At 56.0% G+C, this 50286-nt stretch carries 43 protein-coding genes and 1 pseudogene (1 of these 44 cut by a window edge); 20 read left to right on the forward strand and 24 right to left on the reverse strand.

Translation table 11 applies throughout. From position 1 onward, the window contains the following. Together pykF and ynhH are read right to left on the reverse strand one after the other, a co-directional pair. On the reverse strand, nucleotides 1-1398 hold the 5' portion of the coding sequence (gene pykF, locus HII27_RS15075; RefSeq protein WP_185668662.1) for a pyruvate kinase PykF. The gene continues 15 nt to the left of window position 1, outside the view; only the first 1398 of its 1413 coding nucleotides appear in the window; the start codon lies at nucleotides 1396-1398; its stop codon lies off the left edge, out of view. A 7-nt stretch (nucleotides 1399-1405) separates the two neighbouring features. After that, the gene (gene ynhH / locus HII27_RS27610) at nucleotides 1406-1630 is read right to left on the reverse strand and encodes a protein YnhH (protein WP_442910774.1); all 225 of its coding nucleotides are present in this window, start codon (nucleotides 1628-1630) and stop codon (nucleotides 1406-1408) included. Nucleotides 1631-1863: 233 nt separating this feature from the next. Between ynhH and fumD the strand changes: the two genes are divergently transcribed. Continuing rightward, complete coding sequence (gene fumD / locus HII27_RS15080) at nucleotides 1864-2076, forward strand: fumarate hydratase FumD (protein WP_185668663.1); 213 nt, start codon at nucleotides 1864-1866, stop codon at nucleotides 2074-2076. 23 nt (nucleotides 2077-2099) lie between these two features. Here the strand turns inward: fumD and HII27_RS15085 are convergent, their stop codons facing one another. Further along, nucleotides 2100-2738 (reverse strand): TetR family transcriptional regulator, encoded by a 639-nt coding sequence (locus HII27_RS15085; protein WP_185668664.1) that lies wholly within the window; start codon nucleotides 2736-2738, stop codon nucleotides 2100-2102. 132 nt (nucleotides 2739-2870) lie between these two features. On the opposite strand from HII27_RS15085, the gene HII27_RS15090 reads away from it, so the two are divergent. The 4 genes from HII27_RS15090 (at nucleotide 2871) to HII27_RS15105 (ending at nucleotide 7797) form a co-directional block, all read left to right on the forward strand. Next, the gene (locus HII27_RS15090) at nucleotides 2871-4721 is read left to right on the forward strand and encodes a bifunctional sugar phosphate isomerase/epimerase/4-hydroxyphenylpyruvate dioxygenase family protein (RefSeq protein ID WP_185668665.1); all 1851 of its coding nucleotides are present in this window, start codon (nucleotides 2871-2873) and stop codon (nucleotides 4719-4721) included. 92 nt (nucleotides 4722-4813) lie between these two features. Then, nucleotides 4814-6163 carry an MFS transporter gene (locus tag HII27_RS15095; protein WP_185668666.1) on the forward strand — a complete coding sequence of 450 codons (1350 nt, stop codon included), beginning with the start codon at nucleotides 4814-4816 and terminating at the stop codon, nucleotides 6161-6163. Beyond that, on the forward strand, nucleotides 6153-6989 hold the full coding sequence (locus HII27_RS15100) for a shikimate dehydrogenase family protein (RefSeq protein WP_185668667.1): 837 nt from the start codon (nucleotides 6153-6155) through the stop codon (nucleotides 6987-6989). The genes HII27_RS15095 and HII27_RS15100 overlap by 11 nt, the downstream gene beginning before the upstream one ends. A gap of 67 nt (nucleotides 6990-7056) precedes the next feature. Continuing rightward, nucleotides 7057-7797 (forward strand): substrate-binding domain-containing protein, encoded by a 741-nt coding sequence (locus HII27_RS15105; protein WP_185668668.1) that lies wholly within the window; start codon nucleotides 7057-7059, stop codon nucleotides 7795-7797. Here HII27_RS15105 and HII27_RS15110 read toward each other — a convergent pair. Genes HII27_RS15110 through HII27_RS15120 form a run of 3 tightly spaced genes read right to left on the reverse strand, consistent with a single transcriptional unit; the run spans nucleotide 7781 to nucleotide 10594 of the window. Continuing rightward, the gene (locus HII27_RS15110) at nucleotides 7781-8530 is read right to left on the reverse strand and encodes an ABC transporter ATP-binding protein (RefSeq protein ID WP_185668669.1); all 750 of its coding nucleotides are present in this window, start codon (nucleotides 8528-8530) and stop codon (nucleotides 7781-7783) included. The two genes, HII27_RS15105 and HII27_RS15110, sit on opposite strands and share 17 nt — an antisense overlap. Further along, complete coding sequence (locus HII27_RS15115; RefSeq protein WP_185668670.1) at nucleotides 8527-9534, reverse strand: FecCD family ABC transporter permease; 1008 nt, start codon at nucleotides 9532-9534, stop codon at nucleotides 8527-8529. The genes HII27_RS15110 and HII27_RS15115 overlap by 4 nt, the downstream gene beginning before the upstream one ends. Beyond that, entirely contained in the window at nucleotides 9521-10594 is a 1074-nt protein-coding gene (locus tag HII27_RS15120; RefSeq protein ID WP_185668671.1) for an ABC transporter substrate-binding protein, read from the reverse strand. The genes HII27_RS15115 and HII27_RS15120 overlap by 14 nt, the downstream gene beginning before the upstream one ends. A 674-nt stretch (nucleotides 10595-11268) precedes the next feature. On the opposite strand from HII27_RS15120, the gene HII27_RS15125 reads away from it, so the two are divergent. Then, nucleotides 11269-12171, forward strand: a complete 903-nt coding sequence (locus HII27_RS15125) for an alpha/beta hydrolase (protein ID WP_185668672.1) — start codon at nucleotides 11269-11271, stop codon at nucleotides 12169-12171. A 3-nt stretch (nucleotides 12172-12174) separates the two neighbouring features. Here the strand turns inward: HII27_RS15125 and HII27_RS15130 are convergent, their stop codons facing one another. Beyond that, nucleotides 12175-12462, reverse strand: a complete 288-nt coding sequence (locus tag HII27_RS15130) for a putative quinol monooxygenase (RefSeq protein ID WP_185668673.1) — start codon at nucleotides 12460-12462, stop codon at nucleotides 12175-12177. Between the two features lies 1 nt (nucleotide 12463). Next, nucleotides 12464-13471 (reverse strand): zinc-binding alcohol dehydrogenase family protein, encoded by a 1008-nt coding sequence (locus HII27_RS15135; RefSeq protein WP_185668674.1) that lies wholly within the window; start codon nucleotides 13469-13471, stop codon nucleotides 12464-12466. A gap of 247 nt (nucleotides 13472-13718) precedes the next feature. Between HII27_RS15135 and HII27_RS15140 the strand changes: the two genes are divergently transcribed. Together HII27_RS15140 and HII27_RS15145 are read left to right on the forward strand one after the other, a co-directional pair. Continuing rightward, nucleotides 13719-14585 carry an aldo/keto reductase family oxidoreductase gene (locus HII27_RS15140; protein WP_185668675.1) on the forward strand — a complete coding sequence of 289 codons (867 nt, stop codon included), beginning with the start codon at nucleotides 13719-13721 and terminating at the stop codon, nucleotides 14583-14585. Between the two features lie 11 nt (nucleotides 14586-14596). Beyond that, on the forward strand, nucleotides 14597-15004 hold the full coding sequence (locus HII27_RS15145; RefSeq protein ID WP_185668676.1) for a GFA family protein: 408 nt from the start codon (nucleotides 14597-14599) through the stop codon (nucleotides 15002-15004). A gap of 123 nt (nucleotides 15005-15127) precedes the next feature. On the opposite strand, the gene azoR is transcribed toward HII27_RS15145, so the two are convergent. Further along, complete coding sequence (gene azoR / locus HII27_RS15150) at nucleotides 15128-15730, reverse strand: FMN-dependent NADH-azoreductase (RefSeq protein WP_035893172.1); 603 nt, start codon at nucleotides 15728-15730, stop codon at nucleotides 15128-15130. A 199-nt stretch (nucleotides 15731-15929) separates the two neighbouring features. Between azoR and hrpA the strand changes: the two genes are divergently transcribed. Next, complete coding sequence (gene hrpA / locus HII27_RS15155) at nucleotides 15930-19832, forward strand: ATP-dependent RNA helicase HrpA (RefSeq protein ID WP_185668677.1); 3903 nt, start codon at nucleotides 15930-15932, stop codon at nucleotides 19830-19832. 83 nt (nucleotides 19833-19915) lie between these two features. Here the strand turns inward: hrpA and HII27_RS15160 are convergent, their stop codons facing one another. From HII27_RS15160 to HII27_RS15185, 6 genes are all read right to left on the reverse strand, one after another. Beyond that, nucleotides 19916-20575 carry an O-methyltransferase gene (locus HII27_RS15160; RefSeq protein WP_185668678.1) on the reverse strand — a complete coding sequence of 220 codons (660 nt, stop codon included), beginning with the start codon at nucleotides 20573-20575 and terminating at the stop codon, nucleotides 19916-19918. Nucleotides 20576-20596: 21 nt separating this feature from the next. Beyond that, nucleotides 20597-21973, reverse strand: coding sequence for an efflux transporter outer membrane subunit (locus HII27_RS15165; protein WP_185668679.1), 1377 nt, complete (start codon nucleotides 21971-21973; stop codon nucleotides 20597-20599). Beyond that, the gene (locus HII27_RS15170) at nucleotides 21970-23055 is read right to left on the reverse strand and encodes an HlyD family secretion protein (RefSeq protein ID WP_185668680.1); all 1086 of its coding nucleotides are present in this window, start codon (nucleotides 23053-23055) and stop codon (nucleotides 21970-21972) included. The genes HII27_RS15165 and HII27_RS15170 overlap by 4 nt, the downstream gene beginning before the upstream one ends. A gap of 24 nt (nucleotides 23056-23079) precedes the next feature. After that, complete coding sequence (locus tag HII27_RS15175; protein WP_185668681.1) at nucleotides 23080-24732, reverse strand: MFS transporter; 1653 nt, start codon at nucleotides 24730-24732, stop codon at nucleotides 23080-23082. Then, nucleotides 24732-25163, reverse strand: coding sequence for a MarR family winged helix-turn-helix transcriptional regulator (locus tag HII27_RS15180; RefSeq protein ID WP_185668702.1), 432 nt, complete (start codon nucleotides 25161-25163; stop codon nucleotides 24732-24734). The genes HII27_RS15175 and HII27_RS15180 overlap by 1 nt, the downstream gene beginning before the upstream one ends. Before the next feature lie 199 nt (nucleotides 25164-25362). Continuing rightward, complete coding sequence (locus HII27_RS15185) at nucleotides 25363-26685, reverse strand: MFS transporter (protein ID WP_185668682.1); 1323 nt, start codon at nucleotides 26683-26685, stop codon at nucleotides 25363-25365. Nucleotides 26686-27013: 328 nt separating this feature from the next. Between HII27_RS15185 and HII27_RS15190 the strand changes: the two genes are divergently transcribed. Further along, entirely contained in the window at nucleotides 27014-27808 is a 795-nt protein-coding gene (locus HII27_RS15190) for a YdcF family protein (protein ID WP_185668703.1), read from the forward strand. A gap of 28 nt (nucleotides 27809-27836) precedes the next feature. Here HII27_RS15190 and HII27_RS15195 read toward each other — a convergent pair whose 3' ends face one another. Continuing rightward, nucleotides 27837-28364 (reverse strand): hypothetical protein, encoded by a 528-nt coding sequence (locus tag HII27_RS15195; RefSeq protein WP_370631777.1) that lies wholly within the window; start codon nucleotides 28362-28364, stop codon nucleotides 27837-27839. Nucleotides 28365-28588: 224 nt separating this feature from the next. On the opposite strand from HII27_RS15195, the gene aldA reads away from it, so the two are divergent. Beyond that, on the forward strand, nucleotides 28589-30034 hold the full coding sequence (aldA, locus tag HII27_RS15200) for an aldehyde dehydrogenase (RefSeq protein WP_185668683.1): 1446 nt from the start codon (nucleotides 28589-28591) through the stop codon (nucleotides 30032-30034). Nucleotides 30035-30047: 13 nt separating this feature from the next. Here aldA and HII27_RS15205 read toward each other — a convergent pair. The 4 genes and pseudogenes from HII27_RS15205 to gap all read right to left on the reverse strand — a co-directional run. Continuing rightward, a pseudogene (locus tag HII27_RS15205) lies at nucleotides 30048-30965 on the reverse strand (alpha/beta hydrolase); the annotation flags it as partial. 31 nt (nucleotides 30966-30996) lie between these two features. Beyond that, nucleotides 30997-32055 (reverse strand): bifunctional transcriptional activator/DNA repair enzyme AdaA, encoded by a 1059-nt coding sequence (locus tag HII27_RS15210; protein WP_185668684.1) that lies wholly within the window; start codon nucleotides 32053-32055, stop codon nucleotides 30997-30999. After that, nucleotides 32039-32815 carry an isocitrate lyase/PEP mutase family protein gene (locus HII27_RS15215; protein ID WP_185668685.1) on the reverse strand — a complete coding sequence of 259 codons (777 nt, stop codon included), beginning with the start codon at nucleotides 32813-32815 and terminating at the stop codon, nucleotides 32039-32041. The genes HII27_RS15210 and HII27_RS15215 overlap by 17 nt, the downstream gene beginning before the upstream one ends. A 125-nt stretch (nucleotides 32816-32940) precedes the next feature. Further along, nucleotides 32941-33942 (reverse strand): type I glyceraldehyde-3-phosphate dehydrogenase, encoded by a 1002-nt coding sequence (gene gap / locus HII27_RS15220; RefSeq protein ID WP_185668686.1) that lies wholly within the window; start codon nucleotides 33940-33942, stop codon nucleotides 32941-32943. 227 nt (nucleotides 33943-34169) lie between these two features. Here gap and cybB point away from each other — a divergent pair, with 227 nt between their 5' ends. The 5 genes from cybB (at nucleotide 34170) to HII27_RS15245 (ending at nucleotide 38899) form a co-directional block, all read left to right on the forward strand. Then, nucleotides 34170-34697: a cytochrome b561 gene (cybB, locus tag HII27_RS15225; RefSeq protein WP_185668687.1), complete on the forward strand. Its 528-nt coding sequence runs from the start codon at nucleotides 34170-34172 to the stop codon at nucleotides 34695-34697. A 70-nt stretch (nucleotides 34698-34767) separates the two neighbouring features. After that, nucleotides 34768-35406 carry a leucine efflux protein LeuE gene (gene leuE / locus HII27_RS15230; protein ID WP_185668688.1) on the forward strand — a complete coding sequence of 213 codons (639 nt, stop codon included), beginning with the start codon at nucleotides 34768-34770 and terminating at the stop codon, nucleotides 35404-35406. 239 nt (nucleotides 35407-35645) lie between these two features. Continuing rightward, on the forward strand, nucleotides 35646-35921 hold the full coding sequence (locus HII27_RS15235) for a metal/formaldehyde-sensitive transcriptional repressor (RefSeq protein WP_185668689.1): 276 nt from the start codon (nucleotides 35646-35648) through the stop codon (nucleotides 35919-35921). A 23-nt stretch (nucleotides 35922-35944) separates the two neighbouring features. Further along, a complete protein-coding gene (locus HII27_RS15240; RefSeq protein ID WP_185668690.1) occupies nucleotides 35945-37063 on the forward strand; it encodes an S-(hydroxymethyl)glutathione dehydrogenase/class III alcohol dehydrogenase in 1119 nt (372 codons plus the stop codon). Nucleotides 37064-37201: 138 nt separating this feature from the next. Continuing rightward, nucleotides 37202-38899, forward strand: a complete 1698-nt coding sequence (locus HII27_RS15245; RefSeq protein WP_185668691.1) for a methyl-accepting chemotaxis protein — start codon at nucleotides 37202-37204, stop codon at nucleotides 38897-38899. Between the two features lie 95 nt (nucleotides 38900-38994). On the opposite strand, the gene HII27_RS15250 is transcribed toward HII27_RS15245, so the two are convergent. Then, complete coding sequence (locus tag HII27_RS15250) at nucleotides 38995-41370, reverse strand: glucose/quinate/shikimate family membrane-bound PQQ-dependent dehydrogenase (protein ID WP_185668692.1); 2376 nt, start codon at nucleotides 41368-41370, stop codon at nucleotides 38995-38997. Nucleotides 41371-41796: 426 nt separating this feature from the next. Between HII27_RS15250 and HII27_RS15255 the strand changes: the two genes are divergently transcribed. Then, nucleotides 41797-42750 carry a lipopolysaccharide core biosynthesis protein RfaZ gene (locus HII27_RS15255; RefSeq protein ID WP_185668693.1) on the forward strand — a complete coding sequence of 318 codons (954 nt, stop codon included), beginning with the start codon at nucleotides 41797-41799 and terminating at the stop codon, nucleotides 42748-42750. Between the two features lie 30 nt (nucleotides 42751-42780). Here HII27_RS15255 and HII27_RS15260 read toward each other — a convergent pair whose 3' ends face one another. From HII27_RS15260 to pcaH, 3 genes are all read right to left on the reverse strand, one after another. After that, nucleotides 42781-43704: a LysR substrate-binding domain-containing protein gene (locus HII27_RS15260; protein WP_185668694.1), complete on the reverse strand. Its 924-nt coding sequence runs from the start codon at nucleotides 43702-43704 to the stop codon at nucleotides 42781-42783. A gap of 212 nt (nucleotides 43705-43916) precedes the next feature. After that, a complete protein-coding gene (gene pcaG, locus HII27_RS15265) occupies nucleotides 43917-44537 on the reverse strand; it encodes a protocatechuate 3,4-dioxygenase subunit alpha (protein ID WP_185668695.1) in 621 nt (206 codons plus the stop codon). Further along, a complete protein-coding gene (gene pcaH / locus HII27_RS15270) occupies nucleotides 44534-45274 on the reverse strand; it encodes a protocatechuate 3,4-dioxygenase subunit beta (protein WP_185668696.1) in 741 nt (246 codons plus the stop codon). Before pcaH ends, pcaG begins: the two co-directional genes overlap by 4 nt. 227 nt (nucleotides 45275-45501) lie before the next feature. On the opposite strand from pcaH, the gene hglS reads away from it, so the two are divergent. From hglS to HII27_RS15285, 3 genes are all read left to right on the forward strand, one after another. Continuing rightward, a complete protein-coding gene (gene hglS, locus HII27_RS15275) occupies nucleotides 45502-46845 on the forward strand; it encodes a 2-oxoadipate dioxygenase/decarboxylase HglS (protein WP_185668697.1) in 1344 nt (447 codons plus the stop codon). A 46-nt stretch (nucleotides 46846-46891) separates the two neighbouring features. Next, on the forward strand, nucleotides 46892-48397 hold the full coding sequence (locus HII27_RS15280; protein ID WP_185668698.1) for a carboxylesterase/lipase family protein: 1506 nt from the start codon (nucleotides 46892-46894) through the stop codon (nucleotides 48395-48397). 113 nt (nucleotides 48398-48510) lie between these two features. Beyond that, a complete protein-coding gene (locus HII27_RS15285) occupies nucleotides 48511-50166 on the forward strand; it encodes a glucan biosynthesis protein D (RefSeq protein ID WP_185668699.1) in 1656 nt (551 codons plus the stop codon). Nucleotides 50167-50286 lie beyond the last annotated feature (120 nt).

Consider the following 50286-nt stretch of genomic DNA (forward strand, 5'->3'; position numbering starts at 1 on the left):
GGATGCAGTGTTGGTGGTTCCGCTTGGAACCAGCGCACCAGAAACCATGACAACAACGTCACCTTTCTGAGCCAGACCGCTTTCCAGAGCCACTTCTTTACCCATACGGTAGAAATCATCGGTAGAGCTGATTTCTTTGACAACCTGAGCGATAACGCCTTTGCTCAGTACCAGCTGACGAGCAGTGGTTTCGTTGGTGGTCAGTGCCAGAATGGTGGCATCCGGGAAGTATTTACGGATAGCACGTGCAGATTTACCACCCTGGGTAGCAACCACGATCAGCGGTGCGTCCAGTTTTTCAGCAGTTTCAACGGCGCCACGGCATACGGCTTCAGTGATGCGCAGTTTGCGGCTGTCGTTGTTGAAGTCCAGACGGCTGGTCATCACGCGGTCAGTACGTTCGCAGATGGTAGCCATGATGGTTACCGCTTCCAGCGGGTACTTACCTTTAGCGGATTCGCCGGACAGCATCACTGCATCAGTACCGTCGAGGATGGCGTTCGCTACGTCGCCTGCTTCTGCGCGGGTAGGACGTGGGTTTTTGATCATGGAATCCAGCATCTGGGTCGCGGTGATAACGACTTTACGTGCACGGATACATTTTTCGATGATCATCTTCTGCGCGAAGATAACTTCTTCAACTGGGATCTCAACGCCCATATCGCCACGAGCAACCATGATACCGTCAGACGCTTCGAGGATTTCGTCGAAGTTGTTCAGGCCTTCCTGGTTTTCGATTTTGGAGATGATCTGGATGTTTTCGCCGCCGTGCGCCTTCAGGTGCTCACGGATTTCAACAACGTCAGAACGTTTACGGATAAAGGACGCTGCAACGAAGTCAACGCCTTGCTCGCAGCCGAAGATCAGATCCTGTTTGTCTTTCTCAGCCAGTGCTGGCAGAGCGATAGAAACGCCTGGCAGGTTAACGCCTTTGTTTTCGCCCAGGTCACCGTTGTTCAGCACTTTACAGATAACCTTGTTACCTTCGATAGCGGTTACTTCCATACCGATCAGACCATCGTCTACCAGTACGGTGTTGCCCACGGTCAGGTCAGTGGTGAAGCCTTCGTAAGTCACAGCAACGATTTCGCTGTTACCCACAACGGATTTGTCGGTGGTGAAAGTGAAGGTCTGGCCCGCTTTCAGGGAAACGTCGTTACCGCCTTCCAGCTTGATGGTACGGATTTCTGGACCTTTGGTATCCAGCAGGATAGCTGCTTTCTTACCGGTTTTGCTCAGCACGTTGCGCAGGTTTTTGATGCGCTGACCGTGTTCAGCATAGTCGCCGTGGGAGAAGTTCAGACGCATGACGTTCATGCCAGCGTCAAGCATTTTGCCTAACATCTCTTCGGATTCAGTTTTCGGCCCGATGGTACAAACAATTTTGGTCTTTTTCATGACAGTCTTAGTCTTTAAGTTGAGATTGAGAAGGATTGGGATTTTGAATTCTCGCTCCATGCGCGCACGGCCACGGAGTCAAACCGGTATTACGAAAGTTGCTATGCCACGCCATAAGGATAGGTGACATAAAAAAAGCGTGCAGAGGAAAGTGTGCTAGAGGTTCAGCATAGTTAAATAGGCGATGTTTTAATCGTTTATTAATGCAGTCCAATGAGCTGAAACCATTCAAGAAAGAAACGCCGCAGATTATACGATGTTATGTTGCAAAAAGAAAATAAAAACACTGTTTCAAAATCAAAAGGCGCTAATTAACAAAACAAAAACGAATTATTTCTAAAAATGTAACAGCGAAGATGCGCAACAAACTGCGGAAAGCCGCGCGGTAGCCGTTGCTGATTTGCTTTATCTACTAATAGAATCAATAATAATTTGATTCTTAATGGAAATTAGCGAGCGTAAACGATGGGAAATCAGGCGAAAGACGACGTTTTATATCAGGAAATGTGCCGCGTGGTGGGCAAGGTAGTGCTGGAGATGCGTGATTTAGGCCAGGAGCCAAAGCATATTGTGATTGCTGGTGTGGTGCGCACGGCGCTGGCGAATAACAAAATCCAGCGCTCTGAGCTGACGCGTGAAGCGATGCAAAAAGTGGTGACTGCGCTTTCAGGGCAGTGATAACGTCTTGAAATAAATAATGATCAAGCGATGACGAAGCGTAGAATAGCTTTCACCGCCAGCTCGCTGTGGTGGGAAATCAGCGCATCGTCATCGATGTCCGGAAGCGGACCGTCCAGATAGAGGCTGTTAAAGCTATAAAAGTTGGAAACCTGATAGAAGCTGAAGCTGCTGATAAGACGATGCACGTCGCGGGCTTCAAGCGCAGGCTGAAAAATCCCCTGCGCCTGCCCGCGATGAAGAATGTGTTCCAGCAGCGAAAGGGCGCTTTTATTGAGTCGTTTCAGGTCGCCTGACGCCAGCAACCATTTCCCACGCTGCATGTTCTCCATACAGATAATCCGCATAAAATCCGCATGTTCGGCGTGGTAGCGCACGCTCCACTTCACCAGTTGCACCAGTGCTTCTACCGGCGGCTGATTCTCCAGACCGAGTTGCTGCTCCGTTTCACGGATCCGCGAATAGACATACTGAAGAACCGACTGGTACAGCTGCTCTTTCGTTTTGAAATAGTAAACCACCATACGTTTGGTGGTCTGCGCTTCCCCGGCAATCTGTTCCATTCTGGCTCCCGCCAGCCCATGTTCGGCAAACACGGCAATGGCCGCGTTGAAAATACGGTTCTTCAGCGACTGGGCTTCGTCTTGAGTAATGGCGGACATAACAACTCCTGTTAACTTTTCCAAGGGAACAAAAAATACACACAATGATCACAATTTAGCAACCAAATATGGCGCTGGTGAACCAAATGATTCATATTCATCCCACCGTTACCGCATGAGCCTGGTGAAACTATGTTGCGTTCTATTGCTACCGTGTCTATTTCTGGAACCCTGCCTGAAAAGCTGAGCGCAATTGCGGCGGCAGGCTATCAGGGCGTTGAGATCTTCGAAAATGATTTGCTCTATTATACCGGCACGCCTGCGGATGTCCGTAGCATGGCCGACGATCTGGGGCTTAAAATCACCTTATTTCAGCCGTTTCGCGATTTTGAAGGCGGCACCCGTGCGCAGTTTGCCGCCAACCTTGAGCGGGCAAAGCGTAAATTTGCGCTGATGCACGAACTGGGCTGCGACACGCTGTTGCTTTGCAGTAACGTTCAGGCGGACTGTTCTGCCGATATTGACCTCCAGATTGCCGATCTCCGCGCATTGGCGACGCTTGCCGAGCAGGAAAATATCCGCATTGGCTATGAAGCGCTGGCCTGGGGAACGCACGTCAATCGCTGGTACCAGGCGTGGGAAAGGGTGAAGGCGGTAGATAGCCCGGCGCTGGGTATTGTGCTCGACAGCTTCCACATTCTGTCGCTCGGTGACGATCTCAGCCGTTTGCACGACGTCCCAGTCGATAAAATTACCTTCCTGCAACTGGCCGATGCACCGTTGATGAAAATGGACGTGCTCGAATGGAGCCGCCATTTCCGCTGCTTCCCCGGCCAGGGGGAACTGCCGCTGGTGGAGTTTACGCGTGAACTCACGCGGGTAGGCTATCGTGGGCCGTGGTCGCTGGAGATCTTTAACGACGGCTTCCGCGCTTCACCGAATGGCGCAACGGCCAAAGATGGCTATCGCTCTCTGCTGTGGCTGGAAGAGCAGACGCACCGTGCGCTGGGCCGCACTGATGCCGACCTGTTCCAGACCGCTAATTTACCCACCTATCAAGGCACCGAGTTTATTGAGTTTGCCGCCAGCCCTGCAGAGGCCAAAAAGCTGAGTGCCATGCTCAGTGGCATGGGCTTCACGCTTGCCGGCACGCACCGTTCAAAACAGGTAGCGCTGTGGAGCAACGGCGGGGCGCGGGTGATTATTAACTATCAGCCGCACAGCTGGGCCGATCACTTTTACCAGCGTCACGGCGTATCGCTGTGCGCAATGGCGCTGCGGGTTAGCGCAAGCGCACCGATTGTGGCGCGGGCAAAAGCCTATGGTTATGCCACCTGGCAGGGTGAGGTGGGGCCAAATGAGAGTGCGATCCCAGCGGTTTGCGCACCCGACGGCAGCCTCATCTATCTGGTGGAGGGCAATCAAGATATCTATAGCCAGGATTTTAACCTCACCGCGACGGCAAACGGCGGGGCGCTGCTGGGTATTGATCATCTGGCACTAGGGATGGAGGCCGACAGCCGTGATAACTGGGTAATGTTCTGTCGGGCGGTACTCGGCTTTACGCTGGAGCATGAACAGACGATGCCCGACCCGTACGGCCTGGTGCGCAGCCTGGCGGTACAAAGCCCGCAGGGCAACATTCGCCTGGCGCTGAATATCTCGCAAAGCCGGGCTACTCAGATTGCGCGTTCCGTTGCCTGCTATCAGGGGGCCGGGCTTCAGCATGCGGCGTTTGCCTGCCAGGATCTGCCGGGATTACTGGATAAGCAACCGCTGGCGGACTCGCTCTCCTTGCCGGTACCGGCAAACTACTATGACGATCTGCTGGCCCGTTTTGGCGGCCCGGAGCAGGTTGCCCTTATGCAGCGTCAACAAATTCTCTACGACCGTGATGCTGCTGGCGGTGAGTTCTTACATCGCTACACATGGCCCTTCAGCGAAGGACGCTTCTTCTTTGAATTAACCGAAAGACGCCACGGCTATACGCAGTATGGCGCGGTCAATGCCGCCGTTCGACTTTCGGCTATGCAGTACCGTTAGCGCACTGGAATGAACCACCCGGTACGCCAACGTCACAGGACAGACCATAACTATAAACACGCATCTGCACTCGACAACGACAGGTAACGACTATGAATTCACTCGGCCATAATCGCGTGGCTACCGCTGAGGCGGTTAACGCGGTCCCACGTACCCGGCGACGCATCGGCATTCTGGCGCTGCTGGCCGTCGGAACAATGATTAACTATCTCGACCGTACCGTGCTCGGCATTGCCGCACCGCAACTGACCCAGGAACTGGGTATCGGCGCGGCGGTGATGGGGATCGTCTTCTCCGCCTTCGCCTGGACCTACGCGCTGGCGCAGATCCCCGGCGGCATGTTCCTCGACCGCTTTGGCAACAAAGTGACCTATTTTCTAGCGCTGGGATTCTGGTCGCTGTTCACGCTGTTCCACGGGTTTGCCGTGGGGCTGAAATCGTTGCTGCTGTGTCGTTTTGGCCTTGGCATCAGCGAAGCGCCGTGCTTCCCGGTGAACAGCCGAGTGGTTAGTGCCTGGTTTCCTCAGCACGAGCGCGCCAAGGCAACGGCGGTCTACACCGTCGGGGAATATCTTGGCCTGGCCTGCTTTGCGCCGCTGCTGTTCTGGATTATGGACGGCTTCGGCTGGCGTACGCTGTTTATCACCGTCGGTGTGGTCGGCATCCTGTTCGCGCTGGTCTGGTGGCGCCATTATCGTGAGCCGCATGAAGATGTGCGCCTTAGCGAGCAGGAACGTGACTACATCAGCGCAGGCGGCGGCATGACGACTGGGGCCGAGCAGCGCAAAGCTTTTAGCTGGCCGTTGGTGCGCCAGTTGTTGCGCAAACGCCAGATTGTTGGTGCCAGTATCGGTCAGTTCGCGGGTAACACCGTGCTGGTCTTCTTCCTCACCTGGTTCCCTACCTACCTGGCGACTGAACGCCATATGCCGTGGATCAAAGTAGGCTTCTTCGCCATTATGCCGTTCCTGGCGGCAGCGGGTGGTGTGATGTTCGGCGGCTGGGTGTCTGACAAACTGCTGAAAGCGACCGGTAACGCTAACCTGGGGCGTAAATTACCCATCATTGCCGGGCTATTGATGGCAAGCTGCATCATCAGCGCCAACTGGCTTACCAGTGACACGGCGGTCATTATGGTGATGTCCTTTGCCTTCTTTGGGCAGGGAATGGTCGGCCTCGGCTGGACCTTAATTTCCGATATGGCGCCAAAAGGGCTAGGTGGCTTGACCGGCGGGCTGTTCAACTTCTGCGCCAACCTGGCGGGGATCCTCACGCCGCTGGTGATTGGCTTTATCGTTGCGGCGTTCGGCAACTTCTTCTACGCGCTGTTCTATATCGGCGGTGCGGCGCTGCTCGGCGTGGTGGCTTATCTGTTTATCCTTGGCGACGTGAAACGCATTGAGCTGGATCTGCCGGAGCAGGAGGGCACTCATGCAAATTAGTGGGCATACGCGGTTAATTGCTCATTTGGGGTACCCGACCGAAAGTTTCAAAGCACCGATGATCTACAACCCCTGGTTTGAAAACCAGGGGGTCGATGTCAAAGTGGTACCGATGGGCGTGAAGCCGGAAGATTATGCGGCGCTGATTCCGACACTCTTCACTCTGACCAATATTGCCGGCGCGCTGGTGACTATGCCGCATAAAGTCGCCACCTGCGAACTGGTGACCAGGATGAGCCCAACCGCGCAAATCGCCGGGGCCTGTAATGCGATCCGCCGGGAGGCAGACGGCACGCTCACCGGCGATATGTTTGACGGCGATGGTTTTGTCCGTGGCATCCAGCGCAAAGGCTTTCGCACTGTTGGTGCTCGTGCGCTGGTCACCGGCTGCGGCGGCGTGGGGTCGGCGATTGCCGCCTCGCTTGCTGCCGCAGGCGTCAGCGCGTTAACGCTGTTCGACGCCCGGGAAAACACGGCGAATGCGCTTGCGGCTCGGCTGCAGGCGCACTATCCGCAACTGCGACTGACGGTGATGTCTTGCGACCCGGCAGGGCACGACCTGGTGGTGAACGCGACGCCGCTCGGTATGTCGCCCGGCGATCCGTTACCGGTTGAGATATCGCGGGTAGCTCCCGGTACGTTTATCGGTGAAGTGGTGATGAAGCAGGAATACACGCCATTTTTACAAGCGGCGATGGAACGTGGTTGCCCGGTGCAGCGCGGTACCGACATGCTGTTTGAGATGATCCCGGCCTATCTGGATTTCTTCCATTTACCGGTGGCTACACCGGAACAGCTGCAGGCGCTGGCGGACATTCGTTACTAAAGCGCTGGTCAGTGTCGTAATAGCCTGGGTAACATAACGCTTATGTCCAGGCTTTTACGTGCTTACTATGAACACCACACTCACTTTGCTGGCGGCGGGCAGCCTCCGCCGCGCTTTTATTCCGCTTCAGTCTCTCTTTACCGCTCAAACCGGGATACCCGTTGAACTTGTTTTCGGACCTGCCGGGCTACTGCGTGAGCGCATCGAGGGCGGGGCGACGTGCTCGCTCTTTGCTTCCGCTAACCGACAGCACCCGCAAACGCTCTGCGATAGCGGGCGGGCGCACGGCCTGCAGCTATTTGCGCGCAATTCGCTAATTCTGACGGTCAGAAATACCCCGAAAACGGCAGATAAAAGCTGGCTCGAACTGTTGAGCGACCCGTCGCTGCGTCTTGGTACATCAACGCCGCTGTGCGATCCGTCGGGAGATTACACCTGGCAGCTGTTTGAACGGCTTGAAGCGGGCTTTCCTGGACTCGGCGAATCGCTGAAACGGCGGGCAATGCCGCTAGTCGGTGGGCGCGATTCATTGACGGTGCCCGCGGGTGAAATGGCGAGCAGTTGGCTGATTCGCGAAGGGTTAGCCGATCTGTTTATCGGCTACGCGCACTACGCAACGGCGCTGCAAGGCGAGCAGGATGTGCGCAGCGTGGTTATCCCGGCGGAGTGGAATATTCGCTGCGATTACTACATGGCTATGTTGGACGATAGCGCCGTCGCGCGGCAGTTCTACCGGTTTATCCTCGCGGACGAAGGGCAGCGCTGCCTGCGCGATGCGGGCTTTATGTTGGCTAGCGACGCAGAGTAAACAGTGGCGTGACCACGGCGGCAGGATAATCCTCAAGCTGTAGCTTGCGAACTTTGACGCCGTACGCCTGCTGTAGGTTCTGTTCCTGCACAATTTCGTCGGTTGGCCCCGCCAGCCACTGACGGTCAGGCAACAGCAGCAGCGTATGGCTGGCGACCTGCAGCGCATGCGTGGGGTCGTGGGTGGTGAACATCACCGTACGCGACTGTGCGTGGGCCAGATCGCTAATCAGCTGTAACACCGTTTGCTGATTCCCCAGATCCAGCGCCGAGCTGGGTTCATCCAACAGAATGTTCTGGCTGGCGCTGACCAGCGCACGGGCAATCATCACCAACTGCTGTTGGCCGCCAGACAGGTTGCTGAACAGCGCGTCGGCAAGCGCAGTGATATTCAGCAGCGCCAGCGCGGCCATCACCTGCTGTTCATCTTCGTCCTGTGGCTGCGAGAAGAGGGCGATATGCCGCGCGCGGCCCATCAACACCACTTCCCGTACACGCCAGGCAAAGGCCGGGTGGAACGACTGTGGAACGATGCCCACGCCGCCGGTCACGGTAATATCACCTGCGATGGCCGGCAACACACCGGTGATGGTGTCCAGCAGCGTACTTTTTCCGCGCCCGTTTGCCCCGAGAATGGCCCAGACTTCACCCGGTTGACAGTGCAGGCTGAGTGGCGCAAACAGCGGCATTTTATGGCCATACTCGAGCCGGGAAAGGGAAAGCGTTGGGGTCATTTGAGCATTCCTTTTCGGCTTGCGCGTACCAGCATAACGGTGAACAGCGGGGCACCTACCAGCGCAGTGATGATCCCAATCGGGATTTCGGCGGCGGTCAGCGTGCGGGCGAGGTCATCCACCAGAATCATAAAGCTCGCCCCCATCCAGAATGCGCAGGGCAGCAGGCGGCGATGATCGGCGCCGGAGAGCATCCGCGCCAGGTGCGGGATCACCAGCCCCACCCAGGCGATGCTGCCGCTTACCGCCACTTGTGCCGCTACCAGCAGCGCGCAGCACAGCAGCACACCCCGGCGCAGCGCGGTAACGCGCACGCCAAGGGCACGGGCGTCTTTATCATCCAGCGACAGTAAATTGATACGCCAGCGCAGCTTGTAGAGCACCAGCGCCGCTACGGCGACGGGGATCGACAGCAGCAGCACTTTAGTCCAGTTGGCGGTGGCAAAACTGCCCAGCAACCAGAACACAATATTAGGCAGCACCTCTTCGGTATCGGCCATGTACTGCATCAGGCTCACCAGCGCGGCAAAGAAACCGCTGAGAATAATCCCGGCGAGAATCAGCACCAGCGTGCTCTCTCTTCCCTGAAGCGCGGCGAGCAGGTAGACCAGCGTCAGCGCCAGCAGGCCAAAGAAGAAGGTAGAGCCCATCATCATTGGCATGCTGAAGCCCAGCAGAATCGCCAGCGTGCCGCCGAAGGCGGAGCCGGATGTCACGCCGATAATATGCGGGTCGACCAGCGGGTTCTGGAACACGCCCTGTAACGTCGCGCCGCACAAACCCAGCGCGCCGCCTGCCAACAGGGCCATCAGAATACGAGGAAGGCGTACGGACCAGACAATTTGATGGGCAATATCGGCATCGCTGTGCGGATGCATGAGTTGGTTCAGTACATCGCCAATCGACAGACCATACTGCCCAAAACAAAGTGAGACCACAGCAACCACCAGGGTGAGCAACATCAGCCCACCCTGTACCGTTTTGGGATGACTACTGATGTGCATTAGCCTGCCAGTCGGTACGGTAGAAACGATGGTAGTAATCCTGCGCCTGCGCCTGCGCATCGACATCGACGTTTTTGTAGCGTTCCGGATAAAGCTTTTTCGCCATCCACAGTTCGCCGATTGCCAGCGCTTCAGGCATTGGGTAGCCCCACGCTTTAGCGTATTCCGGCATTAACCAGACGCGATGATTTTTGACCGCATCAATGCCTTGCCACTGCGGATCGGCGGTGATTTGTTTCACCACCTCAGGGTAACGATCCTGGACGAAAATCACCTGCGGGTTCCACTGCAATACCTGCTCAAGCGAGACTTGACGCGCGCCTTTGACCGTTGCTGCCGCCACGTTCATCGCGCCCGCATGTTGCATCATCAGGCCGGTATATTTACCGGAACCGTAGGTGTTGAGATCCGGGTTCGCCATATAGACACGCACTTTCTCCGCTTGCGGAATATTGGCGACCGGGGCGTTGAATTTCGCACGAGCGCTGAAGATGTAGTCGATAAGCTGGTTAGCTTCTGTTTTGCGGTTGACCACTTCGCCAATCAGACGAATACCCTGCTTGAGCCCTTCGTTGTAGGCGTGCTCTTCATCCGCCATCGTCGGGTTCATCTTATTCTTCTCACCAACAGCATCTTCGCGCAGAGAAATGGCCACAACCGGGATACCCGCGTTAGTGATCTGCTGAATCATCGCTTCTGGCGCATAGTTGGCGATAAACACCACCTGCGGGTGCAGCGCCAGCAGGCTTTCGATATTGACCTGGGTCAGGTCACCCGGCATCGGCAGTTTCTCAATGCCGGGCATAAAGCGGGCAAACTCAGGACCGAGCTGTTTTTTCCAGCTGCTCAGCACGCCGACGATATCGTCAGAGGCGTTGAGTTGGACTAACAGGTTAAGCGTCTGGTGCTGGAGAACCACCACGCGGTTAACGGTATCGGGAAGGGTCACCTGACGACCAAGCTGATCGGTTACGGTGCGATCGGCCAGCGCAGGGGTGGCAGCCACCAGGCTAGCGCAGGCCAGCGTCAGGCCAAGGAGTAAACGTTGTAATGTCGACATGGGTCACTCAGTAAGGAGGGGAATTAAACGATGTGTATTTGATTATATAACGTTGGAAAATGCAAACCATCCGAGAATATTACCCCTAAATATCTGCGGCCAATGCCGCGCATAACAAACCCTTAACGAAAAAGGCCACCAGGTTTTACCCCAGTGACCCGGTTCGGGCGCATGCCGTCATTGCGACGAGGCATCACGCTCCTGTCAGGTTAGAGGTTGAAGAAGTGACAAACCAGCGTGACCACGATAGGCCCAATCACTGATGTCACAACCGCAATCACTAACGCTTCCCTGAACGTCATATAACCGCCTGTGTTGCAATGGCAACCGTACGCGGCTATCCTTGAGTCGTTGAGGTTCAAGTTTAGCCCTCGTTACGTTGCCAGGTTATACCAAACAACGTGCGGGGGTTTTCTCTTTCCAGCAACAGGTGCCGCCGGGGATAAAGTCCCCGCAACATTGCGCCTCCCCCGAATGCTCGGGAGTGCTGAGATCCTATAGCAGGCATTCAGGCGCTAGCAATCAAAATGGCTGTGTTTTTATCCAGCTATACGCTTTTCGGAATTTAGCCCGTTCAAGGCGAGATATCCCTGTAATCATTGGTCATAAATCCTCCATTCTTCATCCTTTCTTTTCTGCTTAACTGTAGATTCCGTACTTACTGGGTCGCACTTATGCACCGCCGCCATTTTCTATTGGGTATCACCGCTACGCTATTTTCAGCCCGATACGGTTTCTCATCGGCCTTTTCTGCGTCATGGCAGCAACAGACGATACCGCTCTGGCCCGCTACGCCGCCCGGTGGTGGCGGGCCGATAGGGCCGATGCGGGTAAGCCAAAAAGGGGCGCAAAGCCAGGTAGTCACGCCATCGCTTACGGTACTGACACCAACCGCACCTAACGGCCACGGCGTATTGATTGCCGCCGGGGGAGGCTATCAGCGAATTGAGATGGCGATGGAAGGTTGGCCCGCGGCCCGCTGGCTGGTTGCCCGAGGCTATACCGCGTACCTGTTGAGCTATCGGTTACCGGGTGAGGGCTGGAACGATGGCAATCTGGTGGCGCTGCAGGACGCTCAGCGGGCGCTGCGGATCGTAGCACAACGGGAAAAGCAGGTGAGCGCGTTGGGTTTCTCCGCCGGAGGGCATCTGCTGGGAATGGCCGCAACACGGCCGGATTATCATAGCTACCCGGCGCAGGATGCGCTGGATGAACGACCAGCAAGCGTAAGCCGTGCGGCGTTGATTTATCCTGTTATTACGCTTGAGAAGCCCTATACCCATACCGCAACGCATAAAATACTGGTGGGAAAATCGGCGACGGAAAGCGAAGAGGCCGCGTGGTCGGTGCAACAATACGTTACGCCGCGCACGCCGCCGATGTTTCTAGTACAGGCTGAGGACGATCCGGTGTCCGATCCTCATAACACGCTTATTATGCAGGCAGCCTGTCTCCGCGAGCGGATTCCGGTAACGATGTACCGTTATCCGACCGGCGGACATGGCTTCGCGTTAGGCAGGCCAGGGACGAAAACCGTCCAATGGCCTGCCCATTATGAAAAATGGCTACAGGAGTAGGGCTTACTCGATGGGCGTGAGATAGTCCAGCCGCAGCGGCTCGGCTAACAGGCTGTCCATCTGCCCGATAAAAGTCTGGAAATGCGGGAGGGACACGTGGGTCTCCAGCGCAGCCTGGTCATCCCAGGACTCGCGGACATAAAAGGTGTCCGGCTCATCGCGCAACTGAAACAGCGCGTAGTCATGGTTTCCCGGCTCCTGACGCGTCGGAGCCAGTAGCGCTTTTAGCGCCTCGCTTAACGCTTCCCGTTTTCCCGCTTTCGCCTTCAGTACGGCAATAATTGAAATCATTTTAAAATCCCTCCAGCACAATTTTACCCACCGCCCGGCCGGTTTCGAGCTGGGCGTGCGCTTTGCGCAGGTTTTCCGCGGTGATGGCACCGTAATGCTCGCCAAGCGTCGTGGTGATAGTTTTCTGATCGATAAGTGTGGCTATTTCCGTCAGCAATTGATGCTGCGCAATGATGTCCTGGGTCTCAAACATGGAGCGGGTAAACATAAACTCCCAATGCAGCGAGATACTTTTCAGCTTTAATGGGCGTGCATCGAGGCTCTCTGGATCGTCAATGAGTGCCAGCTTCCCCTGCGGCGCCAGGGCAGCAATCAGCTCAAGGTAGTGCTCATCGGTATTGTTGAGGCTGGCAACATGCGTCACGGCTGGAATACCAATGCGGGCCAGTTCCTGAGTCAGCGGCTGGCGGTGGTCGATCACGTGATGCGCACCGGCATTGCGCACCCACTGTTGGCTTTCAGGGCGGGAAGCGGTGCCGATCACGGTCATTCTGGTGAGCTTGCTTGCCAGTTGCGTCAGGATGGAACCTACGCCGCCCGCCGCTCCGACGATAAGCAGGGTATCGCCTTCGTTACCCCCGCGGGTAACGCCAAGGCGGTCAAACAGCAACTCCCAGGCGGTAATCGCCGTTAACGGCAGCGCCGCGGCAGAGGCGTTATCCAGCGTGCGCGGTTTCAGCGCCACAATACGTTCATCGACCAATTGGAACTCGCTGTTGCTGCCTGGGCGTCCCAGGGCACCGGCGTACCAGACTTCATCGCCAGGAGCGAAGAGCGTCACCTGCGGGCCCACCGCTTTGACGACGCCAACGGCATCCCATCCCAGCACGCGCGGCGTATCTCCGCTAAACCCGGCGCGAACCTTGGTGTCCACCGGGTTCACGGAAATGGCTTTGACTTCGACCAGCAGATCGTGGCCTGTCGCCTCAGGAATCGGCAGTCCAATCTCGCTGAGAAAAGGAATGTTGCTGCCTTCGCTGGCAGCGCGGGTAATGGCGAATGCTTTCATGTAATTTCTCCGGGTATCAATGGGAATAGCCGAATAGTAGAAGCATGTCGCCGTGGGAAAAATAGCGTGCTGGCGATAAGTGTTATTCGCAAATCGCGAAAATCCCTATAAAAAATATGTCCAGCTCCGGAGAAGGACGTGGGCTGGGTCACTTTTTTGCGTTTATGGCATGAAAAGCACAGTGGCAACCTAAAAAGCGTTCCTATACTGACGGTCACATTCATCATGATGTTACAGGCAGGACGTTATGACCCGTTACACTACGTTTTCCCTTGGTTCTCAATTCGTTAATCGCCTCGGTTACGGGGCGATGCAGCTGGCAGGCCCAGGCGTATTTGGTCCGCCAAAAGATAGACATGCCGCGATTTCCGTACTGCGCGAAGCGCTGGCGCTTGGTGTGAATCACATCGATACCAGCGATTTTTACGGCCCACACGTGACCAATCAGATTATCCGCGAAGCGCTGCATCCTTATGTTGACGACCTGGTGATTGTGACGAAAATTGGCGCGCGTCGCGATGACAAAGGCGCCTGGCTGCCGGCGTTTTCCGCCGAGGAGTTAAAGCAGGCGGTGCACGACAATCTACGCAACCTCGGCCTCGATGTGCTGGATGTGGTCAATATGCGCGTGATGATCGGCGACGGTCATGCGCCACGCGAAGGGTCTATTGAAGCCAGCGTTAGCGTGCTGGCCGAACTGCAGCAGCAGGGGCTTATCAAACATATTGGGGTGAGCAACGTGACGCCGACGCAGGTGGCGGAAGCGCGCAAGCTCGCTAACATTGTCTGCGTGCAGAATGAGTACAATATTGCGCACCGCCGCGATGACGAACTGCTCGATACACTGGCGCGTGACGGTATCGCCTATGTACCGTACTTCCCGCTGGGCGGATTCTCACCGCTGCAATCCTCCGCGCTGAACGAGGTCGCAAGCTCGCTAAATGCAACTCCGATGCAGGTGGCGCTGGCCTGGTTGCTGCACCGTTCACCCAATATTCTGCTGATCCCCGGTACGTCATCGGTGACGCATCTGCAGGAAAACATGGCGGCGGGGCAGTTGACCTTACCTGAGCACGCGCTGGCGACGCTCGACGGCATCGCGGCTCGCGTATAACGGGAGGCTTAATGACGGACAAACGCTCTGCCCAGTGTCACTGCGGCGCGGTGGCTTTCACCGTAGCGCTGAGTGATGGCCTGAACACGGCTCGCCGCTGCAACTGCTCTTACTGCCGGATGCGCGGTGCAGTTGCGGTTTCCGCGCCGTTGTCCGGCATCAAGATACTACGCGGGCAGGATAAATTGACGGAGTACCGCTTTAATACCGGCGAGGCCGTCCATTTTTTCTGTTCGGTGTGCGGGATTTACACCTTCCATCAGCGGCGCTCGAACCCCGAGCAATACGGGATTAATGTCGCCTGTCTCGAGGGCGTGTCACCGTTTGATTTTGCCTGCGTGGAAGTGCATGACGGTGTTCACCATCCAAAAGATGGCGGCGGTGGTATCGCGGGGTATTTGCGCTACGACAGAAAGTAGTCGGGACGAGGCGGCACGCCGACTCCGGAGGCTAGGAGACGGTCCCGGCGGCGCTTTGCTTGGCCGGGCTACAAAAGAAAAACCCTGCTCATGTGAGCAGGGTTTTTGTATTGCTGGGGGCGATTATGCTACCAGGCTGTCGATCGCAGCTTTCGCATCAGAGGTCGCTTTGGTTGCCACTTCTGGGCCGTAAGCGATACCTTCCGCGAAGACCACGTTCACGTCGGTGATCCCGATGAAGCCCAGGAACACGTTCAGGTATGGGGTGATCAGGTCAGTTGGGCTATCTTTGTGGATGCCGCCGCGGCTGCTCAGTACGATAGCGCGTTTACCAGTAACCAGACCTTCTGGACCTTTCTCGGTGTAACGGAAGGTCACGCCAGCACGGGCAATCAGGTCGAAGTAGTTTTTCAGCTGCGTTGGGATGTTGAAGTTATACATCGGCGCGGCGATAACAATCACGTCGTGGGCTTGCAGTTCAGCAATCAGTTCGTCAGAGAGCTTCAGCGCTTCCTGCTGACGTGGGGTCAGTGGGGAGTCGCTTGGGCGCAGCGCGCCGACCAGTTCGCCATCCAGCACCGGAATTGGATTGGCAGCCAGGTCACGGACGGTGATTTCGTCAGCGGAGTGCTTTTCACGCCACTGTTCAACAAAATAGTCGGACAGCTGACCTGATTGAGAGTAGCCTGCCAGGATGCTGGATTTCAGAACTAATACTTTGCTCATAGGTAATTCCTTATATTTGATTGACGGGCGATGCCCTGTTGCTTGATGACACTTTATTCACAATCCTGCCACAGAGATAGCGCAATATATCGAAGTCTATGTTCAGTTTTTTTGAACAAGGCCTGAAATGCGCAAGTGTGGTATGCTATGACGATTCTTTATGAGAGCTTTTCCCGGCAGTGCGCTGCCCAATAAGACTATGACAGAACAACAAAAAATCACCTTTGCGATGCTCAGCCAGCGCCTCGATGCGCTGACGCTACGGGATAAACTGCGCTTTGCCCGCCGACTCCACGGCGTCAAGAAGGTTAAAAATCCTGAAGCACAACAGGCCATTTACCAGGAGATGGCGCAGGAAATTGAACAGGCTTCCGGTAAGGTCGTGCTACGTGAAGCGGCGCGTCCGGTGATTGAGTACCCGGAAAACCTGCCGGTTAGCCAGAAGAAACAAGATATTCTCAACGCCGTGCGCGACCACCAGGTGGTGATTGTTGCCGGGGAGACCGGCTCGGGTAAAACTACCCAGTTACCGAAGATTTGTATGGAACTGGGGCGCGGGATCAAGGGACTGATTGGCCATACCCAGCCGCGTCGTCTGGCGGCGCGCACCGTCGCCAACCGTATTGCCGAAGAGCTGAAAACCGAGCCGGGCGGCTGCATTGGCTATAAGGTTCGCTTTAGCGATCACGTCAGCGATAACACCATGGTCAAGCTGATGACCGACGGTATTTTGCTGGCGGAAATCCAGCAGGACCGCCTGCTGATGCAGTACGACACCATCATTATCGATGAAGCGCACGAACGCAGCCTCAACATCGACTTCCTGCTCGGTTACCTGAAAGAGTTACTGCCGCGGCGTCCCGATCTCAAGGTGATCATCACCTCGGCGACCATCGACCCCGAACGTTTCTCACGTCACTTTAATAACGCGCCGATTATCGAAGTCTCCGGTCGAACCTATCCGGTAGACGTTCGCTATCGTCCGATCGTTGAAGACGCGGATGACACCGAGCGTGACCAGTTGCAGGCGATTTTTGACGCTGTCGATGAACTGGGCCAGGAAGGGCCGGGCGATATTCTGATCTTTATGAGCGGCGAGCGTGAAATTCGTGACACCGCCGATGCGCTGAGCAAACGCGACCTGCGCCATACCGAGATCCTGCCGCTCTACGCCCGCTTATCAAACAGCGAGCAGAACCGCGTCTTCCAGTCGCACAGCGGGCGACGCATCGTGCTGGCCACCAACGTGGCGGAAACCTCGTTGACGGTACCGGGCATCAAGTATGTGATTGACCCCGGTACGGCGCGAATCAGCCGCTATAGCTATCGCACCAAAGTGCAGCGCCTGCCGATTGAGCCGGTTTCTCAGGCCTCTGCAAACCAGCGTAAAGGCCGCTGCGGCCGTGTGTCGGAAGGTATCTGTATCCGTCTCTATTCGGAAGACGATTTCCTGTCACGCCCGGAGTTTACCGACCCGGAAATCCTGCGTACCAACCTGGCTTCCGTCATTTTGCAGATGACCGCGCTGGGCCTTGGCGATATCGCCGCGTTCCCGTTCGTGGAAGCGCCGGATAAACGCAACATTCAGGACGGTGTGCGCCTGCTCGAAGAACTGGGCGCCATTACCACCGATGAACAGGCCACCGCCTACAAGCTGACGCCGCAGGGCCGCCAGCTTAGCCAATTGCCGGTTGACCCGCGTCTGGCGCGTATGGTGCTGGAAGCGCAGAAGCACGGCTGCGTGCGCGAAGCGATGATCATCACTTCGGCGCTCTCTATTCAGGACCCGCGCGAACGTCCAATGGACAAACAGCAGGCGTCTGATGAAAAACATCGTCGCTTCCACGACAAAGAGTCGGATTTCATGGCCTTTGTGAACCTGTGGAACTACCTCGGCGAGCAGCAAAAAGCGCTGTCGTCGAACCAGTTCCGTCGCCAGTGCAAGCTCGACTTCCTCAACTACCTGCGCGTGCGCGAGTGGCAGGATATCTACACCCAGTTGCGCCAGGTGGTGAAAGAGTTGGGTATTCCGGTAAACAGTGAACCGGCAGAATATCGCGAAATTCATATTTCGCTGCTGACCGGTCTGCTGTCGCACATCGGGATGAAAGATACCGATAAGCAGGAGTTTACCGGTGCGCGTAACGCGCGCTTCTCCATCTTCCCGGGTTCGGGGCTGTTTAAGAAGCCGCCGAAATGGACGATGGTCGCCGAACTGGTCGAAACCAGCCGCCTGTGGGGGCGTATTGCCGCTCGCATCGACCCGGAATGGGTGGAGCCGGTAGCGCAGCATCTGATCAAACGTTCCTACAGTGAACCGCACTGGGAACGGGCGCAGGGCGCGGTGATGGCGACCGAAAAAGTGACCGTTTATGGCCTGCCGATTGTGGCGGCTCGTAAGGTTAACTACAGCCAGATTGACCCGGCGCTGTGCCGCGAGCTGTTTATCCGCCACGCGTTGGTGGAGGGAGACTGGCAGACCCGTCACGCCTTCTTCCGCGACAACTTAAAGCTGCGTGCTGAAATTGAAGATCTGGAAAACAAATCGCGTCGCCGCGACATCCTGGTGGATGACGAGACGATGTTTGAGTTCTATGACCAGCGCATCAGCCACGAAGTAATCTCCGCGCGCCACTTTGATAAGTGGTGGAAGCAGGCCAGCCGTGAAACGCCGGATCTGCTCAACTTCGAAAAGAGCATGCTGATAAAAGAAGGGGCGGAGCAGGTTAGTAAGCTGGACTACCCGAACTTCTGGCATCAGGGCAACCTGAAGCTGCGTCTGACCTATCAGTTTGAGCCGGGGGCTGACGCCGACGGTGTGACGGTGCATATTCCGCTGCCGCTGTTAAACCAGGTTGAAGAGGCCGGGTTTGAGTGGCAGATCCCGGGGCTGCGCCGTGAGCTGATTATCGCGCTGATTAAATCGCTGCCGAAGCCGGTACGTCGTAACTTTGTGCCTGCGCCGAACTACGCTGAGGCTTTCTTAGGCCGTGTGACGCCACTGGAACTGCCGCTGCTGGATTCGCTAGAGCGCGAACTGCGCCGGATGACCGGTGTAACCGTCGACCGTGAAGCCTGGCAGTGGGATCAGGTGCCCGATCACCTGAAAATCAGCTTCCGCGTGGTAGACGACAAAAACAAGAAGCTGCAGGAAGGGCGTTCGCTGCAGGTGCTGAAAGATACGCTGAAGGGCAAAGTGCAGGAGACGCTGTCGTCGGTTGCCGACGACGGTATCGAGCAGAATGGCCTGCATATCTGGAGCTTTGGCGACCTGCCGGACCGTTACGAACAGAAACGCGGCAACTATAAGGTCAAAGCCTGGCCGGCGCTGGTGGATGAACGTGACAGCGTCGCCATCAAACTGTTCGATAACCAGCTGGAACAGCAGCAGGCAATGTGGCGCGGCTTGCGTCGTTTGCTGTTGCTGAATATCCCGTCGCCGATCAAGTATCTGCACGAAAAGCTGCCGAACAAGGCGAAGCTCGGGCTCTACTTTAACCCGTACGGCAAAGTGCTGGATTTGATTGATGACTGCATCTCCTGCGGCGTGGACAAGCTGATTGATGAAGCGGGCGGGCCGGTGTGGAGTGAAGCGGGCTTTGCCGCGCTGCACGAGAAAGTGCGTGCCGAGCTTAATGAGACGGTGGTCGAGATTGCCAAACAGGTTGAGCAAATTCTCACCGCGGTGTTCAACATCAACAAACGGCTGAAAGGGCGCGTGGACATGAGCATGGCGCTGGGGTTGTCAGACATTAAGGCGCAGATGAACGGCCTGGTGTATCGCGGCTTCGTCACCGGCAACGGTTTCCGCCGCTTGGGTGATACGCTGCGTTATTTGCAGGCGATTGAAAAACGACTGGAGAAGATGGCCGTTGACCCACACCGCGACCGCGCGCAGATGCTGAAAGTGGAAAGCGTCCAGCAGGCGTGGCAACAGTGGTTGAACAAGCTGCCGCCGTCGCGTCGTAAAGATGATGATGTGAAGGAAATTCGCTGGATGATTGAAGAGCTGCGCGTCAGCTTCTTTGCTCAGCAGTTGGGGACGCCGTATCCGATCTCGGATAAACGTATCCTGCAAGCGATGGAACAGATCGTCGCCTGATCCCGGCGGCGCTGCGCCTGGCCGGGCTTCAATAATGATGTAGCCCGGGCGAGGCGCACGCCGACCCCGGGTCTTTACCGTTTCTACGCGTTTACCCACGCCAGCGTAAACCCATCCCACCCCTTAATCCCGACCGTTTGCAGTGCCGTGACCGTTAGGCGCGGATCGTTATGCATCATCTCAATAAACCGACGCACGCCGAGCACGCGGTCGTCGGTGCTATTGGGATTGGTTACCTCACCGTCGCGCACCACGTTATCGCCGATGATAAGTGTTCCTGGACGAGAATATTTCAGCGCCCATTGCAGGTAGTACGGATTATTTGGCTTATCGGCATCAATAAAAATCACGTCAAACGGCGCGGCATCCGCAAGCGTCGCCAAAGAATCAAGCGCCGGACCTTCGCGCAGCGTTACCACACTATCAAGCCCGGCGAGCGCGATATTCTCTCGCGCCACACGGGCGTGCAGCGGGTCGGCTTCGAGGGTAATTAACCGCCCGTTAGGCGGCAGTTCGCGAGCCATCCAGATGGTGCTGTACGCGCCTAACGTACCTATCTCCAGAATGGATTTCGCCCCCACCATACGGATAAACAGCGCCAGCAGCTGCCCCTGATTGGCCGCCACATCGTGCGCGGGCAGACCGGCACGATGGTTGTTCTCTAACACCTGAGACAGCACGGGATCGCTGGGAATCAGGTTCTCTATCAAATAATTATCAACGTCCGACCACTGTTTTTGCATTGTGACACCCCTTGGGATTTGTCAGCCTGACAGTGAAGACCAGCCGCCTCCTAGCGACCGGTAAAGATCGATTTGCGCCAGCAGCAGATTGTTTTTCACCTGTACTACGCTGATTTGCGTTGAGAACAAGGTACGCTGCGCATCCAACACATCAAGATAAGAAGAGTAACCGTTGTTGTAGCGATTCTGCGCCAGCCGCAGGGTCTCCTGCGCCACGTCTTCCTGACCTTGCAGTTCAGTCAGTTGTTCGCCGTAGCGGGTGATGGCATCGAGGCTATCGTTGACCTCTTTAAACGCGCTGCGTACTGTTTTTTCATAGCTGTACAGCGCCTGATTGCGCTGGGCCATCGACACGTCGACCTGCGCATTCAGCGCCTGACGGTTGAGCAACGGCGCAAGAATACTGCCGCCAATGCTCCAGAGCCGCAGTGGGTTATCGAGCAGGTCCGGCAGCGTGCGGTCCTGGAAGCTGCCGGTTGCCGTCAGATTAATCGATGGCAGAAGTTTGGCCTGCGCCGATGCCAGGGTCGCATCGGCGGCGATCAACTGACGCTGGGCCTGAGCGATATCGGGGCGGCGGTTGAGCAGCGTAGAGGGAAGCTGCAACGGCAGCGAAAGCGGGGTGAGTTTATCAAACGCGTTGCGTTTTACTTCGCCGGGATTATTGCCGAGCAGCACGCTCAGCGCGTTCTCCTGCTGGGCGATTTGATGGCGCAGCAGCGGCACCTGAGCACGAGTAGAACGCAGCGCTGAATCCGCCTGCATCAGTTCGAGGCGAGAAGTATAGCCGGTTTCATACTGGCGTTTGGCCAGCCTATACGCCTCTTCCCGTGATTTCAGCGTTTGCTCAGTAACCTGTAGCTGCTCATCGAGCGACAGCAGGGTGATATAGCCGACGGAAACCGAGGTCGCGACCGTCAAATCTGCGGCGGCGGCGGCGGCTTTTTGCGCCGCCAGGCTTGCCTCAGCGGCATCGGAGGCGCTGCGATTTGCCCCCCAGAGATCGACATCATAACTGGCAGTCAGGCCGCCTTTATAGACCGTGCTGTGAATCGGTAAACCGGTAGCGGCAGACTGTGCGCGGGCGCGAGTGCCGGTTAGCCCGGCGTCCAGCGTGGGGAACAGGCTGCCATCGGCGGCATAGGCGCGCGCCTGATATTCATTCACTCGCTCGCGGGCGATCAGCACATCGCTGTTGTAGCGTAGCGCCTGGTCAACGTACTGGTTGAGCGCGCTGTCGTGAAAATTGCGCCACCATACCCCCTCGACCGGGCTGGCAGGGCCAATGTCGGCGCGCCAGGCGGCAGGAATAGCCAGCGTAGGTTCGGCGCGCTGTACGTCGGCAGACTGACAGCCGACCAGCGCGAGAGCCAGCATCAGGGCGACGGGCCGGATCATGGCTTCGCCTCCGCGCGGGTATTGATGGTGACCTGTACCGACATCCCCGGACGCAGGCGCTGCAGGTTATTCTGTCCTTCATCCACTGCAATGCGTACCGGAATACGCTGGGCAATTTTGACAAAGTTACCGGTGGCGTTATCCGGTGAAATCGCGCTGAACTCCACGCCGGTGGCCGGTGAAATGCTCTGCACGGTACCGCTGAACTTCTCGCTGTTGAGCGCATCGACGGTAAAGGTCGCCGGCTGGCCGATACGTATGGTTGCAAGCTGAGTTTCTTTCAAATTGGCGATAACCCAGTGCTGCGGCGGCACCAGCGGCGTTAAGTGCGTTCCGGCGGTCACGTACGCGCCAAGCCGCACGGCAATTTGCCCAAGCTGGCCGTCGGTGGGGGCGATAATGCGCGTGTTTTGCAAGTCTATCTCCGCCAACTCCAGCGAGGCTTTGGCGTTGGCCACGTCGGCTTCCAGCGCGTCACGGTTGACGATGGTGGTCTGCAAATCCTGCTTTGACATCTCCAGCGTCGCCTTCGCCTGCTCAATATCCGCCGCGCCCTGAGCGGCGCTGGCGCGGGCAGAGTCACGCTCACGAATCGACAGCGAACCGTCCGCCGTCAGATCCTGCACGCGCTTTAAATCCGCCTGCGATTTCAGATTCTGCGCGCGGGCGTTTTGCAGCACCGCTTCGTTGCGGACAATCACCGCCTCGGCGCTTTTGCGCTGCTGGAGGTTATTGCGTAGCGCCGCTTCCTTCATTGCCAGCTGCGCCTGTGCCTGGTGCACGCGCTGCTTATAGATGCGGTCATCAATCTGGAACAGTACCTGGCCTTTTTTGACCTGGTTAAAGTCCTGCACGTTTACCCCGGTAACGTAGCCATTGACCTGCGGGCTGATAAAGGTGGTCTGGCCGCGCACGTAGGCGTTGTCAGTGAACTGACTGTGGCGGGTAAACGGCGGTAGCTGCCAGGCGTACAGAATCACCAGTACGCCGACGAGGCCGATGGCTGCGGCGGTAAAAATGGATACCACGCGGATATTGTTTCGGGTATTGGCCTGTTGTTGGGCCGCATCCTGCTGACTCATAACGACTCCAGATCTCTCTTGTTGTTATTTGCTTCCCGTCGCACGTTTCAGCGCGATATGGGCGGTAATACGCAATCTTAATAATCGCCAGAACACCCACAGCAGCGTGGCGGCGGAAATGGCCGCTGTTAGCAGATACGTGTCATTGTAGGCGAGAATATTGGCCTCCAGCGTGGAGAGGTTTTGCAGCACGGTACTGGCCTGAACGTTCAAAAGCGCGCTATCGCCAAGCTGGCTCTGATACTGCTGGGCGTAAAGCTGTAGCCGCTCGTTAATCAGCGGATTGAGGGTGGTTATCTGGTCGGCAAGCTGGCTGGAGTGAAACTTCTCACGCCAGGTCTGGAAGGTGCCGAGGATCGCTGAACCGAGCAGCCCGCCAATGTTCTGGCTCATGCCAAACAGCACCGAAAAACTCACCAGATTGCGCTGATCGGCAATCACCCCGCCGATACCGGCGAGCATGGCGGGTGCGAGGAAGAAGGCGCTGCCAAAACCAAGCAGGAACTGGCTGAACATCAGCTGGTCCGGGCGCGTCAGGCTGGTGGACTGGCTGTCCAGCAGCGAGGCTATCATGATGAGCGTTAACGCCGTGGCGGTCGGCCAGTAGAGGCGGCGCGGGTTTAGCGTCAGGCAACTGGCGATAATCCCGCAGGTAATACCGGCAAAAATGGACCAGGCCAGCGTCGTCATCTGCTCGTTTTGCAGTCCTACATACTGAAGCCAGCCGATCACGCCGGTGTTCTGCTCCGCCAGCACGATGCGGATCAGCACCATAATCAGCCCCAGGCGCAAAATACTGCCGCTGGAGAGCCAGCGAGTATTGAGCAGCGGGTTGGTGCGGTTATGTTCAAAGATAATGGCGGACACAATCAGCACCACCGCCGCTGCCAGCGACCAGCCTATCCATGGCGCTTCAAACCACCAGTCCAGACGGCCCAGCGACAGCACGGCGCAAATCAGTGCCATGCCGGGAGCCAGTAGAATAAAGGTAATAAAATCTTTCTTCTCGAATACTTTTTTGCGATCGCTCGGCGGCAGCTTGAGGGCGATAACGCAGGCCAGCGATACCAGCGCTAACCCCAGCTCGAAGAAATAAAGCCCGCGCCATTCATCGATTTGCAGCAATTCAGTGGAGAACAGGCGGGCGATGGGGATCGCCAACGACGAGCCGGTAATCCCAATGGTCAACGCCTTCAGGCGGTGTTTCGCCGGCCAGGCCTGCACCTGATAATAGATCCCGAGCGAACTGAGCGCTGCGGCCACCATGCCGTGGGCGGCGCGCACCATCAGCGCCGAACTGAGGTCATTGACGAACAGGTGGAAGAAGGTGACCAGCACGTAGAGCACCAGAAAGCCTTCTGTAAACGCCCGCAGGCCAAACTGCTGACGGAATTTCACCAACAGTAGATTAATCGAGACGTTGGTCATGACGTACACGGCAGGCAGCCAGGCAATCTCCGTCGACCAGGCGGCAAACGAACCCTGTAGGTTTTGTAGATTGGCGGTCACCACCGCGTTGCCTAGCGCGCCGGTGAGGCAGACCAGCAGGCCGACGATGCCGTAGGCCACCCGTTTCGGTGCGCTGTGAATAGGCGTTGATGGTGAGCCGAGGATCGCCGGTTTTTCGTGGGGTGCCCAGTCGTGCGGGGCATAGGGGTCACGACGCGGTGGAGCCATTATTTCTTCTCCACTTCGCGCAGCAGCCGGATCAGTACGTTGCGGGTTATCTCTTGTTCTTCCGGGGTAATCACCGTCAGAATTTCTTCACGTAGTTCATCCGCCACGGCTTTCACCTGATGATAAAGCTCAAGTCCTTTTGGCGTGGCGACCAGCAGCCGTTTACGTTTATCGCGATCGGTCATCACTCGCTCGACCAGCCTGGCCTCGACCAGTTTGTTAATCAGCGGCACCACGGTGGCGCTTTCCACGCCCAACTCCTGAGCCAGCTCAGCTTGCGATAGCGGCTGTTCGTTGCGCGCAATGCTGGCCACGGCGACCCATGTGGCCTGACTCATACCCAGATCTTTCAGCCGACGGTTTACCGCCAGCCGCCAGTGGTGGGCGGTGAGATAGAGGAGATGAGAAAAATTAAGCTGACGGTTATCCATTGGCGATCTGTTCAGAATCATTAGAGCTCTAATGATTCTACGTTCGCCGAAAACCATAATTCAAGTGAATGTGAAAAATAAATGTTATCGGAAGGTGATTGTTTGTTTGCTATGTGAGTGTTTCTGTAGCCCGGCCAAGCGAAGCGCCGTCGGGAAAACACCCGGAGTCGGCGTTAACACGCCTCGTCCGGGCTACGGGTTAAATCTGACTGGTTTGCGCGTTTACCGAAGCCGCGTGATTTTTCCGACGACTGGCAAAGAAAATCGCCGTCAGAGAAATTGCCACCGTCGTTGCCAGATACCAGGCAACGGGAACCCAATCGCCGTTGTATTTTGCCAGCAGACCGGTCGCAATCAGCGGCGCGGTGCCGCCTGCCAGCGCAGCGCCAATTTGATAGCCCAGCGTGATACCGGTATAGCGTACGTTGGCGCTAAAGATTTCCGAACACAGCGTACCCAGCACGGCGGTAATCGGTGACCATAAAATCCCGAAGGTGATCACGGTGGCGAGGGTGATCCCCCAGGTGGTGCCGGTGTTGAGCAGCAGGAACCACGGCACGATAAACAGACCCAGCAGCACGACGCTAATCGCGTACATCCGCTGACGGCCAATCTTATCGGAGAGCAGGCCCATCAATGGGATCATCACTGTCGAAACCAGTGCGCCGAGCGTTACGGCTTCCAGCACCTGTGACTTCTGGTAGGTCAGGGTAGTGGTGGCGTAACTCACGACGAAGGTGGAGAAGATATAGAACGGTGCAGTTTCTACCACCTTCAGACCCGCTGCGATAATCACTTCGCGCCAGTGATTGGTCAGCGTTTCGCGCAGCGGCGCTTTAGCGACTTTACCCGACTCTTTCACCTTCTTGAATTCCGGCGTTTCGTCGATATCTTTACGGATCCACAGGCCAACCAGCACCAGTGCTGCGCTCATCAAAAACGGAATGCGCCAGCCCCAGGAGAGGAACTGTTCTTCGCTGAACAGGGTCATCAGCGAGACGATAAAGGTCGCCATCAGCATCCCAATTGTCACGCCTGCCTGCGGAATACTGCCGAAGAAGCCTTTACGTTTTTCCGGCGCGTATTCATAGGCCAGCAGCAGCGCGCCCCCCCATTCACCGCCGATACCAATCCCCTGAATAATACGCATCAGAATGAGTAAAATCGGTGCCCAGATGCCAATCATGTCATAGGTCGGCAGCAGGCCAATCATCACGGTTGCACTCCCCATCAGCGACAGGGTTAACACCAGCGTCTTTTTACGACCGATACGGTCGCCAATGTGAGCAAAGATCACGCCGCCAATCGGGCGGATAAAGAAAGTGAGCGAGAAGGAGAGGTAGGAGAGAATCAGGCCGATGACCGGGTCAACCATCGGGAAAAAGATTTTATTGAACACCAGTGCGGCTGCTGTTCCGTATAAAAAATAGTCAAACCATTCAATGGAACTGCCGGTCAGGCTCGCAATCAGGACCCTCTTATTCTTTTTCAGGATCGTGGTGCTACTTTCTTGTATTGTCATGAAGAATAACTCCCGCCACATTGGGTTAAAATCAGGTGTCACCTTTTTTGTTTGAATGGTGCAACCTGGATTGTGAAAAAGGTTGTGTGTTTGTTAAGCAACTTAGATATGAGTGTTATCTTTGGCAAGCGTGTTATTGAAATTTGCGAGCAAAAATGAGAACCATTTCTGTTCGTTTTAACTTTAAGTTTGTTATTTAGTAGATTTAAATGCTAAAAAATATCTTTTAAATGGCGTTTTATTCAGGTGCAACCCTGTTGTTTTTAGACGTTTCTGGTTATTTCAGGATTGTTACAAAATGGTAGAAATGAAGGGAGTAGAGCAGGTGATGAACGTGTCAAACTTACCACAGGAAACGCTGAACGCTGCCAACGTGCTGGGGCGTTGGCTGGCGCAAAATGATTTTGCTGCGCCGCCGCAGGCTTCACAAACGCAGTGGGTGGTCATGGCGGGGAATGCCGTGATGCCAACCATTGAGGCGGCCTGTCACTTGGTGAGCGAACACGGTGGTTCGCTATTGATAAGCGGCGGCATTGGTCATTCGACAAATTTCCTCTACGAGGCCATTGCCCAGCACCCGCGCTATCAAAGCATTAGCTGCGATGGCGAAGCCGAGGCGACGCTGCTGGCGGAGATTGCCCACCGTTTCTGGCAGATCCCGCGGGAGCGCATTGTGGTAGAAGACCAGTCTAGCAACTGCGGTGAGAACGCCTGGTTTACCCGCCGGGTGATGAACGAAAGGGGCATTCGTCCCGATACGGTGACGGTGGTGCAGGACCCCACCATGCAGCGCCGCACGATGGCGACTTTTACCCGCGTCTGGCAGAGCGTGGACAACGCGCCGCGCTGGCTCAGCTATCCAGGATACGTACCGGAACTGGTCAATACACCGGACGGTGTTAGCTATCGTCAACCGGCGGTTGGGCTGTGGCCGGTATCGCGCTATTTGTCGTTGCTGCTCGGTGAAGTGCCTCGTCTGCGTGATGATGCTCAGGGTTATGGGCCGCGCGGGAAAGACTTTATTGCTCACGTCGATATCCCCGCTGAAGTCGAAGCCGCCTGGCAGCACCTTTCAGCCGATCCGCAGCTTCAGCAGATCTTAGCTAGCCGAACGATGGCTTGACGCTAATCCGGCCGCCGTCCCGGCCGGGCTAGCGGAAACTCCACTGCACGCTGACTACAAATATCGACGGCAGAATAATGCCGCTTTCAATACCGAAGTAGTCGGTAAAGTTGTACTGCAGCCCGTGGTAGATATACGGTGAGAAGCCCACGCCGGTGATTTTTTTCGCCGTGTGGTAGGTGCCGGAGTCGCCGCAGTGGCTGAAGGCATCAAAAAAGAACTCGCCCGTATAGGCGTATACGCCTTTAAAGGTCCAGCCCTTATTCTGGCCACTGCCCTGCAGCCAGTCGCGACGCACGCCGAGCGACAGGCAGCGGTCAGCAAAGCTGTTCTTCATTGTGCCGACCAGCAGACTGTATTTTGAATCTTCAGAGAACTTACGTTCGATGGAGAAAAAGTCGTTATTGAATTTTTCGTTATATTGACCGTGGTTGCCGCTCATATGGTAGACAAAGGAGCCGGTATTAACGGAGTAGAGATTTATCTCATCTGCAAAGCTGGAGGCGGCCGGCAGCAGTGCCGACGCAAATGCCAGCACGCTGGGTATTTTACGCATTTTAAAACTCAGTAAAGCCAGAAAGAAAAAACATTGCGCTACATGATAGGTCTTTCGCGATAAACCTCGGCTAAACCAGTGCAGAATCTTGCGGAAAATTAGCGCGCTATCTTTTCGCGCGGCTTCACAGAAACAGACATAATCGGTTGGAAAAGTTGCCAGAGTGTATATGTATTTAACAATATTTTTACTTGTTAATGACCTAACACAGACAGGAGCAGCTCATGACGTCACCCGTACAACACCCGATGTATATCGATGGTCAGTTCGTCAGCTGGCAGGGCGATAGCTGGATTGATGTGATTAACCCGGCAACCGAAGCGTGTCTTTCCCGTATTCCTGATGGTGATGCCGAGCACGCGAAGCAAGCAATTGATGCCGCTGAGCGCGCGCAGCCAGCCTGGGAAGCGCTGCCAGCGATTGAACGTGCCGGATGGCTGCGTAAAATTGCCGCAGGCATTCGCGAACGCGCGGCGGAGATTAGCCAGATGATTGTTGCCGAAGGTGGCAAAATTCAACAGCTGGCCGAGGTTGAGGTGGGTTTCACCGCTGACTATATCGAATACATGGCCGAGTGGGCGCGTCGTTACGAAGGGGAAATCCTGCAAAGCGATCGCCCCGGTGAAAATATCTTTGTCTTTAAACGTGCGCTGGGGGTGACCACCGGGATTCTGCCGTGGAACTTCCCGTTCTTCCTGATTGCCCGCAAGATGGCACCCGCACTGATTACCGGTAATACCATCGTTATCAAACCAAGCGAGTTTACGCCGAATAACGCCATCGCCTTTGCTGAAATTGTTCATAAAATTGGCCTGCCGAAAGGCGTTTTCAACCTGGTGCTGGGGCGCGGGGAAACCGTGGGCCAGGAGTTGGCGGGTAACCCGAAGGTGGCGATGGTCAGCATGACCGGCAGCGTGGCCGCGGGTGAGAAAATCATGGCGGCGGCGGCAAAAAATATCACCAAAGTGGGACTTGAACTGGGCGGCAAAGCTCCGGCGATTGTGCTGGATGATGCCGATCTTGAGCTGGCGGTGAAAGCGATTGTCGACTCGCGCGTGATTAACACCGGGCAGGTGTGTAACTGCGCCGAGCGCGTCTATGTGCAGAAAGGGATTTACGATAGCTTCGTCAATAAACTGGGTGAAGCGATGAAGGCCGTGGCCTTTGGCGACCCGGCAAAACGCAACGATATTGCGATGGGGCCGTTGATTAACGCCGCCGCGCTGGAGCGCGTAGAGCAGAAAGTGGCGAAAGCCGTCGCTCAGGGCGCGAAGGTGGTGTTAGGTGGTAAAGCGGTAGACGGTGCCGGTTATTTCTACCCACCAACGCTGCTGCTGGATGTGCGCCAGGAGATGAGCATCATGCACGAAGAGACCTTCGGCCCGGTGCTGCCGGTAGTGATGTTCGATACGTTGGATGAGGCGCTGAAAATGGCGAACGACAGCGATTACGGCCTGACCTCATCGGTCTATACTCGCGACCTCAACCAGGCGATGAAAGCCGTGCGCGGCCTCAAGTTTGGCGAAACCTATATCAACCGCGAGAACTTTGAAGCGATGCAGGGTTTCCATGCGGGCTGGCGTAAGTCCGGCATCGGCGGGGCGGACGGCAAGCATGGGCTGAATGAATACCTGCAAACGCAGATGGTCTATTTGCAAACGCAGGGCTAAGTGCTATTCCCGGCGTCGCAATCCAGTTCATCATCAACCGTGGCCACACCGCGACCGGCAACCCCTCGGCGTCACGAATACCAAACCCGTGCCGCCCCTGTTCAAACAGATGCATCTCCACCGGCACCTGCTGCGCGTGCAGCGCATTAAACAGCGCCAGGCTGTTTTCCACCTTCACCGCCGGATCGTCGACCGCATGCAACAAAAAGGTTGGCGGCACCTGGCGGTCGACGCGTTTTTCCAATGAGTAATGCGCACGCTGGGTCGGGTCTGGCGTATCGCCAAGCAATGCACGGCGCGAACCAGGGTGGCCGAACCCCTCGTCCATGCTGATAACGGGATAGACCAGCGCCATAAAATCAGGGCGGGCAGAAAACTCATCAATCTCGTCCAGCGGCGGATAGGCCTTCTCCAGATAGCGCGTCCCCAGGCTTGCCGCCACGTGCCCGCCAGAGGAGAAACCGAGAACGCCGATTTTGTCAGGCGAAATCTGCCAGCGTGCGGCCTGGCTGCGGAGGGTTCGTATGGCGCGCTGAACGTCCGCCAGCGGGGCATTGGCACCCTCCTGGTGACCGTCTCCCGGCATGCGGTAGGTCATCACGAATAGCGTATAGCCTTGAGCGGTAAAGTCGGGGGCGAGCGCCGTGCCTTCTTTATCCAGCACCACGCGCTGATAGGAACCACCAGGCGTCACCAGAATCCCCACGCCGTTGGGATTGTCTGGCTGAAACACCGTTATTTGCGGTGCACGAACGCCGGTGACCGCGCGATCCCACGCGCTGCTGCCGGTGTGGTCGCTTTCCAGCACCGGCGTTACGGTACTGGTGCTGGCACCCGGTGCATCGCCGCCGGGCCAGAGGGGGAAAGTGGTGGACGTGCGGGCTGCCTGGGCCATGCGTGTTAGTAATAGATCCTTGGGCGTTGCGTTCATGGCATCCTCAATCGGTTTGATGTCGCGCGGATTATCTCTCCACGCGGGCTATTTTTGCCTCGTGTTCCAGTAGCCAGGCTTTACGGGCAATGCCGCCGCCGTAGCCGGTCATGCTGCCGTCTTTGCCAATCACCCGATGGCAGGGAATGACGATAGCAATACGATTCGCGCCGTTGGCCGCCGCAACGGCGCGGGCGGCGGTCGGTTGGTTGAGCGTTTCGGCCAGCGCCTGATAGTGGGTGGTTTCACCGCAGGGTAGCAAACACAATGCCTGCCAGACACGGCGTTGAAAGTCGCTGCCGGGCGTATCCAGCGCCAGGGTAAAGCGCTGACGCTGTCCGGCAAAATACTCGCTAATCTCTTTTTCAGCCTGTCGGGTATGATCATTTTGCCCGGCGATAATGCGGGCATTCAGCAGGCGCTGGATGTCGCTAAATTCGGTCTCCAGCATCCGGCGGTCGACAAACTCAAGTAGGCACACCCCACGTTCGCTGGCGCAGACGAACATCGGCCCAATCGGCGTGGTAAAGCGGTGAATCAACAGCGATTGCTGGACCGTTGCCGGAGAGTGGCCGGTGAGCTTTTTATAGGTATAGCCGAAGCCGCTAAGCGACTCGTAGCCGCTATCAAAAGCCACATCCGTGGCGCTGCGCCCGCTTTTCAACTCCTGCAGGGCAACGTTAACCCGCTGCATCCGCTGGAACGCCTGAAAGGTGATGCCGTGGTGGTGCAAAAACCAGCGTCGGACGCGCTCCGGGCTGAGGTGGTGTTCACGAAGCTGAGTATCGCTGACGCGCGCTTTCGGCGTTTGCCGCACCAGAGCCAGCGCCTGCTCGATAAAATCCGGTGCGCTGCAGGCGTTTTCGGTAGGGCGGCATACCTTGCAGGAGCGAAAGCCTGCGTCCAGCGCCGACTTGAAATCACGGTAAAACTCCACGTTTTCACGCTTCGGTTTTCGTGCGCGGCACACCGAAATACAGAACACCCCGGTGGTTTTTACCCCGACGTAGAAAACGCCGGTATACTCCGACGCCCGCGCTAGCAGTGCCTGGTACCAGGTGTCGCACTGGGCACTATCGGTGACTTTCATCGTCGAAGACTCCTGCAAAGGACGGCTGATGGCGAAGGGTTAACAGTAGATCGTTTAGCTGGGTTTGTATTGCACTATGTACCGCATTACCCATTGAAATGCGACGTACTCCAAGTTCTGCCAGCGTGGCGAAATCGGCCAGGTCGGGAACCGCCATCACGTTCAGTGGTAGGGTGGTTTGCTGGACCAGAGTGGCAATATCCTGCAAACGGTGGACGCACGGCACAAACAGCCCGTCGGCACCGTTTGCCGCATAGTGAGTAATGCGTGACAGTGTCACTTGTAGTGCATCAAGTTCACCGAGCAGAAAGGCATCGGTACGCACGTTTAAAAAGAGCGGGCAGCCACTGGCGTTGAGCGCTTTGTGGATCTCTCGCAGTTGATGAGCGAAACAGTCAGTATCTATCAGGCGTCGTACACCGTTGTGAACCCGGCTGTCTTCCAGATTCACACCTACCACGCCAAGCGCTCTCAGTTGCAGCAAATTCTCCACAATGCCATCGACGCAGTCAGCATAGCCAGCTTCCATATCCACGCTGAGTGGTAATGACGTACAGGCGCGAATACGGCTGACCAGATAGCGTAGTTCGGCAAAAGGAAGACCTTCGCCGTCGGCGTAGCCCAACATCGCCGCCATGGCGGCGCTGGACGTTCCCATCGCCTGATACCCTGCGTTTTGGGCCGCCAGCGCGCTGGGCACGTCCCAAACGTTAGCGATAAGCAGCGGGTGAGTTTGATGGTGCAATTGGTTGAAGTTCATGAGGTTCTCCGATTGTGTGTGCCAGCGGAGTGTGCCGCGACGAGCAAAACGCCAGCAACCGAAAATCGGACGACCATTTTTTGACAGGGAAGACGGCGGGGGCATGATGCCGCCCGCCTGAGGCGTTACATTTTGGCGAATTTTTCCAGCACGCGAATCAGCTGGGTCACAAAACCATATTCGTTATCGTACCAGGAGACGGTTTTAACCAGCTGCAGGCCGCCTGCCTCGGTCACTTCGGTTTGGGTGGCATCGAAAACGGAACCGAAATGGGTGCCGATGATATCGGAAGAGACAATCTCTTCTTCGGTATAGCCAAATGATTCATTGTTGTGCGCCGCGTTCTTCATCACCTGGTTGACCTCCTCGGCGGTCACTTTCTTACCCAGGATAGAGACCAGTTCGGTTACCGAGCCGGTTTTGGTCGGCACGCGCTGGGCATGGCCCTTCAGCTTGCCGCTCAGCGCGGGGATCACCAGGCCAATGGCCTTGGCAGCCCCGGTGGTATGCGGAATGATGTTCTCCGCAGCCGCACGTGAGGCGCGCAAATCTTTACCGCGCGGGCCGTCAACCAGCGACTGAGTGCCGGTGTAGGCGTGAATGGTGGTCATGGTACCGACTTCAATGCCAAATGCGTCGTGAAGGGCTTTGGCCATTGGCGCCAGGCAGTTGGTGGTGCACGAGGCGACGGAGATAATCTTATCGCTGGCGTTCAGCGTATCGTCGTTGACGTTAAAGACGAGGGTTTTCATGTCGCCCGCAGGGGCGGAGACCAGCACTTTTTTCGCCCCGGCATCAATGTGCGCCTGCGATTTTTCCGTCGAGGTGTAGAAACCGGTGCATTCGACAATCAGTTCAGCGCCCTGGGCGGTCCAGGGAATGTTTTGCGCCTCTTTTTCGGCGTAAACGGTGATGGTTTTACCATTCACAATCAGCGCATTATCGTTGTAATCCACGCTCCACGGGAACGGACCGTAGTTGGAGTCATGCTTTAATAGATAAGCCAGAACTTTGGGGGAGGTGAGATCGTTAATTGCGACCACTTCATGACTGCTGGATACTTCCAGTAAACGGCGCAGAACCAGACGACCAATACGCCCAAACCCGTTAATGCCAATTTTACTCATGGTGCTCTCCTGTCAGTGATGGGATGTCAGCCCAATACGCGTACGTCAGATCGATTCAATGAATAAGTGTGGTTTATGTATTTCACCTGTCCAGGCTTAGTTCAGCGTGCCGGGAAGGGCAACGCTGTCGCGAAAATTTAATTTGTATCGATTTGAAAAAGTTAATGAAATTTTAATGAATCGCGGCTATTTTGCTTTTTTATGTTACTTCTCAGAGTATTTTGGCGATGAACGATAAATATTCCCGCTTACAAATTGCCATCCATTGGCTGGTCTTTCTGCTGGTGGTGGTGGCTTATGCGGCGATGGAACTACGCGGATTTTTCCCCCGCAGCGACCGTCCGGTTATTAACATGATCCACGTCTCCTGCGGGATTAGCGTACTGGTGCTGATGGTGGCGCGTTTGCTGATTCGCCTGAAGCGCCCGGCGCCGCCAATCGTGCCGAAGCCAAAGCCGATGATGACCGGCATGGCGCACCTGGGACACCTGGCTATCTACCTGCTGTTTATCGTGCTGCCGCTGATTGGTCTTATCATGATGTACAACCGTGGTAACCCGTGGCTGGCGTTTGGTATCACCATGCCGCACGCGGCGGAGGGGAATTTTGACCTCGTCGATACGCTTAAACACTATCACGTGTTCCTCGCCAACCTCGGCTACTGGCTGATTGGTCTGCATGCGCTTGCCGCGCTGGCGCACCACTATATCTGGAAGGACAATACGCTGCTGCGCATGATGCCGCGCAAGCGTTAACACGCTTTCAACTCCCTGGGCTCTGCGCTACCATAAGTCTTATGTCTGACGTATGAGTGGAGAGAACAGGGTGTTCGCAGATTTTGGTGTACTTAATTACTGGACCTATTTGCTCGGGGCCATCTTTATTATTCTGGTGCCGGGGCCGAATACCTTCTTCGTGCTAAAGACCGGCGTATCGCACGGTATCCGCAAAGGCTATATGGCGGCGCTCGCGGTGTTTATTGGCGATGCCGTTCTGATGTCTCTTTCGTTTGCGGGCGTCGCCACGCTGATTAAAACCACGCCGGTGCTGTTTAATATTGTCCGCTACCTGGGGGCCATTTATCTGCTCTATCTCGGCGGCAAGATGCTCTACAGTACGCTGAAACGTCAAAATGCCGAACACGATGAAGCGGCAGAACCGGGCCACGCTATCTTCAAGCGTGCGTTAACGCTGAGCCTCACCAATCCGAAAGCGATCCTGTTCTACGTGTCGTTCTTCGTGCAGTTTATTGACGTTCACGCGACAACCCCGGGCCTGGCGTTCTTTATTCTCGCGGTGACGCTGGAGCTGGTGAGCTTTACCTACCTGAGCTTCCTGATTGTCTCTGGCTCGCTGGTGACGCGCTATGTGAAAACGCGTAAAAAACTGGCGAAAATCGGTAACAGCCTGATTGGCCTGGTGTTTGTCGGTTTTGCCGCGCGTCTGGCAACGCTCCAGTCCTGATAACTTCCCAGGCCCGGTAACCCTTATCGGGCCTGTCTGTTTTATTCCTTTTCACATCACGATAACGGCGCAGGCCGGCCATCACATCCCCGTAATAAACGTCTAAACTTAGAGCTCTGGAAGCGTAATCCCGCGCCGCTTGCGATATGCTCTTTCGCGCATTTGAAAAAAATAAAACATTTATTTTACATCGACACAATGAGATTGATAGTATACCCCCCTATACTATCGGAGGAGCTATGCCGCATTCACTCGAAGACAAAAAACGGGCATTAAGCCGAGTGCGCCGTATTAAAGGGCAGGTTGAAGCGCTGGAGCGCGCGCTGGAATCGGGTGACTCCTGCCTGACCATCCTGCAGCAGATTGCCTCGATTCGCGGGGCCTCTAACGGCCTGATGGGCGAGATGGTTGAAATGCACCTTAAAGATGAACTGGTCAGCGGTGAAACCACGCCGGATCAGCGGGCGCTGCGCATGGCTGAGGTCGGTCACCTGCTTCGGTCCTATTTAAAATAATCCCCATAATGGAAAAGAGAGTTATGAAATCACGTGCTGCAGTTGCGTTTGGCCCAGGTCAGCCGCTGAAGATTGTGGAAATTGACGTTGCGCCGCCGAAAAAAGGCGAAGTGCTGGTCAAAATCACCCATACCGGCGTTTGCCATACCGATGCATTCACCTTGTCAGGAGATGACCCTGAAGGCGTGTTCCCGGCGGTGCTTGGCCATGAAGGCGGCGGCGTGGTCGTTGAAGTGGGCGAAGGGGTAACCAGCCTCAAGCCGGGCGACCATGTTATTCCACTGTATACCGCAGAATGCGGCGAGTGTAAGTTCTGTAAATCGGGCAAAACCAACCTGTGCCAGGCGGTACGCGCCACTCAGGGGAAAGGGCTAATGCCGGATGGCACCACCCGTTTCTCCTACAACGGCGAACCGATTTATCACTATATGGGCACCAGCACCTTCAGCGAGTACACCGTCTGTGCGGAGATCTCACTGGCGAAGGTGAACCCGCAGGCGCCGCTGGATAAAGTCTGCCTGCTGGGCTGCGGTGTGACCACCGGTATCGGCGCGGTACACAACACGGCGAAAGTGAAAGAGGGCGATACCGTGGCGGTGTTTGGCCTCGGCGGTATTGGTCTGGCGGTAATTCAGGGCGCGGTACAGGCAAAAGCCGGGCGCATTCTGGCCGTGGACACGAACCCGGAAAAATTCACCCTGGCGCGTGAAATGGGCGCAACCGACTTTATCAACCCGAAAGACTACGATAAGCCGATTCAGGACGTGATCGTTGAATTGACCGACGGCGGCGTGGACTTCAGCTTCGAATGTATTGGCAACGTCAACGTGATGCGTTCGGCGCTGGAATGCTGCCATAAAGGCTGGGGCGAAAGCATTATCATCGGCGTGGCTGGTGCGGGTCAGGAAATTAAAACCCGTCCGTTCCAGCTGGTGACCGGTCGCGTATGGCGTGGTTCAGCATTCGGCGGCGTGAAAGGCCGTACCCAGTTGCCGGGCATGGTGGAAGAGGCGATGGCGGGCAAAATTCAGCTCGACCCGTTTATTACCCACCGTCTGCCGTTAGACCAGATCAACGAAGCGTTTGATCTGATGCACGAAGGGAAATCTATCCGTACCGTCATTCATTTCGGCGATAAATAATCCTCCCCCTAACCAGCGGGATTGTCCCGCTGGTTCTCCGAAGTGTGACCCGCCTTGCGTTTTGCACCATTGCTGATAACAAATCAGCGCTAATGGCCGATGACTCTATTACTTACCTCAAGTACAAGAGAGTCACTCATGGAAAAAAAATCCGCGCAGCCGCGTCGCGCACAAAAGGTCGGCTTCTTACATCATATCCGTCTGGTGCCGTTTTTCGGCTCGGTACTGGGCGGCATTCTGGTACTGTTCGCGCTGAGTTCAGGGCTGGCGGGCTATTTTATGTGGAAGGCCGATAACGACCAGCGCGACGTTACCCAGGAGCTTCAGGTGCGCGTGGGGCTTTCCGACAGCGCCAACTATCTGCGCGAAGCCCGAATCATGATGATTCACGCCGGTGCGGACAGCCGTATTGCTGAAATGGAGAGCATGAAGAAAAACCTGGCGGCGGCAGAAGACAGAATCAAACGCTCTCAGGATGGGTTTAAGCTCTACGTTAACCGTAGCGTGAAAACGCAGGCGGACGAAGCGCTGGATGCCGAAATGAATCAGCGCTACAGCGCCTATTTAGAAGGGATGGCGCCGATGCTGAAATACGCCAAAAACGGCATGTTTGAAGCCATCATTAACTATGAAAGCGAGCAGGCGCGCGCGTTCGACGACGCGTACAACGATGTACGCAATAAGGTCATTACTATTCGTACCGCTCGCGCCAACCAGCTTGCCGAGCTGGCTCACGACCGTACTCGTCTGGGCGTGATATTTATGATCGGTGCATTTGTGCTGGCGGTGCTGATGACTATCGTCACCTTTACCACCCTGCGTAACGTGGTGATCTTGCCGCTGCAGCGCGCGGGCGTGCGCATTGCGCAGATTGCCAATGGTGACCTGACGATGCCGGATGAACCGGTAGGGCGCAGCGAGATTGGCCAGCTCAACGGCCATCTGCAAAAAATGCAGCACGCGCTGGTGCAGACCGTGGGCAGCGTGCGTCAAGGAGCAGAAGAAATTTATCGCGGCACTAGCGAAATCTCCGCCGGCAATACCGATCTCTCTTCTCGAACCGAGCAGCAGGCGGCAGCGATTGAACAGACGGCGGCCAGTATGGAGCAGTTAGCCGCAACGGTGAAACAGAATGCCGAGAACGCCCATCATGCCAGCAAACTGGCGGAGGACGCGTCGGGCAAAGCAACGCGCGGCGGCCAACTGGTCTCCGGCGTGGTGTCGACGATGGGCAGCATTTCGACCAGCTCGAAGAAAATTTCTGAGATAACCTCGGTCATCAACAGTATTGCCTTCCAGACTAACATTCTGGCGCTGAACGCGGCGGTGGAAGCGGCGCGTGCGGGTGAACAGGGGCGCGGATTTGCGGTGGTAGCGAGTGAAGTGCGCACGCTGGCAAGCCGTAGCGCCCAGGCGGCAAAAGAGATTGAGGGGCTGATCAGTGAATCAGTGACGTTGATTGAACGTGGCTCAGGCGAAGTGGTACGTGCGGGCACCACGATGACCGATATTGTGGATGCGGTAAAACGCGTGACCGATATCATGCTGGAGATTGCGGCTGCGTCTGACGAGCAGAATCGCGGTATTCAGCAGGTGAGCCAGGCGGTCACCGAGATGGATAACGTGACTCAGCAAAACGCCTCGCTGGTGGAGGAAGCCTCTGCGGCGGCGGCTTCACTGGAAGAACAGGCGGCACGCTTAACCGAAGCAGTTGGTACCTTCCGCTTACAGTCCAGCGAACGCGTTGAAACGGCCAAAGCGACAGTAAAGGCCACCTTTAACCCCGCTCGCCCGGCGGTAGCTACCGCAGGTGCGGATAACTGGGAAACGTTTTAAGCGAGAGCCATTCGACCTGCAAATAAAAAAGCCTCGTCACCGTAAAGGTGGCGAGGCATCGGTTTCCGTCACCGAATATGTGACGGACATTCGGCTTAATGACTGTCCGGCAATGCGTAGGCAATAATGTAATCACCGCGATCTGGTGACTGGCGCGCACCACCCGCGTTAATGACGATGTACTGTTTGCCGGTTTTCGGCGATACATAGGTCATTGGGCCAGACTGACTGCCAACCGGCAGACGGTCTTTCCAGATCTCTTTCCCGGTTGCGGTATCAAACGCACGCAGATAGAAATCCTGAGTACCGGCGAAGAACAGCAGGCCGGACTGCGTCGAGAGCGACGCGCCAAGCGTAGGCATCCCGATAGGAATTGGCATATGCATGCGGATCCCCAGCGGCCCGGTATCTTCAACCGTACCAACCGGTACCTGCCAGACGATTTTCCCTGACTTCAGATCCACCGCAGACATGGTGCCGAACGGCGGTTTCTGGCAAGGAATACCCAGCGGTGACAGGAAACGCTCGCGCATGGCGCCGTACGGGGTACCGTCCATCGGTACAATCCCCATCTCGATACCGCTGGCATTCTTCGCCACATTGGCGCGTGGCACCATGTAGTTTGCCAGACCCAGACGCATATCGTTGACGAACATCAGGCTGTTGTTCGGGTCAACCGACACGCTGCCCCAGTTCATCCCGCCCAGTGAGCCAGGATACTGCAGGGAACGGTCTTCGCCCGGCGGGGTGAAAATACCCTGATGGCGCATCTCTTTAAACTGGATGCGGCACAGCAGCAGGTCAACCGGCGTAGCGCCCCACATATCGGACTCTTTCAGCGTTTCGTTGCCGATCATCGGCATGCCAACGGAGTAAGGCTGAGTCGGCGAGTAGCGTTCGCCGGGCACGTTGCCTGCCGGAACCGGACGTTCTTCGACTTTGGCTACCGGCTCACCGGTTTCGCGATTGAGCATAAAGATCATGCCCTGCTTGCTGGTCTGGACCAGTACCGGCGTGGTGCCGCCTTTACCATCTGGCAGGTCGTATAACAGCGGCTGCGACGGCAGGTCAAAGTCCCACAGGTCGTGGTGGGTGGTCTGATAGTGCCAGCGCACTTTACCGGTGGTGGCATCTACCGCCACGATGGAGGAACTGTACTTATCGTCGAGTGCGGTACGTTCACCGGCCCAGAAGTCAGGCGTGGCGTTACCGGTCGGCAGATAGACCAGGTTCAGTTTCGCGTCGTAAGACATCGCGGACCAGACGTTTGGTGTACCGCGGGTATAGGTCATCCCTTCTGGCGGCAGGCCGGTCAGGTTAGGGTTACCTGGGTCCCACGCCCACGCGAGTTTACCGCTATGCACATCGTATGCGCGCACTACGCCCGGCGGTTCGCCGGTGGAGAAGTTATCGGCCACGCGGCCGCCCACGATCACCACATTACCCGCCACTAATGGCGTAGAGGTCTGCTGATAGTAGCCCGGCTTGATATCGCCCATCCCGATGCTCAGATCAACCACGCCGTGGTCGCCAAAGTCGTCGCACACTTTACCGTTATCAGCATTGATAGCGATAAGACGCGCATCGGTGGTCGGCAGGAACAGACGACGAGGGCAGGCGGCAGGTTGAGTTGCTGGTGCCTGCGCGTTAACGGACGCGTTATCTTCAAAGTACCCCAGACCACGGCAGCGCTGCCAGTTAGGCGCAGTGGCTTTCGAATCGTAGCGCCATTTCTCTTTGCCCGAGTCAACGTCCAGCGCCAGTACTTTGCTGTACGGGGTGCAGACGAAGAGGGTGTCGCCGACCTGCAGCGGGGTATTTTGATCTTCCGCACCTGAACCGTTGCTTTGCGGAATATCGCCGGTATGAGCAACCCATGCCACCTGGAGCTTATCGATGTTCTGCTTATTGATCTGGTCTAACGCGGCAAAACGGTCGCCGTGGGTGGTGTTGCCCCAATGCTCCCAGTTTTTCTGCTCATCGCCGGGCGTCACCGGTTTAACCGGCACCGCTTCGGTGGCGGAAACCAGCGTTTGCGGCTTGAACATACCGCCCATGCTGACCAACAGCACGACGGCAATCACGGCGGCGAGGCCAAAGGCCGGGCCTTTTTTCGCGGGCTGAACGCGCGACATAAACGGCCACACCAGCGCACAGAGAAACGCCAGCACGCCAAAGGTAAACAGGCGCGAGAAGAGCGGCCAGAAATCCCAGCCTGCGTCGCTGATTGACCAGACGACCGCCACGATAAACGCCAGTGCGTACAGCACGATCCCGCCGCGACGCTGACGGGCAATCAGAATGGCGCTCACCACCATCACTAGCCCCATCAGGGCAAAGAACCAGGAACCGCCGACGCTGGCGAGCTTCGCCCCCAGCGCCCCGATAGCCAGGCCGACGATCAACATCAGCGCGATAAGAAGCCACTGCAGGACTCGTGGGAATCCTCGTGGCACGTTGCCAGTTGCCATACCGTTCTCCTTAAAACAGCAAAAGTGGGCACGATTGAACCAAATGGTTTTTTTGGTTCGTGCTTTTGTTTTGAATGAAGCGAAAATGAGTTTCTAAGTGACGAATCTAGTTTAGTAATGAAACCATAAATGAACCATTTGGTTAAATTATGGATATGATAGATCTGTTAAATTGCATTGCGCAATTGTTAAAAAATAATTTCGCATTAATTGTTTATGGCCAAGGCGTTGAGCGCAGGAGCTGTCGCTTTAGAAGGGGGAGCAGCACGGTTTTGTAAGGGGCAATCCAATTCTGTAGGTTTAATTTATAACGTTTCTGTGGCGGCATTCCACGCTGATAATATGCTTATATCTGCGCGATAGTATTTTAATAACTCACTGAGTTAGTGTGGGTGTATTATGCGGTACCACCATGGCGCTATCTGAATGTATCGTTTTACTTTAATTATTATCGAAGTATCTATGGATATCATTTTTATGACAGGGATTGATTCATTCTTTAAATGGATGTGCAAAACACTATACCGAACAACGCATTCAAAAAAATATCATCATAATAAAAATCTGTGGCCTTATTTTAAGGTGGTTAGAAAAACATCTGGAGGTATTGACAAGGTTTATTATAAACGGAAGGAAATAGAAAGCATTGTATTGAAAACAACGCAAAGAGCGAAACCGCTGATCATTATGGCCACTGGCCCATCGGTTAAACATATCGAAAGAACGTTTTTTGATGATACGTTTGACTATCTTGGTGTTAATGGGGCTTTTTCCATAAAAACAATTGATTATGATTGGTATGTGATTATTGATAGAACGTTTGTATTAGATCGAATGGCACTGGTGAAAGAGATTGTTGCCACAAGAAATATGATCCTGTTTTGTACCTACTCCAGTCTGGAGTCGATCTTTACGCATATCAGTAAGAAAGACATTCACTGTCATATTAAAATCTTTGAAGTAGCAACGCAGGTAGGGATTTCTCGATTTCTTTCACCGCTGGCACCTATTGATTATAATGATGAAAGCTTCCATTTTTTTAATGATTTTGGTTTTGCTGACAATATTGATAAAGCCATTTTTGATTATGGAACAGTCGCATACCCTGCGCTTCAGATTGCCTGCGTATTAGGTTACAAACGGATCTATATCGTTGGGCTCGATATGAATAACTTTAATGCGCCTCGTTTTTATGAAACGGAAAACGATAAACTCTCGACGGGGCTGGACAAAGATTTCGCTGCCATCAGCAGCGCTTTTATATCAGCAAGATCGTATTGTGAACTGAATAATATTCAGGTTATCAATTTATCACCAGACAGTGCGATTGGCGCTTTCCCTAAGATGCGCTGGGATAGGGTCGAAAAGGCTATCCGGTGACTGCGGCTCTGCTGAGCCGCAGTCACCGGATCAGGAAGGCATTGATTTGCGAACCGCGCTAAGCAGCGTTTGCGCACCGGCTGAAAGCGGGGTGTCCACCCGCGTGAGAATACCAATGGGCTCTCCCTGGCCCTGCGTGGCGATTGGCAGGGCGGTGAGGACCCCGCGACGCAAATCGTCTTTCACCGCGCCGGAAGGCACAAACCAGATATAGTTGTAATCGACGGTAAGCTGGCGCGAGAGCGAGGCGGAGAGCGTCTCGATACAACCCGCAGGCATTTTACAGCCCTGGCTTTGCAGCAAGGTTTCCGCATTCTGGCGCGGGACGGTGCCTTTTGGTGACACCACTACCGGCCACTCCAGTACGCGGCTCAGGGTAATGTTTTCGTGCAATAGCGGGTGATCGGGGCGTACCACCAGCTTCAATGACTCCAGGAACAACAGCTCATAGTTCAGCCCGGTCATCAGCTCCGGGTCAGACATGCGGCCAATCCCCAGATCGATATCCCCGGACTTCAGGGCGGCCAGCAGCATGGTGTTATTCATGGTGGCAACCTGGAGCGTCACATCTTTTTGCTGCTGGTGGAACTGACCTATTACTGCAGGTAATACGCCGAGGGCAGCCGTCGGCAGGGCACCGATGCGTACCACATCATTGTTAACACCTTCTTTACGAATTAACGCCTGGCCGGCGGTATTCAGCGCATCAAGTACTTTCACCGCATGGGTTAAAAACTGTTCACCGACGAGGGTCAACTGTGCGCCCAAACGGCCGCGTTCGAAGAGGCGAGTACCGGTAAGTTGCTCGAGTTCGTTGAGCGTCTTGGAGAGCGCTGGCTGGCTTAAATTAAGGGTTTCAGCCGCACGCCCTAAAGTTCCCTGTTGGGCGACGGCTACGAATGTGTGCAGATGGCGCAGACGAATGCGCTGACTAAAGAGAGCATTTTTTTCCATAGGCGATGTTAAAAACAGAGCGGTACGGGTGACAAGTGATGTTGTTTAAATTTGATAACTTGCTAGCAAATTATTATTAACATTTGTGCGGTTTAACAGACAAGTGATTTGTTGGGGTTGTCGATAGTCCCGGCGTCGCTTCGCTCGGCCGGGCTACCTATCGCAAAGTAGCCCGGCCGAGCGAAGCGACGCCGGGGGAAAGCGCACCGGCCTTACAGATCAAAAAACACCGTTTCGTTCTCACCCTGTAAATAGATATCGAAACGGTACACCGTCTCGTTACCGCGCGTCTCTTTGTGCCCAATCAGCGTCTTGCGACGCACTTCCCATTCGATCAAATTCAGCACCGGGTCTTTCGCGTTTGCCTCCTGCTCATCGGAGAAATACATCCGCGTATTCAGGCCGATGTTGATCCCACGCGCCACGATCCACAGATTGACGTGCGGAGCCATCATCCGCCCATCGCGGCCCACGGCCTGGCCGGGTTTAATGGTGTCAAAGCGCCACACGCCGCTATCAAAGTTAGAGCAGGCGCGACCCCAGCCGCGGAAATCCTCATCCAGCGCTTTTTCCTGCTGCTGGTCCGCCACATGGTTGTAGCGCCCGGCGGCGTTGGCCTGCCAGATTTCAATCAGCACATCGCGCACCGGCGTGCCGGAACCATCAAACACGCGCCCCTCAATGGCGATGCGTTCGCCGGGCGTATGGCTGTTGGCAAGCGTAGCGCCGAAGTTCTTTTCAAAGATATGGAAGCCAGCAGCGTCCGGAGCCAGACCGATATGTACATATGGGCCTGCGGTTTGCGAGGCGGTTTCCGGTAAATAGTCTTTCATCGTGCAGCCCCCTGGGTGCGATTTTCAAACAGCGTGGCGCGTTGTCCACGCAGCACCAAATCAAAACGATAGGCCAGACAGTCGAGCGGCACAGCGGCGTGAGTATCCAGCTCCGCAATCAGCGTGCGAACGGCATCATCATTATTGATGGTTTTGACGATAGGGCACTGCTTGATAAGCGGGTCACCCTCAAAGTACATCTGGGTAATCAGGCGCTGGGCAAAGGCTTCGCCAAAAATGGAGAAGTGAATATGTGAAGGACGCCAGTCGCTTGCCTGGTTGCGCCACGGGTACGGGCCGGGCTTGATGGTGCGGAAGAAGTAGTAGCCGTTTTCGTCGGTCAACACGCGTCCACAGCCGCCGAAGTTAGGGTCAATCGGCGCCAGATATTGGTCTTTCTTATGACGATAACGCCCGCCAGCGTTAGCCTGCCACACCTCTACCAGCGTGTTTTTCAGCGGCCGACCGAAGCCGTCGCGCACGTAGCCGTGAACGATAATCCGCTCGCCAATGGGTAGGCCGTCTTTGGCGTAGTTGAGAATTAAGTCGTTATCCAGCGGGCCGAGATCCTGCTGCGAAAAGACCGGGCCGGTAATTTCTGACAGTGAATTTTGTAGCGAAATAAGGGCGTTACGCGGCGAACGCAGGACGCTGGTTTTATAGCCTGGGGCGTAAGCCGGGGGATGATTGTTGTAATCCCGGTGAATCACTTCTTGCGGTGACCATTTCGTGCTCATAGGTGGCTCCGTGTAGGGTATTTTATTATTGCCACAGACAGTGTGTGTAAATGCATTGTTAATTTAAAGTGAATTTAAGGTGCATTTTAAATAACCTCTGGTTATGTAATCAGAACCATTCGCTCAATAAGTTCAGTCAGTTGCCGCGATCACAGTTTGTAAATTCTTACCGCATAGCGCCATGGCCTTTCCTACACTGCAAATATATCCACAGGAGACATGGCATCATGGCGCACACCCTTTCGGCAGATGATATTCGGGAAGAGTTTTCACAAGCGATGTCAGCGATGTATCAGCAAGAAGTTCCGCAATATGGGACGTTGTTGGCATTAGTGGCTGACGTCAATCTGGCGGTACTGGAAAATAACACGCGTCTGTATGAACAGCTGGCTAACGCGGACGAACTGGCGCGCCTCAACGTTGAACGCCACGGCGCGATTCGCGTCGGCACAGCACAGGAACTTGCTACGCTGTGCCGGATGTTTGCCATTATGGGAATGTTGCCGGTGGGCTATTACGATCTGTCGGTGGCTGGCGTGCCGGTACATTCAACGGCGTTTCGCCCGGTGGAGGATGCGGCGCTGCAGCGCAATCCGTTCCGTATTTTCACCTCTTTATTGCGCCTTGAGCTGATTGACGACCCGGCACTGCGCCAGAAAGCCGCGCAGATCCTCGCCCAGCGCGATATCTTTACCCCGCGTTGCCGGGCGCTGATGGATCTCCATGACGAGCAGGGCGGATTCACTGCGTCGCAGGCGCAGGCGTTTGTCCGCGAAGCGCTGGAGACGTTCCGCTGGCATCGACATACCACCGTGGATAAAGAAACCTACCAGGCGCTGCACCAGCAGCACCGGCTGATTGCTGATGTGGTCTGCTTCCCCGGCTGCCACATTAACCACCTCACGCCGCGCACGCTGGATATTGACCGCGCCCAGGAACTGATGTCCGACTACGGCATGGAACCGAAGGCGGTGATTGAAGGCCCGCCGCGCCGATCGGTACCGTTGCTACTGCGCCAGACCAGCTTTAAAGCGCTGGAAGAGCCGGTGCAGTTTGCGGGTGAGTCGAGCGGCACGCACACCGCGCGTTTTGGTGAAATTGAGCAGCGCGGGATCGCGCTAACGCCTAAAGGTCGGGCTTTGTACGACAAGCTGTTGAGTGAGGCTGGCGTGGGCAAAGATAACCTGAGTCACCAGCAGCATCTGCAAGAGGTGTTCAAAGCCTTCCCGGACAGCGAATTCTTACTGCGCCAACAGGGGCTGGCCTGGTTCCGCTACCGCTTAACGCCGACCGGCGACGCCCATCGGCAGGCGATTCATCCGGGCGATGACCCGCAGCCGTTTATCGAGCGCGGCTGGATTATCGCTCAGCCCATCACCTATGAAGATTTTCTGCCGGTCAGCGCGGCGGGGATTTTCCAGTCTAATCTGGGCGGCGATGGGCAGACACGCGCCCACGGCAACGCCAGTCGCGACGCGTTTGAAGCGGCGCTGGGGCGCCAGGTACTGGACGAATTTAGCCTGTATGAGGAGGCGTCGCTGCGCAGCAAACGTCGTTGCGGTCTGCTCTGAAACAGGTACTCTGCATAGCAGTGAAGAAAACCAGGATGAAGAGTGAATGCAGAATAGCGCAACGCGGGTGGAGACCCGACAGGGGACGTTAACGGGCGTCGTTGACGAGGATGTGTATCGCTGGAGCGGCATTCCTTACGCCGCGCCGCCGGTGGGCCCGCTGCGCTGGCGTGCGCCACAGCCGGTTTCACCGTGGCAGGGCGTGCGCCAGGCGGATACCTTTTCGGCCGCCAGCTGGCAGAGCGCGGAGTACTGTCAGGAGCTGGGGGGCGGCGATCCCGGTCGCTTTTCTGAAGACTGCCTCTATCTGAACGTCTGGTCACCCATTAAGCGTCAGAAACCGCTGCCGGTCATGGTTTGGCTGCACGGTGGTGGTTTTACCATCGGCTCAGGCGGATTACCACCTTACGATGGCAAGGCACTGGCGCGGCGCGAGGTGATTGTGGTCACGCTCAACTACCGCCTTGGCCATCTCGGCTTTTTTGCTCATCCGGCATTGGAGGGCGAAGATGGCGAACGGCTGTACAATTTTGGCCTGATGGATCAAATCGCCGCGCTACGCTGGGTTCAGGAGAATATCGAATCCTTTGGCGGAGATCGTGACAACGTCACGTTATTTGGTGAGTCAGCCGGGGCGCGCAGCGTCCTGTCGCTAATGACCTCACCGAAAGCCATCGGTCTGTTCCATAAAGCCATCATTCAAAGCGGCTATACCTTGCCGGACCTACCGCGTGACGACGCGCTGGCTCGCGGCGAACGGCTGGCCGAACACTTTAATCTGCCAAACGCGTCGGCGCACTCTCTACGAGAGATTCCCGCCGAGGCTTTCTGGCCGCTTACTGCACCTCATAATATTGGCCCCGCTCCGATTGTCGGCGATGCGGTGCTACCGCAGCCAATGCTCGACGTTTTCTTTGCCGGAAAGCAACACGTCATGCCGGTGCTGGTCGGATCTAACAGCGATGAAGCCAGCGTGATGGCGGTATTTGGCGTGGACTTAGCCGAGCAAATCCAAAAACTACGCCGCGAGCGCCGTCTGGGACTAGGGCTGATTAAGCTGCTCTACCCGGGAGTGAAAGGCGATGAGGAGTTGGGCCGTCAGGTGTGCCGGGATATGGCGTTTACCACCCTGGGCTACGTGGTGATGCAGGCTCAGCAACGGGTGAATCAACCCTGCTGGCGTTACTGGTTTGATTATGTTGCCGAGGCCGAGCACGACACCTATCGCCACGGCGCGTGGCATGGCAATGAGGTGCCCTATGTCTTTGATACATTGGGGCAGATAACGCCATCATGCGATTACGTCACGCCCCGCGATCTCCAGGTGGCGGCTCAGGTCGCCGACTACTGGGTCAGCTTCGCTCGTGATGCTAGCGCAAGCCATACCGTATTGACGGGGCCGGTACGCTGGCCCGCCAGCGTACGTGGTCGCGACCGGCTTTTACGCATTGGTTTGCGCAAGCTCGCCGGGTTCCATGTGGAAAATCGCTTTATGCGCGCGCGCCTGGCGCTGTTCAAACGCGTAATGAAGCATCATGTGAGTCTGGATTGACAGATTTTGTTGCGCTAGCAATTGGATTATCAATCAATTTTGTCTAGAGTGGGCGGCAATAACGCCGTTTTTATTTTGCAGCATTCCGACTTTAAAAGGACGCTTTGCCAGGCATGAACCGCAGACACTTTCTTAAATCTTCAATGGCTGTTGCCGCCGTGTGCGGGACTTCCGGTTTCGCATCGCTATTCTCCCAGGCCGCGATGGCAGAGGACTCCGGCATTGCCGACGGCCAGACGCGTCGCTTTGATTTCGGCGTACTGCAATCCATGGCGCACGATCTCTCTCGCCAGCCGTGGAGTGGCGCACCGCGCCCGCTGCCGGATACCCTGGCTAACCTGACGCCGCAGGCTTACAACAGCATTCAGTACGACGCTGAACATTCGCTGTGGAACAACGTCAAAGAGCGCCAACTGGACGTGCAGTTCTTCCACGTGGGGATGGGCTTCCGTCGTCGCGTGCGCATGTTCTCGCTGGACCCATCAAGCCACCAGGCGCGTGAAATTCATTTCCGCCCGGAGCTGTTCCAGTACAACGACGCCGGTGTTGACACCAAACAGCTGGAAGGGCAAACCGACCTCGGTTTTGCCGGTTTCCGCGTCTTTAAAGCGCCGGAGCTAGCGCGTCGCGATATCGTTGCCTTCCTCGGCGCGAGCTATTTCCGCGCGGTAGACAGCACCTACCAGTACGGCTTGTCCGCACGCGGTCTGGCGATTGATACCTATACCGACTCGCTGGAAGAGTTCCCTGACTTTACCTCTTTCTGGTTCGAAACCGCGAAGCCGGGTGACACCTCCTTCACCGTCTACGCGCTGCTGGATAGCGCCAGCGTCACCGGCGCGTACAAGTTCGTGGTGCACTGCGAAAAAGCGCAGGTGATCATGGATGTGGAAAACCATATCTATGCGCGTAAAGACATCAAACAGCTCGGCATTGCGCCGATGACCAGCATGTTCAGCTGCGGCAACAACGAGCGCCGCGTCTGCGACACCATCCACCCGCAAATTCACGATTCCGACCGCCTGGCGATGTGGCTCGGCAACGGTGAGTGGGTGTGTCGTCCGCTGAATAACCCGCAGAAGCTGCAGTTCAACGCCTATCAGGATAAAAACCCGAAGGGCTTCGGTCTGCTGCAGCTTGACCGCGATTTCACCCACTATCAGGACGTTATGGGCTGGTACAACAAACGCCCAAGCCTGTGGGTTGAGCCGCGTAACCAGTGGGGTAAAGGGGCCGTCAGCCTGATGGAGATCCCAACCACCGGTGAAACGCTCGATAACATCGTCTGCTTCTGGCAGCCGGAAAAACCGATGAAGGCGGGCGATACGCTGAACTTTAGCTACCGCTTGTACTGGAGCGCGATGCCGCCGGTACGTTCTCCACTGGCTCGCGTACTGGCGACCCGCACTGGCATGGGCAGCTTCCCGGAAGGGTGGGCACCGGGCGAGCATTACCCGGAAAAATGGTCTCGTCGTTTTGCTATCGACTTTGTCGGCGGCGATCTGAAAGCGGCTGCACCGAAAGGCATCGAGCCGGTGATTACGCTCTCCAGCGGGGAAGCGAAGCAGATTGAGATCCTCTACGTTGAACCGTTCGACGGCTACCGTATTCTCTTTGACTGGTACCCAACGTCCGATTCGACCGACCCGGTGGACATGCGCCTGTTCCTGCGCTGCCGCGGCGACGCCATCAGCGAAACCTGGCTATATCAGTACTTCCCGCCAGCGCCGGACAAGCGTCAGTACGTTGACGACCGCGTAATGAAATAACCCGCCAGTAGCCCGGCCGAGCGTATGTACGACCGGATACATAGGTAACACTTCAGACCGGGAACATAGGTAACACTTTCCTAGTCTATCCGGATAATACTACGGCTTTTCCGGTCATAG

This window comes from Kluyvera sichuanensis (assembly GCF_014218705.1).
Classification (GTDB): Bacteria; Pseudomonadota; Gammaproteobacteria; order Enterobacterales; family Enterobacteriaceae; genus Kluyvera; species Kluyvera sichuanensis.

What these genes read in the sequence shown, in the direction of transcription:
- fumD (WP_185668663.1), top strand. Translation starts at nt 1,864, where the DNA reads ATGGGAAATCAGGCGAAAGACGACGTTTTATATCAGGAAATGTGCCGC.
- HII27_RS15085 (WP_185668664.1), bottom strand. Translation starts at nt 2,738, where the DNA reads ATGTCCGCCATTACTCAAGACGAAGCCCAGTCGCTGAAGAACCGTATT.
- HII27_RS15090 (WP_185668665.1), top strand. Translation starts at nt 2,871, where the DNA reads ATGTTGCGTTCTATTGCTACCGTGTCTATTTCTGGAACCCTGCCTGAA.
- HII27_RS15095 (WP_185668666.1), top strand. Translation starts at nt 4,814, where the DNA reads ATGAATTCACTCGGCCATAATCGCGTGGCTACCGCTGAGGCGGTTAAC.
- HII27_RS15100 (WP_185668667.1), top strand. Translation starts at nt 6,153, where the DNA reads ATGCAAATTAGTGGGCATACGCGGTTAATTGCTCATTTGGGGTACCCG.
- HII27_RS15105 (WP_185668668.1), top strand. Translation starts at nt 7,057, where the DNA reads ATGAACACCACACTCACTTTGCTGGCGGCGGGCAGCCTCCGCCGCGCT.
- HII27_RS15110 (WP_185668669.1), bottom strand. Translation starts at nt 8,530, where the DNA reads ATGACCCCAACGCTTTCCCTTTCCCGGCTCGAGTATGGCCATAAAATG.
- HII27_RS15115 (WP_185668670.1), bottom strand. Translation starts at nt 9,534, where the DNA reads ATGCACATCAGTAGTCATCCCAAAACGGTACAGGGTGGGCTGATGTTG.
- HII27_RS15120 (WP_185668671.1), bottom strand. Translation starts at nt 10,594, where the DNA reads ATGTCGACATTACAACGTTTACTCCTTGGCCTGACGCTGGCCTGCGCT.
- HII27_RS15125 (WP_185668672.1), top strand. Translation starts at nt 11,269, where the DNA reads ATGCACCGCCGCCATTTTCTATTGGGTATCACCGCTACGCTATTTTCA.
- HII27_RS15130 (WP_185668673.1), bottom strand. Translation starts at nt 12,462, where the DNA reads ATGATTTCAATTATTGCCGTACTGAAGGCGAAAGCGGGAAAACGGGAA.
- HII27_RS15135 (WP_185668674.1), bottom strand. Translation starts at nt 13,471, where the DNA reads ATGAAAGCATTCGCCATTACCCGCGCTGCCAGCGAAGGCAGCAACATT.
- HII27_RS15140 (WP_185668675.1), top strand. Translation starts at nt 13,719, where the DNA reads ATGACCCGTTACACTACGTTTTCCCTTGGTTCTCAATTCGTTAATCGC.
- HII27_RS15145 (WP_185668676.1), top strand. Translation starts at nt 14,597, where the DNA reads ATGACGGACAAACGCTCTGCCCAGTGTCACTGCGGCGCGGTGGCTTTC.
- azoR (WP_035893172.1), bottom strand. Translation starts at nt 15,730, where the DNA reads ATGAGCAAAGTATTAGTTCTGAAATCCAGCATCCTGGCAGGCTACTCT.
- hrpA (WP_185668677.1), top strand. Translation starts at nt 15,930, where the DNA reads ATGACAGAACAACAAAAAATCACCTTTGCGATGCTCAGCCAGCGCCTC.
- HII27_RS15160 (WP_185668678.1), bottom strand. Translation starts at nt 20,575, where the DNA reads ATGCAAAAACAGTGGTCGGACGTTGATAATTATTTGATAGAGAACCTG.
- HII27_RS15165 (WP_185668679.1), bottom strand. Translation starts at nt 21,973, where the DNA reads ATGATCCGGCCCGTCGCCCTGATGCTGGCTCTCGCGCTGGTCGGCTGT.
- HII27_RS15170 (WP_185668680.1), bottom strand. Translation starts at nt 23,055, where the DNA reads ATGAGTCAGCAGGATGCGGCCCAACAACAGGCCAATACCCGAAACAAT.
- HII27_RS15175 (WP_185668681.1), bottom strand. Translation starts at nt 24,732, where the DNA reads ATGGCTCCACCGCGTCGTGACCCCTATGCCCCGCACGACTGGGCACCC.
- HII27_RS15180 (WP_185668702.1), bottom strand. Translation starts at nt 25,163, where the DNA reads ATGGATAACCGTCAGCTTAATTTTTCTCATCTCCTCTATCTCACCGCC.
- HII27_RS15185 (WP_185668682.1), bottom strand. Translation starts at nt 26,685, where the DNA reads ATGACAATACAAGAAAGTAGCACCACGATCCTGAAAAAGAATAAGAGG.
- HII27_RS15190 (WP_185668703.1), top strand. Translation starts at nt 27,014, where the DNA reads ATGAACGTGTCAAACTTACCACAGGAAACGCTGAACGCTGCCAACGTG.
- HII27_RS15195 (WP_370631777.1), bottom strand. Translation starts at nt 28,364, where the DNA reads ATGCGTAAAATACCCAGCGTGCTGGCATTTGCGTCGGCACTGCTGCCG.
- aldA (WP_185668683.1), top strand. Translation starts at nt 28,589, where the DNA reads ATGACGTCACCCGTACAACACCCGATGTATATCGATGGTCAGTTCGTC.
- HII27_RS15210 (WP_185668684.1), bottom strand. Translation starts at nt 32,055, where the DNA reads ATGAAAGTCACCGATAGTGCCCAGTGCGACACCTGGTACCAGGCACTG.
- HII27_RS15215 (WP_185668685.1), bottom strand. Translation starts at nt 32,815, where the DNA reads ATGAACTTCAACCAATTGCACCATCAAACTCACCCGCTGCTTATCGCT.
- gap (WP_185668686.1), bottom strand. Translation starts at nt 33,942, where the DNA reads ATGAGTAAAATTGGCATTAACGGGTTTGGGCGTATTGGTCGTCTGGTT.
- cybB (WP_185668687.1), top strand. Translation starts at nt 34,170, where the DNA reads ATGAACGATAAATATTCCCGCTTACAAATTGCCATCCATTGGCTGGTC.
- HII27_RS15235 (WP_185668689.1), top strand. Translation starts at nt 35,646, where the DNA reads ATGCCGCATTCACTCGAAGACAAAAAACGGGCATTAAGCCGAGTGCGC.
- HII27_RS15240 (WP_185668690.1), top strand. Translation starts at nt 35,945, where the DNA reads ATGAAATCACGTGCTGCAGTTGCGTTTGGCCCAGGTCAGCCGCTGAAG.
- HII27_RS15245 (WP_185668691.1), top strand. Translation starts at nt 37,202, where the DNA reads ATGGAAAAAAAATCCGCGCAGCCGCGTCGCGCACAAAAGGTCGGCTTC.
- HII27_RS15250 (WP_185668692.1), bottom strand. Translation starts at nt 41,370, where the DNA reads ATGGCAACTGGCAACGTGCCACGAGGATTCCCACGAGTCCTGCAGTGG.
- HII27_RS15255 (WP_185668693.1), top strand. Translation starts at nt 41,797, where the DNA reads ATGTATCGTTTTACTTTAATTATTATCGAAGTATCTATGGATATCATT.
- HII27_RS15260 (WP_185668694.1), bottom strand. Translation starts at nt 43,704, where the DNA reads ATGGAAAAAAATGCTCTCTTTAGTCAGCGCATTCGTCTGCGCCATCTG.
- pcaG (WP_185668695.1), bottom strand. Translation starts at nt 44,537, where the DNA reads ATGAAAGACTATTTACCGGAAACCGCCTCGCAAACCGCAGGCCCATAT.
- pcaH (WP_185668696.1), bottom strand. Translation starts at nt 45,274, where the DNA reads ATGAGCACGAAATGGTCACCGCAAGAAGTGATTCACCGGGATTACAAC.
- hglS (WP_185668697.1), top strand. Translation starts at nt 45,502, where the DNA reads ATGGCGCACACCCTTTCGGCAGATGATATTCGGGAAGAGTTTTCACAA.
- HII27_RS15280 (WP_185668698.1), top strand. Translation starts at nt 46,892, where the DNA reads ATGCAGAATAGCGCAACGCGGGTGGAGACCCGACAGGGGACGTTAACG.
- HII27_RS15285 (WP_185668699.1), top strand. Translation starts at nt 48,511, where the DNA reads ATGAACCGCAGACACTTTCTTAAATCTTCAATGGCTGTTGCCGCCGTG.